Source organism: Bradyrhizobium sp. CCBAU 65884 (assembly GCF_028128835.1).
GTDB classification, from domain to species: domain Bacteria; phylum Pseudomonadota; class Alphaproteobacteria; order Rhizobiales; family Xanthobacteraceae; genus Bradyrhizobium; species Bradyrhizobium ottawaense.
This window is the reverse complement of the sequence record NZ_LBJU01000106.1, coordinates 1-57671: the sequence shown is the minus strand read 5'-3', so window position 1 is coordinate 57671 and position 57671 is coordinate 1. Positions and strand designations below refer to the sequence as shown.

Annotated in this window: 48 protein-coding genes, 2 tRNA genes and 2 pseudogenes (1 of these 52 running past the window's edge); 23 read left to right on the top strand and 29 right to left on the bottom strand. The window is 62.2% G+C overall.

Going from position 1 to position 57671, the window contains the following annotated elements; translation table 11 throughout:
* From XI03_RS12115 to XI03_RS12070, 10 genes are all read right to left on the bottom strand, one after another.
* Positions 1-569, bottom strand: the start of a protein-coding gene (locus XI03_RS12115) for a M20 family metallopeptidase (RefSeq protein WP_271592268.1). 580 nt of this gene lie to the left of the window's left edge; the window shows 569 of its 1149 coding nt (coding positions 1-569); its start codon is at positions 567-569; its stop codon lies beyond the left edge, outside the window.
* 284 nt (positions 570-853) lie between these two features.
* Positions 854-2104 (bottom strand): vanadium-dependent haloperoxidase, encoded by a 1251-nt coding sequence (locus XI03_RS12110; protein ID WP_038948487.1) that lies wholly within the window; start codon positions 2102-2104, stop codon positions 854-856.
* Between the two features lie 258 nt (positions 2105-2362).
* On the bottom strand, positions 2363-3748 hold the full coding sequence (flbD, locus tag XI03_RS12105) for a sigma-54-dependent transcriptional regulator FlbD (protein ID WP_028140211.1): 1386 nt from the start codon (positions 3746-3748) through the stop codon (positions 2363-2365).
* Positions 3749-3781: 33 nt separating this feature from the next.
* The gene (gene fliN / locus XI03_RS12100) at positions 3782-4132 is read right to left on the bottom strand and encodes a flagellar motor switch protein FliN (RefSeq protein WP_018318401.1); all 351 of its coding nucleotides are present in this window, start codon (positions 4130-4132) and stop codon (positions 3782-3784) included.
* 3 nt (positions 4133-4135) lie between these two features.
* Positions 4136-4759, bottom strand: coding sequence for a FliH/SctL family protein (locus tag XI03_RS12095; RefSeq protein WP_018318402.1), 624 nt, complete (start codon positions 4757-4759; stop codon positions 4136-4138).
* Complete coding sequence (gene fliG / locus XI03_RS12090; RefSeq protein ID WP_028140210.1) at positions 4759-5850, bottom strand: flagellar motor switch protein FliG; 1092 nt, start codon at positions 5848-5850, stop codon at positions 4759-4761. Before fliG ends, XI03_RS12095 begins: the two co-directional genes overlap by 1 nt.
* A gap of 47 nt (positions 5851-5897) precedes the next feature.
* Positions 5898-7508, bottom strand: coding sequence for a flagellar basal-body MS-ring/collar protein FliF (fliF, locus tag XI03_RS12085; protein WP_028140209.1), 1611 nt, complete (start codon positions 7506-7508; stop codon positions 5898-5900).
* Between the two features lie 191 nt (positions 7509-7699).
* Positions 7700-7975 (bottom strand): CtrA inhibitor SciP, encoded by a 276-nt coding sequence (gene sciP, locus XI03_RS12080; RefSeq protein WP_002714638.1) that lies wholly within the window; start codon positions 7973-7975, stop codon positions 7700-7702.
* 393 nt (positions 7976-8368) lie between these two features.
* Positions 8369-9076 carry a flagellar hook assembly protein FlgD gene (locus XI03_RS12075; RefSeq protein WP_028140208.1) on the bottom strand — a complete coding sequence of 236 codons (708 nt, stop codon included), beginning with the start codon at positions 9074-9076 and terminating at the stop codon, positions 8369-8371.
* Positions 9077-9088: 12 nt separating this feature from the next.
* Positions 9089-10726: a flagellar hook-length control protein FliK gene (locus XI03_RS12070; RefSeq protein WP_152102423.1), complete on the bottom strand. Its 1638-nt coding sequence runs from the start codon at positions 10724-10726 to the stop codon at positions 9089-9091.
* 343 nt (positions 10727-11069) lie between these two features.
* Between XI03_RS12070 and mnmA the strand changes: the two genes are divergently transcribed.
* The 4 genes from mnmA to XI03_RS12050 all read left to right on the top strand — a co-directional run bounded on the left by mnmA (position 11070) and on the right by XI03_RS12050 (position 13645).
* Complete coding sequence (mnmA, locus tag XI03_RS12065; protein WP_271592267.1) at positions 11070-12251, top strand: tRNA 2-thiouridine(34) synthase MnmA; 1182 nt, start codon at positions 11070-11072, stop codon at positions 12249-12251.
* A 20-nt stretch (positions 12252-12271) separates the two neighbouring features.
* Entirely contained in the window at positions 12272-12910 is a 639-nt protein-coding gene (locus XI03_RS12060; protein ID WP_028140205.1) for a class I SAM-dependent methyltransferase, read from the top strand.
* 44 nt (positions 12911-12954) lie between these two features.
* The gene (locus XI03_RS12055) at positions 12955-13311 is read left to right on the top strand and encodes a hypothetical protein (protein WP_028140204.1); all 357 of its coding nucleotides are present in this window, start codon (positions 12955-12957) and stop codon (positions 13309-13311) included.
* A 257-nt stretch (positions 13312-13568) separates the two neighbouring features.
* A tRNA-Met gene (locus tag XI03_RS12050) sits at positions 13569-13645 on the top strand.
* Here XI03_RS12050 and XI03_RS12045 read toward each other — a convergent pair.
* The gene (locus XI03_RS12045) at positions 13602-15230 is read right to left on the bottom strand and encodes a recombinase family protein (RefSeq protein ID WP_271592285.1); all 1629 of its coding nucleotides are present in this window, start codon (positions 15228-15230) and stop codon (positions 13602-13604) included. The genes XI03_RS12050 and XI03_RS12045 overlap by 44 nt on opposite strands.
* 489 nt (positions 15231-15719) lie before the next feature.
* Between XI03_RS12045 and XI03_RS12040 the strand changes: the two genes are divergently transcribed.
* Positions 15720-15911 (top strand): hypothetical protein, encoded by a 192-nt coding sequence (locus XI03_RS12040; RefSeq protein WP_271592266.1) that lies wholly within the window; start codon positions 15720-15722, stop codon positions 15909-15911.
* Between the two features lie 120 nt (positions 15912-16031).
* Here XI03_RS12040 and XI03_RS12035 read toward each other — a convergent pair whose 3' ends face one another.
* Entirely contained in the window at positions 16032-16667 is a 636-nt protein-coding gene (locus tag XI03_RS12035) for a GntR family transcriptional regulator (RefSeq protein ID WP_271592265.1), read from the bottom strand.
* Positions 16668-16789: 122 nt separating this feature from the next.
* Here XI03_RS12035 and bioB point away from each other — a divergent pair, with 122 nt between their 5' ends.
* From bioB to XI03_RS11995, 9 genes and pseudogenes are all read left to right on the top strand, one after another.
* Entirely contained in the window at positions 16790-17851 is a 1062-nt protein-coding gene (gene bioB, locus XI03_RS12030) for a biotin synthase BioB (RefSeq protein WP_271592264.1), read from the top strand.
* Between the two features lie 95 nt (positions 17852-17946).
* Entirely contained in the window at positions 17947-19116 is a 1170-nt protein-coding gene (locus XI03_RS12025) for an 8-amino-7-oxononanoate synthase (protein WP_271592263.1), read from the top strand.
* Positions 19098-19730 carry a dethiobiotin synthase gene (gene bioD, locus XI03_RS12020; protein WP_271592262.1) on the top strand — a complete coding sequence of 211 codons (633 nt, stop codon included), beginning with the start codon at positions 19098-19100 and terminating at the stop codon, positions 19728-19730. Before XI03_RS12025 ends, bioD begins: the two co-directional genes overlap by 19 nt.
* Positions 19730-20992, top strand: coding sequence for an adenosylmethionine--8-amino-7-oxononanoate transaminase (locus tag XI03_RS12015; RefSeq protein WP_271592261.1), 1263 nt, complete (start codon positions 19730-19732; stop codon positions 20990-20992). The genes bioD and XI03_RS12015 overlap by 1 nt, the downstream gene beginning before the upstream one ends.
* Positions 20993-21049: 57 nt before the next feature.
* Complete coding sequence (locus tag XI03_RS12010) at positions 21050-21463, top strand: aspartate 1-decarboxylase (RefSeq protein ID WP_442869711.1); 414 nt, start codon at positions 21050-21052, stop codon at positions 21461-21463.
* 134 nt (positions 21464-21597) lie between these two features.
* Positions 21598-21936: pseudogene (locus tag XI03_RS12005) on the top strand (3-methyl-2-oxobutanoate hydroxymethyltransferase); the annotation flags it as partial.
* Positions 21935-22158, top strand: a pseudogene (locus XI03_RS40265) (pantoate--beta-alanine ligase); the annotation flags it as partial. The pseudogenes XI03_RS12005 and XI03_RS40265, both read left to right, overlap by 2 nt.
* Before the next feature lie 711 nt (positions 22159-22869).
* The gene (locus XI03_RS12000; protein WP_271592284.1) at positions 22870-25974 is read left to right on the top strand and encodes an efflux RND transporter permease subunit; all 3105 of its coding nucleotides are present in this window, start codon (positions 22870-22872) and stop codon (positions 25972-25974) included.
* Between the two features lie 688 nt (positions 25975-26662).
* Entirely contained in the window at positions 26663-27613 is a 951-nt protein-coding gene (locus tag XI03_RS11995; protein WP_271592260.1) for a sulfite exporter TauE/SafE family protein, read from the top strand.
* Positions 27614-28724: 1111 nt separating this feature from the next.
* On the opposite strand, the gene XI03_RS11990 is transcribed toward XI03_RS11995, so the two are convergent.
* Positions 28725-29702 carry a GDP-L-fucose synthase family protein gene (locus XI03_RS11990; RefSeq protein WP_271592259.1) on the bottom strand — a complete coding sequence of 326 codons (978 nt, stop codon included), beginning with the start codon at positions 29700-29702 and terminating at the stop codon, positions 28725-28727.
* Complete coding sequence (gene gmd / locus XI03_RS11985) at positions 29683-30768, bottom strand: GDP-mannose 4,6-dehydratase (protein ID WP_271592258.1); 1086 nt, start codon at positions 30766-30768, stop codon at positions 29683-29685. Before gmd ends, XI03_RS11990 begins: the two co-directional genes overlap by 20 nt.
* Before the next feature lie 1277 nt (positions 30769-32045).
* Between gmd and glmS the strand changes: the two genes are divergently transcribed.
* Positions 32046-33872 carry a glutamine--fructose-6-phosphate transaminase (isomerizing) gene (gene glmS / locus XI03_RS11980; protein ID WP_271592257.1) on the top strand — a complete coding sequence of 609 codons (1827 nt, stop codon included), beginning with the start codon at positions 32046-32048 and terminating at the stop codon, positions 33870-33872.
* A 944-nt stretch (positions 33873-34816) separates the two neighbouring features.
* On the opposite strand, the gene XI03_RS11975 is transcribed toward glmS, so the two are convergent.
* Positions 34817-36031 (bottom strand): tyrosine-type recombinase/integrase, encoded by a 1215-nt coding sequence (locus tag XI03_RS11975; RefSeq protein WP_271592256.1) that lies wholly within the window; start codon positions 36029-36031, stop codon positions 34817-34819.
* Between the two features lie 391 nt (positions 36032-36422).
* Between XI03_RS11975 and XI03_RS11970 the strand changes: the two genes are divergently transcribed.
* Positions 36423-36860: a hypothetical protein gene (locus tag XI03_RS11970; protein WP_028140509.1), complete on the top strand. Its 438-nt coding sequence runs from the start codon at positions 36423-36425 to the stop codon at positions 36858-36860.
* A 433-nt stretch (positions 36861-37293) separates the two neighbouring features.
* Positions 37294-37977 (top strand): thiaminase II, encoded by a 684-nt coding sequence (tenA, locus tag XI03_RS11965; RefSeq protein WP_028140508.1) that lies wholly within the window; start codon positions 37294-37296, stop codon positions 37975-37977.
* A 35-nt stretch (positions 37978-38012) separates the two neighbouring features.
* Here the strand turns inward: tenA and XI03_RS11960 are convergent, their stop codons facing one another.
* The gene (locus XI03_RS11960; protein ID WP_028140507.1) at positions 38013-38417 is read right to left on the bottom strand and encodes a nuclear transport factor 2 family protein; all 405 of its coding nucleotides are present in this window, start codon (positions 38415-38417) and stop codon (positions 38013-38015) included.
* A gap of 84 nt (positions 38418-38501) precedes the next feature.
* A complete protein-coding gene (locus XI03_RS11955; protein ID WP_271592255.1) occupies positions 38502-39440 on the bottom strand; it encodes an AEC family transporter in 939 nt (312 codons plus the stop codon).
* Between the two features lie 310 nt (positions 39441-39750).
* Here XI03_RS11955 and XI03_RS11950 point away from each other — a divergent pair, with 310 nt between their 5' ends.
* Entirely contained in the window at positions 39751-40890 is a 1140-nt protein-coding gene (locus tag XI03_RS11950; protein ID WP_271592254.1) for a helix-turn-helix transcriptional regulator, read from the top strand.
* 280 nt (positions 40891-41170) lie between these two features.
* On the opposite strand, the gene XI03_RS11945 is transcribed toward XI03_RS11950, so the two are convergent.
* Positions 41171-42091 carry an HpcH/HpaI aldolase/citrate lyase family protein gene (locus tag XI03_RS11945; RefSeq protein ID WP_271592253.1) on the bottom strand — a complete coding sequence of 307 codons (921 nt, stop codon included), beginning with the start codon at positions 42089-42091 and terminating at the stop codon, positions 41171-41173.
* Positions 42092-42093: 2 nt separating this feature from the next.
* Positions 42094-43260 (bottom strand): CaiB/BaiF CoA transferase family protein, encoded by a 1167-nt coding sequence (locus tag XI03_RS11940; RefSeq protein WP_271592252.1) that lies wholly within the window; start codon positions 43258-43260, stop codon positions 42094-42096.
* A 428-nt stretch (positions 43261-43688) separates the two neighbouring features.
* On the opposite strand from XI03_RS11940, the gene XI03_RS11935 reads away from it, so the two are divergent.
* Together XI03_RS11935 and XI03_RS11930 are read left to right on the top strand one after the other, a co-directional pair.
* Complete coding sequence (locus XI03_RS11935) at positions 43689-44033, top strand: hypothetical protein (RefSeq protein WP_271592251.1); 345 nt, start codon at positions 43689-43691, stop codon at positions 44031-44033.
* A 381-nt stretch (positions 44034-44414) separates the two neighbouring features.
* Entirely contained in the window at positions 44415-45092 is a 678-nt protein-coding gene (locus XI03_RS11930) for a ParA family protein (RefSeq protein ID WP_038948136.1), read from the top strand.
* A 79-nt stretch (positions 45093-45171) separates the two neighbouring features.
* Here the strand turns inward: XI03_RS11930 and XI03_RS11925 are convergent, their stop codons facing one another.
* The 5 genes from XI03_RS11925 to trxB form a co-directional block, all read right to left on the bottom strand.
* A complete protein-coding gene (locus XI03_RS11925) occupies positions 45172-45336 on the bottom strand; it encodes a hypothetical protein (RefSeq protein WP_131233054.1) in 165 nt (54 codons plus the stop codon).
* Between the two features lie 133 nt (positions 45337-45469).
* Positions 45470-45616 (bottom strand): hypothetical protein, encoded by a 147-nt coding sequence (locus XI03_RS11920; RefSeq protein ID WP_271592250.1) that lies wholly within the window; start codon positions 45614-45616, stop codon positions 45470-45472.
* Positions 45617-45782: 166 nt separating this feature from the next.
* Positions 45783-46691 carry a 4-hydroxy-tetrahydrodipicolinate synthase gene (gene dapA / locus XI03_RS11915; RefSeq protein WP_028140501.1) on the bottom strand — a complete coding sequence of 303 codons (909 nt, stop codon included), beginning with the start codon at positions 46689-46691 and terminating at the stop codon, positions 45783-45785.
* 459 nt (positions 46692-47150) lie between these two features.
* Positions 47151-48074, bottom strand: a complete 924-nt coding sequence (locus XI03_RS11910) for a LysR family transcriptional regulator (protein WP_026201990.1) — start codon at positions 48072-48074, stop codon at positions 47151-47153.
* A gap of 5 nt (positions 48075-48079) precedes the next feature.
* On the bottom strand, positions 48080-49045 hold the full coding sequence (gene trxB / locus XI03_RS11905; RefSeq protein WP_038971099.1) for a thioredoxin-disulfide reductase: 966 nt from the start codon (positions 49043-49045) through the stop codon (positions 48080-48082).
* 266 nt (positions 49046-49311) lie between these two features.
* On the opposite strand from trxB, the gene XI03_RS11900 reads away from it, so the two are divergent.
* Positions 49312-49791, top strand: coding sequence for an Lrp/AsnC family transcriptional regulator (locus tag XI03_RS11900; RefSeq protein WP_026201989.1), 480 nt, complete (start codon positions 49312-49314; stop codon positions 49789-49791).
* Positions 49792-49956: 165 nt separating this feature from the next.
* Here XI03_RS11900 and greA read toward each other — a convergent pair whose 3' ends face one another.
* The 3 genes from greA to XI03_RS11885 all read right to left on the bottom strand — a co-directional run bounded on the left by greA (position 49957) and on the right by XI03_RS11885 (position 55430).
* Positions 49957-50430, bottom strand: a complete 474-nt coding sequence (greA, locus tag XI03_RS11895; RefSeq protein ID WP_007596674.1) for a transcription elongation factor GreA — start codon at positions 50428-50430, stop codon at positions 49957-49959.
* Positions 50431-50653: 223 nt separating this feature from the next.
* Positions 50654-54118, bottom strand: coding sequence for a carbamoyl-phosphate synthase large subunit (gene carB, locus XI03_RS11890; protein ID WP_028140499.1), 3465 nt, complete (start codon positions 54116-54118; stop codon positions 50654-50656).
* A gap of 142 nt (positions 54119-54260) precedes the next feature.
* Positions 54261-55430 (bottom strand): MFS transporter, encoded by a 1170-nt coding sequence (locus tag XI03_RS11885; protein WP_028140498.1) that lies wholly within the window; start codon positions 55428-55430, stop codon positions 54261-54263.
* Positions 55431-55543: 113 nt separating this feature from the next.
* Here XI03_RS11885 and XI03_RS11880 point away from each other — a divergent pair, with 113 nt between their 5' ends.
* On the top strand, positions 55544-55915 hold the full coding sequence (locus XI03_RS11880) for an ArsR/SmtB family transcription factor (protein ID WP_038971098.1): 372 nt from the start codon (positions 55544-55546) through the stop codon (positions 55913-55915).
* Between the two features lie 111 nt (positions 55916-56026).
* Here XI03_RS11880 and XI03_RS11875 read toward each other — a convergent pair.
* Positions 56027-56102: transfer RNA gene (locus tag XI03_RS11875), tRNA-OTHER, on the bottom strand.
* Positions 56103-56156: 54 nt separating this feature from the next.
* Positions 56157-56858 (bottom strand): class I SAM-dependent methyltransferase, encoded by a 702-nt coding sequence (locus tag XI03_RS11870; protein ID WP_028140496.1) that lies wholly within the window; start codon positions 56856-56858, stop codon positions 56157-56159.
* A 114-nt stretch (positions 56859-56972) separates the two neighbouring features.
* On the opposite strand from XI03_RS11870, the gene XI03_RS11865 reads away from it, so the two are divergent.
* A complete protein-coding gene (locus XI03_RS11865; protein WP_271592249.1) occupies positions 56973-57497 on the top strand; it encodes a Dps family protein in 525 nt (174 codons plus the stop codon).
* Positions 57498-57671: the final 174 nt, after the last annotated feature.

Here is a 57671-nt window from a genome sequence, read left to right as displayed (position 1 = left end):
AAGATGCCGCCCTTGCGGCCCGTCACGACGTTGCCGGTGGGGCGGCCCGGCTCGGAATTGAACACGGCGCGGGCGGAGCGGCCTTCACGCTCGATCACGGGCCGCGAGGACGGCGAGCCGATCTCCTCGTCCGAGGTGATCAGCAGCTTGATCGGATGCGGGTTGCCGCCGAATTTGTGGAAGGCGGTCGCGACGAAGATGTTCATGACGACGCCGGACTTCATGTCGGCGACGCCAGGCCCATAGGCGCGGCCGTCCCTGATCGTGAACGGGCGCCGCTCCGCTTCACCCTTGCCGAACACGGTGTCGCGGTGTCCCATCAACAGCACCGGCTTCTCGTTGCTGCCGGGCTTGGCCACCTCGGCATGGATCGCGTCGCCGAAGGCGTCGTGGCTCTCGCGCCGGAACGGAATGCCATGCTCGGCAAAATGCCGCTCGAACCGCGCACCGACCGCATCGACGCCCTCCTTGTCGTAGGAGCCGGAATCGATGTTCACGACATCGCGAAGCAGATCGATCATCGCCTGCCGCTGCGATGCCAGCCAGTCCGTGATTTGAGATTGAGACATGTTTACCCTCGTGGTTCTCACGCGGGGTTATAGGGCTTCGCATGCGTGCGACCTAGTCGGAGAACGCGGTGCGGCCATGTCCATCGCTGTCGTCCCCGCGAACGCGGGGATCCATACGGCGGAATCTATCGACTGAAGGCGACAGAGGTACCGAACGACGAATCTTCGCCAAACTCCCCCCTGGCGTAATGGGTCCTGGCTTTCGCCAGGACGACGGCGGAGGGTGGGGCGGCGGTGCGAGCCCCGCTCGCAAAGAAGAACGCCCGGGACCCGCCCCGGGCATTCTAACGCTTCGGTTCCGCCATTGCCTCCACACCGCGAAGCTGCGTCGCGACGACCAGCGCGCCGATCTTCCGACCCATGTCCTTGCCGACTTCGGTCGAGAACCGGTAGTGGAAGCCGGCCCAGATGCGCGCATTGGAGACTTCGTCGCTATAGTCCTGGAGCCGCGACCATTTGCGCGTGACCCCTGGCGCCGTCGGGCTGGTCAGTGAGAACTCGCCAAAATCTCCAACGACGGTCTGGAGCACGGTCGAAATTGCGGCCGAGATGATGCAGTGAGCGCAGGGATATTCAGGATGCATCGGCGTGTCCCCAAGCGGCAGCCAGGAGGGATCGCGAGGCGTTGCGGCATTCGAGGTCAGATCGGCATTGCGTATGGCCGTGATCGGGCGCCAGAAATTGTAATGGTACTTGGCGTCGAACACGGCAACGATGGCATCGTTCCCGGCAATCGACGTCAGGGCGAACAGGCGGGCGCAGTCGACGAGATCCACTCCCTTGGCCAAGGCGGCCTGCCTCACGATGGGATTGTAGGTGCGGGCGCCGACAGAGAACCAGAAGCGGCCGATCGTCGTCTGCTCGGGTGTCCGGGTCGGGCTGCCTCTGCCGCCGACCTCGCGGATTTCGTTGACGTCCCTGGTCCAAACCTCTGAATCGAGTGCCGGCGGTGGTCCGGGGCGAAACTGCGATCCGGACGCCATGACCCACGGCGTTGTCGCACCGGTGGTCGAGAAGAGCGGGACGACGGTTGGAATATAGGCGCCCGGTGTGGTCGGGGGCCGGTACGTTTCCACGGCGGCGCTGCCATCGTTCGCGCGAAGCTGGATGATCTGCGCCGCAGCTTCTTTCCCGAGCGCGATGCCGGCGCTCTTGGACTCGCCCTCGGCAATCGGCGTCAGCGCGTTCGTCAGTGTCGCATCCAGGTCCGGCTTGAGGTCCGGATAGATCGACAGCAGCACGTCGTGAGCCGCAACTGCCCCCGCGGCTTCCCGCGAGGTCGAACGCTCCGCGGACAGCGTGACCTTGTAAGGCGCGTAGCGGCGGTCGATCGCATTGACGGCCTCGAACATTGCAACGTGCATCATGGACAAGGCGCGGCTGTGCGGCGCCGGAAGAATCTGTTTCTCGGCGGCGATCGCATCGGCTTTGGCGTTCCAGTCCATGATTACGTCCGCGCGCGCAAGCGGCGCGGTGGCCGAGATCAGCGCTGCAATCAGCGAAAAGCGGGAGATCGTCCACGAAGCGTATTTCATGGCGTGCCCTTTCGGTTGAGGAGGTTCGCGAAACGCGGATGCGGCACCTCGCCGGCATCCTGCCAAGCGGCATCGGGACTCTAACGATGTTGCGGCGTGTCCTTTGTGAACTGCTTCACGCACCGTTCCTCCCGGCGCTGTCCCGGCCCCACGCGCAATTGCGCAGCAGGCGGGGACGACACCAGCATAGCACTACCCCGCAAAGAAAAATGCCCGGGACTGGCCCGGGCATTCGCATCTCAATTTTGTCAGAAGCCCTTACGCTCCCATCATCGGCATGCGCGGATACTCGCCCGGCGTTCCCGCGGGCGTGATCGGGATGCCGCCGTCGGAATATTCGTTGAGCTTGTTGCGCAGCGTGCGGATCGAGATGCCCAGGATGTTGGCGGCATGGGTCCGGTTGCCGAGGCAGTGCTTCAGTGTCTCCAGGATCAGGTCGCGCTCGACATCGGCGACGGTGCGCCCCACCAGCGCGCGCGTCACCTGCTCGGCGGCCATCGTGGCATGCGCCACGGCCGGCACGGTTTTCGCGAGGTCGAGGCGGTCGCCGTCCGGGGTGAGGATCGCGTCGGCTCCGATCTCGTCGCCCTGCGCCATCAGCACGGAGCGGTGCATGGTGTTTTCGAGCTCGCGGACGTTGCCCTGCCAGCGGTTGGCCGAGAGCACGCGGCGCGCTTCCGCCGAGATCGGGCGCACCGGCACTCCGTTGGCTTCGGCGTACTTCTTCACGAAGTGCTGGGCGAGCTCGAGGATGTCGAGGGGACGCTCACGCAGCGGCGGGATCTTCAGGTTGACGACGTTGAGGCGGAACAGCAGGTCCTCGCGGAACGTGCCTTCGCGCACGGCCTCGGCCAGATTACGGTTCGAGGTCGCGATGATGCGGATGTCGACCGGCACCGGCTTGGTGCCGCCGACGCGGTCGATCACGCGCTCCTGGATGGCGCGCAGCAGTTTCGATTGCAGGCGGACGTCCATCTCGGAGATTTCGTCCAGCAGCAGCGTGCCGCCGGTCGCCTCCTCGAACTTGCCGATGCGGCGCGCGATCGCGCCGGTGAAGGCGCCCTTCTCGTGGCCGAACAGCTCGGATTCCAGGAGATGCTCGGGAATAGCGGCGCAGTTGATGGAGATGAAGGGGCGCTTGGCGCGCGCCGAGCGGGTGTGGACGTAGCGGGCCAGCACTTCCTTACCCGTTCCGGACTCACCGGTGACCATTACCGAGGCGTCGGATCCTGCGATCTGCTGCGCCAGCTTGATCACCTTCGCCATCGCCTCGTCGCGATAGACCAGCTCGCGGGAATCGTTGGCGACTGCGGCCAGCACCGCGGCGATCAGCTCCGGGTCCGGCGGCAGCGGGATGTATTCCTTGGCGCCGGCGTGGATCGCGGCGACCGCGGCGCGGGCGTCGTTGGTGATGCCGCAGGCTACGATCGGGGCATGAATGTGCTCGGCCTCGAGCCGCATCACGAGGTCGCGGATGTCGAGGGCGACGTCGACCAGCAGGAGGTCGGCGCCCTTGCCGCCGCGCAGCACGCGCATGGCCTGGTCGTGATCCTCGGCATGGGTCACGGTGGCGCCGTTGTCCATCGCGATCTTGGTGGCGGTGGTGAGCTGGCCCTTCAATGTGCCAACGATGAGAAGCCGCATGTCAGTCTCCTGTCCGTCTGGTCGCGCGCGCTATCAGCTGCGTTCGGTCTTGATGATTTCGGTCATAGTCACGCCGAGCTTGTCCTCGACCAGGACGACTTCACCGCGGGCGACCAGCTTGTTGTTGACGTAGATGTCGATGGCCTCGCCGACGCGCCGGTCGAGCTCGAGCACGGTACCGGGTCCGAGCTTCAGGAGCTCACTGACGTCCATCTTCGAGCGGCCGAGCACGGCCGAGACCTGCACGGGAACGTCGAACACCGCCTCGAGATCGGCGGCGGCACGCGCCGCATATTCGTCCTCGTTGTAGCCGACATCCGTGCCGGTGGGCGGCATCGGGCCGTTGAGATCGGGCAGCGGGACCTGTCCGTCGGTATCGCTCATGGCTTAGCTCCCCCTGCGGGACGCGACATAGCGTCCAACCATTTCGTCGATCTTGGCCGCGATGGCGCCGCGCTCCAGCACGACGCCGCCATCGGCCCATTCGATCCGGCAGTCGCCGGTCGCAATCTCCGGCTCGGCCAGGATTACCAGCCGTCCTTCGAAGCCGCTCTGCTTGGCGAGCCGCTCGATCTTCTCGCGGGCGCTGTCGTAGAGCGCGTCGTTGATGCGGACTACCAGATGCGGTGTCGCGACCAGATGCGAGAAGCAGTCCTTGACCAGTGCGACGATCTCGCCGAGCGGCTCGGCGGCGACCAGGTCTGCGCACAGCTTGCGCGCAACCGCCACCGCGACGTCGACCGCCTCGGTTTCCATCTTGGATTCGATGTTGCCGATGCCGGATGCGATGCCGCGGATGCCGATATTGATCTCTTCCATGGCAAGCGCGACGCGGCGGTCGCTCTCGGCCTTGGCCTCCTGCTGGCCGGCGGCAAAGCCGTCCTGATAGGCGCGCGCCTCGGCTTCCGCGACCTTCTGGGCGATCTCCGCAGCGGTCGCGGCCTTCTCGCGTGTCGTCCGCTCGGGCGCCGCGAAGTCGGTATCGAACAGGAATTTTGCCGGAGCGGCCATCAATACACCAGTTCGTCGTCGGCGCGGTTCTTGGTCAGCATGATCTCGCCCTTGGCGGCGAGATCCTTGGCGAGGTTGACCAGCAGCGCCTGGGCCTCGTCGACGTCGCGCAGCCGCACCGGGCCCATCGCCGCCATGTCGTCCTGGAGCATCTTGGCAGCGCGCGAGGACATGTTGCCGAAGAAGAAGTTGCGGACGTCCTCGTTGGCGCTCTTGAGCGCGACGCCGAGCTTGTCCTTGTCGACGTTGCGCATCAACGTCTGGGCCGAGCCGGAATCCAGCTTCACGAGGTCGTCGAAGGTGAACATCAGCGCCTTGATGCGCTCGGCCGATTCGCGGTTGTCCTCTTCCAGCGAGGTGATGAAACGGGTCTCGGTCTGGCGGTCGAAATTGTTGAAGATCTCCGCCATCACCTCGTGGGCGTCGCGGCGGCGGGTCTGCGACAGGTTGGACATGAATTCGGTGCGCAGGGTCTTCTCCACGCTCTCGATCACCTCCTTCTGCACCGCCTCCATCTTCAGCATGCGATTGACGACGTCGAGCGCAAGCTCCTCGGGGAAGATGCCGAGAACGCGCGCGGCGTGTTCCGGTTTCAGCTTCGAGAGCACCACCGCGATGGTCTGCGGATATTCGTTCTTGAGATAGTTGGCGAGCACCTCTTCCTGCACGTTGGAGAGCTTCTCCCACATGTTGCGTCCCGCGGGGCCGCGGATCTCGTCCATGATGCCGTTGACGCGCTCGGGCGCCAGATATTGCTGCAGCAGCCGCTCGGTGGCGTCGAAATTGCCCATCAGCGCGCCCGATGCCGACATGCGCGAGACGAATTCGAGCAGCATGTCCTCGACGGTGTCGACCTCGACGGTGCCGAGCGTCGACATCTCCAGCGAGAGCTGGCGCACCTCGTCGTCGTCGAGCAGTCCCCAGATCTTGCCGCCATATTGCTCGCCGAGCGCCAGCATCAGGATCGCCGCGCGCTTCGGCCCAGACACCGCTTCGACCGCGTTGCCCGCGCGGCTGCCGGCACGCTGGCCGAGCGTGGAAATGACGCTGGTGATGTCGTTCGAGTTGGCGTTTTGCAGACTGGCGGCCATGTCAGATCACTTCTTGATTCACTTGGCGAGGGATCACTTGGTGCGGATTACTTGGCAGGTTCGGTCAGCCACTGGCGGATGATGGCGACGGTTTCGTTGGGGTTACGCTCGGCGAGTTCGCCGACGCGATGAACGGACTGGGCGTGGACCTGGCCCTGGATGGTGGCAACGTCGATCGCGCTGGCGGCGCCGCTCGGCAGCAGCGCCTGGCCGGCCGGCGCGGTCTCTTCCGAGGCCGCCGGGCCGGCGAGAACGCCGGAGATGGCGGCGGCGACTTCGTCGGAGGCCAGGATGCGCTTGACCAGCGGGCGGATCACCAGGAACAGCACGATCAGGCCGAGCAGCATCATCACGCCGAGCTCGACGAAGTACATGACGTCGTCCTTGGTGAACTGGAGCATGCCGAGGAAGCCGCCGGGCTCGCCGATCGGGGCAGTGGAGGGCGCATCCGCAAAGCGCAGATTGACGACCTCCACCTGGTCGCCGCGCTTCTGGTCGAAGCCGATCGCCGAGCGCACCAGCGTGGCGATGCGGTCGAGCTGCTCCTTGGTGCGGTCCTGATAGGCCAGCTCGCCCTTGTCGTTCTTGGAGTAGATGCCGTCGACCAGCACCGCGACCGAGATGCGGTTGACCCGGCCGGCTTCGGTCACTTCGGTCTTGGTGGTGCGGGAGATCTCGTAATTGTTGGTCTCTTCGGACTTCTTGCTCTGGTCCTTGGCCGCGACGCCGTTGTTCTGCTGGTTGCCGGGCAGCTCGTTGTTGACGGTGACCTGGCCGTTGTTGTCGGCGGTCATGCTCTGCTCTTCGCGGGTCTGGCTCGAGCGCAGCACGCGGCCCTCGGGGTCGAACTTGTCCGAGGTCTGGGTGATCTTGTTGAAGTCGAAATCGGCGGAGAGCTGGACGCGGGCGCGGCCCGAGCCGACCACGGAGGAGACGATGTCCTCGACCTGCTTGCGCATCCGCTTCTCGAAGGAGATGCGGCGCTCGTCGCCGACCGCCTGCTCCGGATCGGTGGCGGCGCCGTCGGCGAGCAGCTGGCCGGCCTCGTCGACGATCGAGACCCGCTGCGGCTTCAATCCGTTGACGGCGGAGGCGACGAGGTGGCGGATGGCGCGGATCTGCTGGGCCTCCAGCGAGCCGCGGACGCGGACCACGATCGAGGCCGACGGCTCCGGCGCCTCGCGCGCAAACAGCGGGCGCTCGGGCAGCACCAGATGGACGCGGGCGGCCTGGATGCGGTCGATGGCACGGATGGTGCGGGCGAGCTCACCTTCCAGCGCGCGGAGGTGATTGATGTTCTGGACGAAGGAGGTGGTGCCGAGCGCGTCCGACTTGTCGAACACCTCGTAGCCGACGCCGCCCCCCTTGGGCAGGCCGCCCTCGGCGAGCTTCATCCGCAGGCGCGTGACCTTGTCCTTGGGCACCATGATGATGCTGCCCTCGTTGCGGATCTCGAACTGGATGCCCTGGCGTTCCAGGTCCTTGATAATGCCGGAGGAATCCTCGACGCTGAGGTCGGTGAACAGCGTCGTCATCTGCGGCGTGGTGACGCGCATGATGACGAACGCGAAAAAGCCGATGAGCGCGGCGGTGACCGCGATCATCGCCCCGAACCGGGCGGCGCCGATACTCTTCAAAAAGTCCGCAAGACCTTGCAAGCAACCGCCCCAACAGATTCGGCCGCTTTCACAGGAAAGGCCGACTGGGCAATTATTGCCTAGGTGATGGTTTCGATATGGTTAACGAAGGTTAAGAGGTCGGACAAAAGTCGCGCAAAGGACCGATATGAAAAAATCGGCCTCGCAGGGCGAGGCCGATTTTCGTCAAAAGCCGCAGATTTCCGGATCGCCTACTGGCGATATTGCTGGATGCGGGTGGTGCGAAGACCCGCCAGACCATGCTGGTCGATGGAAAACTGCCAGGAGAGGAATTCGTCGACCGTCAGGGTATAACGGCTACAGGCCTCCTCCAGCGAGAGAAGTCCACCACGGACGGCGGCGACGACTTCGGCCTTGCGGCGGATGACCCAGCGTTTGGTGCCGGGTGCAGGCAGATCCGCGATCGTCAACGGACTGCCGTCCGGCCCGATGACGTATTTTACCCTCGGGCGATGGGGTTCTGTCATGGCGTACTCACAAACTCTCAACCACTGAACTCACGCCCGTAACCCTACGCCCGGCGGCTTAAAAATCCGCTAAGCCTAAGGCTTCAATACAATTCTCGTTGAAAATGGCTGGAACGGCGCCGTGTCGGCCGGCGAAACGGTGGAATCCGGGCCGGTCGAGGGGGACTTCGTAAATACTTTACTAACGAATGGAGCCGGAGCGCGGTGTCGCGGAGGCCCTCAATGTCGTCCCTGCGAAAGCAGGGACCCATACCGCGTGATCTATCGATGAGACGCGGGCAGCAGTACCAAGAATGACGTCCTAACCCCTGGTCTTCGCCAAACTTCTCCCTGGGGCTATGGATCCCCGCCTTCGCGGGGATGACAGCGAGTATATAGCAGCGGCGCGCACCTTTAATTGCTGCTGGTGGCGATGATGCTCTTCACCTGGCTCAGTGTGTAGCTTGCGCCGTCGATGGTGAGCAGGGGCGGCGATTGGGTCAGGTCGACCGACGACACGACGCCCTGCACCTGGGCGGCGATGCCGACATTGTTGTTCGCCACGTCCTTGCCCGTTGCCGTGATCGTATACTTGCCGTCGGGCCATTGCGTGCCGTCATTGCCCATGCCGTTCCAGGTGAAGGGAATGTCGGTGCCGGCGGCGGCGGTGTATTTGCCGGTGAACACGGTCTGGCCGCTGGCATTGGCGACGGTGATGTCGACGGTGGAGTCGGTCGGCACGTTGAGATGCCAGGTGGCTGATGACTTGGTCATGGTCGCGGTCGAGCCGTCGACCAGGGCGGTCTTGCCGACGAAGCCCAGCGCCTGGGTCGCCTGCGTGGTCTGCTGCAGGGTGACGAGCTGCGACAGCGCATCGTTGGTCTTGAGCTGCTGCTCGACGCCGGCGAACTGCACCAGCTGCTGCGTAAACTGGTTGGTGTCGAGCGGATCGAGCGGGTTCTGGTTCTGCAGCTGCGTGGTCAGCAGCGTCAGGAAGGTCTGGAAGTTGCCGGCGAGCGTCGATCCCGTGGTCGAGCTCAGCGAGTTCGACGAGGAGGATTTCGGGAGGTCGGTCGTGCCGGAGACGACAGCAGGAGCGGTAGCGCCAGTCGTGGTGGTCATGTCGGATACTCCTTACACTCTGATGTCGACGCCGCCGCTCGGCCCGTACATGCGGCCATAGCCGCGCCCGACGGGTGCGGCAGCAGCGGTGTCGTCCTCGCTGATGATCAGCCGGCGGGCATTGCCGCCATTGTCGTTGTTCTGGCCGGAGTTCTGGCCCGACGAATTCTGGTCGCGCAGGCTGAAGGACAGCCCGTTGCTGCCGGACTTGAGGCCGGCATCATCGAGCGCGCGCTGCAATTGCGGCGCGTCCTGGCGCAGCATCTGCAGCGTCTCCGGCTTCTCCACCGTGAGATGCGAGGTGACGTTGCCGTTGCGGTCGACATTGATGCGGACGTCGATGCGGCCGAGCTCGGCCGGGTCGAGGCTGATGTCGAAGCGGGACTTGCCGGAGCGGATGGCGGCCGCGATCTCCACCGGCACGCCGTTGATCGGCACCGCCGTCGCACTGGCCGCGGTCGCGGTCAGCGTCGCGGTCGAAGCGGACGCGGTCGAGGTCGTGTTGGTCAGCGGCGCCTGCATCGCGGAGGCGGCCTGCGCGCTGGTGTCGGCGGTGTTGAAAGCGGCCTGCGCATTGGCATGGGCGTGGGCGGCCGGTGCGGCCGGGATCGCGTCGGGCGTACGGTCCGCTGCGCCGGGCTTCGCCTCGGTCGCTGCGCCATCTGCCTGCGGCTTGGCGCTTTGCGGATGCGCTGCGGCGTCGGCGGTCGCGGCGCCCGGCGCTTGTGTCGGGGCGGCGTTCGCCTTGCCGGCGTCCTGGCCGATATTGGAGACGTCCGACTGTCCTTGTGCGGTGGCGACGGCGGCCTGGAACGAGGTCTTCGGCGTGCCCTGGTTGACGGGGATCAACCCGCCGCTCGCCTTGGCGTCGGTCGCGGCCGCGTCGGTTGCCCCGGTCGCGGCATCGGCCAGCGTCGCGGTGGTGTCGGCGTCGACCTTGGCGCCGGCGGTCTTGGCGCTCTTGTCGGCGGGCGTGGCGGTGTCGGTCTTGGTGCCCGCGATCTGCGCCGCGGTCGAAGCGCTGGCGGCGATGCCGGCGGCGGCGATCGTCAGCGGCGAGGCGGTGGCGGCCTGGTTTGCAGCCGCGTTGGGATCGGCCGGGACGACCGGCGCGGCAACCACGATCGCGTTCGGATCGGGCACGGCCTGCGCCGCGTCGGCCGGCGCGGTTGCTGCGGCATCGACCGCGGCGGTGAGCGTGTCGGTGCCCTCGGTCTGGTCGTCCTTGGTTTTCTCGGATGTGTCAGCCGATTTGGCGTCCGACGCCTCGGACTTGTCCTTGACCTTGTCCTTCGCCGTGCCGGCGTCCTTGGCCGCATCCGTGGTCGTGTCGTTCGACTTGTCGTTCGCCTTGTCGTTCCTGGCGGGCGCGGAGGTGTCGGTGTCGTCGCTCGCCCTGCTCTGCGAGGATTCATCCGTGGACGAGGTGTCGCGCGGCCCCTTGTCCGCGGAGGACGAATCGCTCCGCCGCGGCGCGCTATCCTGGGCCTGCGAGGCCGCATTGGTGTTGATCGCCTGGGTGTTGCTGTCGACCAGCGACCCGAAGGAGTCGTTCGCGGACGGCTCCCTGGCGCTCTGCGACCGCGCAGGCTTTTGCTGCGCGCTCGAAACTTGCACGCTGGCCACGACATCTGACGTACGACTGACCACAGGCGACCCCTTGGAAACATCTTCGGCATCAGGGGAGCAAGGAGCGGGCCAGTGCCCTTTCAGGTATATTTATGTAGCAAAATCAATCGTTTATGGATTTTATCCCGTCGCCGCAGGGCCCGCTGCGACCCCGCCATTTCTGCCTCCCCGGCAAGAATTGCCCTAAGCTGGCCGCCCCCGTGATTGCTTCACCGGAATGCCGCCTATATTAAAGAGGTTACTCTCAGCCGCTTTCGACCGGGCAGTCGTGCCTTGCGGGAACTAAAGTTCCCGGGGTTCGACGACGTCCCGCGAGAAGCATGAAATCGCGGATCGCCGCACGCCGTCACAACCCTTAAGGCCCATGCCCAACAGTCTGGATCTCGAAGGCCGTCCTGAGGACACCAGGGTCGTTGTCGCCATGTCGGGCGGCGTCGATTCCTCGACGACGGCTGCGCTTCTGAAGGCGGAAGGCTACGACGTCGTCGGCATCACGCTGCAGCTTTACGACCATGGCGCGGCGACCCATCGCAAGGGTGCCTGCTGCGCCGGCCAGGATATCCACGACGCCCGCGACGTCGCGGCAAAACTCGGCATTCCCCATTACGTGCTCGACTACGAGGATCGCTTCCGCGAATCCGTCATCGACAATTTCGCCGACAGCTACGCGCTCGGCGAGACGCCGGTGCCGTGCATCGAGTGCAACCGCAGCGTCAAATTCCGCGACCTCCTGAAGACCGCGCGCGAGCTCGGCGCACAGGCGCTCGCCACCGGCCATTACGTCGCCTCGCGCCGCCGCGAAGACGGCTCGCGCGCGCTGGTCTGCGCGGCCGACGCCGACCGCGACCAGAGCTATTTCCTGTTTGCGACGACGCAAGAACAGCTCGACTTCCTGCGCTTCCCGCTCGGCGACATGACCAAGCCCGAGACGCGCGAGCTCGCGCGCCGCTTTGGCCTGTCCGTCGCCGACAAGCACGACAGCCAGGACATCTGCTTCGTGCCGACGGGCCGCTATACCGACATCATCACGCGCCTGCGTCCGAATGCGATGGACCCCGGCGACATCGTCGATCTCGATGGACGCGTGCTCGGCCGGCACAATGGCATCGCCAATTTCACCGTCGGCCAGCGCCGCGGCCTCGGCATCGCCGCCCACGCGCCGCTGTTCGTGGTGCGGCTTGAGGCTGCCACCCGCCGCGTCGTCGTCGGCCCGCGCGATGCGCTGAAGATGCACCGCATCGCCTTGCGCGACGTCAACTGGATCGGCGGCGGCGACATCGACCGCGCCATCGGCGCCGGCCTCGAATTGTTCGTGCGCGTGCGCTCGACCCGCGCGCCGCAGCCGGCATGGCTGCGCGGCGCGAACGGCCATTATGAGGTCGAGCTCGTCGGCGGCGAGGAGGGCGTCTCGCCCGGCCAGGCCTGCGTGTTCTACGACGCGCCCAGTGGGCAGGCCCGCGTGCTTGGCGGCGGCTTCATTCAAAGCGCCGCCGCGAAAGTCGCGACAGGCACGGCGAGGCCGCTTGTCGAAGCGGTGCGCGGTTAAGAGAATTCAGGGCAGGGGGCATGGCAGCAGACATCTCGCGGGCCGGGGTCGAGAAGGCCTATGGCCGCTGGGCGCCGGTCTATGATCTCGTGTTCGGCAAGGTGTTCGACGCCGGACGGCAGTCGACCATCGCGGAGGCCGACCGCATCGGCGGCCGCATCCTCGACGTCGGCGTCGGTACCGGCCTGTCGCTGTCGGACTATTCGCGCACCACGAAAATCTGCGGCGTCGACATCTCCGAGCCGATGCTGCGCAAGGCGCAGGCGCGGGTGCGTGCGCTTCGCCTCTCCAATGTCGAAGTGCTCTCGGTGATGGATGCGAAAAACCTCGCCTTCCCCGAAAACTTCTTCGACGCGGTGGTGGCGCAATATGTCATCACCGCCGTGCCCGATCCCGAAGGCACGCTCGACGAGTTCGTGCGCGTGCTCAAGCCCGGCGGCGAGCTGATCCTCGTCAACCACATCGGCGCCGAGACCGGCCCGCGCAAACTGTTCGAGCTCGCCTTCGCGCCCGTCGCCCGCCGCCTCGGCTGGCGCCCGGAATTCCCGTGGGCCCGCCTCGAGGGCTGGGCCGCGAGGCACGGCGGCATCACCTTGGCCGAACGGAGGCCGATGCCGCCGATGGGGCACTTTTCGCTGATCCGCTACCACAAATCGTGATCGTGCCGAGGGAACACGCGCCGTGATCGGCGCGTTTTGCTCCCATGCGCACGACATCAAACATCATCCTGGCCAGCCTCCTGATCGTCGCCTCCGGCAGCGCGATCGCGCAGGCTCCGCCCGCCCCGGCGACGCCGCCGCAAGCGACCGCGCCGCCATCCCCGCAACATGCGGCCAATTGCACCCCGCAGGACCGCCCTAACCGCCAGGCCGATGGCACCACCACCGGCCAGTCCCGGGAACCGCTCGGCGACAAGCTGGCAAAGTCCGACGGCGTGCTCTGCCCGCCCGCGGGCGTCGACCCCGAGATGCACGCCCCGGCCCCCGACACCGGCGGCAACACCCCGGTGATCCCGCCCCCCGGCAGCCCCGGCGGCGACCCGAACGTGCGGCCGAAATAGGCCCGATTCTTCCTTCGCCTCTCCCGCTTGCGGGAGAGGCCGGAATCCGCAAAAGCGCGGCTTCCGGGTGAGGGGGAGTCTCCGCAAATCTGATATCCAAAAACAGGCGATCCGCCGCCAAAACCGGTCGCTTTTCCACCCCCAAACGCCCTGTCGCGCCGAAGCTTTTAGCGAAGGCGGATTGACTTCCCGCCGCCCCCTTCTTTATATGCCGCGCGTTCGCGAGATCGGCCGTAGCCGCCGTTCGCGGGCCCTGTGGCGGGGTAGCTCAGCTGGTTAGAGCACGGGAATCATAATCCTGGGGTCGGGGGTTCGAGTCCCTCCCCCGCTACCATCTTTCCCCACACTCCCTTTACCCCGTTATGGTGGGCAGCTTCGCCGAGCAGGGCATTTAATCGGCCTGCAATCTCAATCGCTACTCCACCCGGTCTGTCTGGATCCCGGAACACAGTGACCGTATCGACAAGATCTCTGATGGCCTGCGCGGCCTCGGCGTCACCGGCTGAAACACTTTTCCCCAGCGCTTCTTCAAGTCGACCGAGTTGCTCCTCGTACCGTTTCAGGATCCCCGGATGTAACGCGACTTCCTTCGGCGTGGCGGGCTCGCTCTTCAACTCCTCAGAGATCCGCTTTCGCTCGGCATCTAGGGCGGTCGATCTTGGCCCGAGAATTGATGGATCGCCGTGTCCTTTTGCAATTGCATCCACTAGTCGCTCGATTTCTCGGTTCAATTGCCCTAGCTGCAGCTCAAGGCGCTGCCGCTTTGCGTGTGATGTAGCTGCGAGGCGCTTCCGCTCCTCCAGATATGTTCGTACATATTCCGAAATAACGTTCGGGGCACGCAGTTCGGCCTTTAGCCCGCTGAGGACTGCACTTTCGACGTTGTGTAAATAGAAAGTCTTCGCGTCAGAACATGTGCCGCTCTCTGTCGCCGCGGAGCAGCGAATACGAACGCGCCCTGATTTGTCCCGCCCATTGGTTGCCATACCCGAACCGCATGAGCCGCAACGGAGCAGGCCAGATAGCATTCGACGAGGCCGACGTTGGTGGCTGGGGTGGGTGTGACTGCGCTCTTCCTTGCGTCGCTGAGCAGCTGTGAATAGCTCTGGATTGAGGATTGCAAGATGCGGCACTTCAGCAACCTGCCAGTCACTCTTTGGATTCGGTCGTGACAGGCGCTTTCCCGAGTCGGGATCTTTCACCATCCTAACTTTGTTCCAGACCAGGCGGCCCATATAAAGCTCGTTCTGCAGAATGCCGGCACCCCTCTCACTATTGCCATTTATTGTTGAGGCATTCCATGCGCGCCCCCGCGGAGGTGATATCCTCTCGTGGTTGAGATCGTGCGCGATTTCCCGAGGCGTACGGCCTTCGACGTATTCCTGAAAGATGCGCCGGATTACTCGTGCCTCTGTCTCGACCACAACTCGTTCGCCACTTCTTCCAGTGACCGCGGCGTATCCGTATGTCAGGCCACCCCCAGCCAAACCTTGCTTGATCCGCCCGGCTTGGCCACGACGCACTTTGTGCGCGTTGTCCTCACGATAGAGTTGTCCGATCAAGCCGCGAAGGCCGACCAGCACGGTGTTAACGACGCCTTCGTGGACCGCCCGGATCTCGATCCCGAGAAAGGATAGCCGCTTATGAATGCCTGCAAGATCTTCCATGTCGCGCGAGAGGCGATCTAGCGCCTCGACGATCACCACGTCAAAGGATCTCTCCCGCGCTTGGTCCAACATCCGCAAAAGGCCTTCGCGTCCCATGACAGAGCCGCCTGAACGAGCCCGATCTTCATAGGTACTGATAACAGTTAAGCCTTCGCGCTCCGCATACGTTTGACAAAGTGAAAGCTGATCCTCAATCGATCGCTCGTTCTGAAGATCGGTTGAGAACCGAGCATAGATCGTCGCTCTCTTCATTGTCGTTTCGGTTGGCGAGCTGTCTTTCATGATCTTCCCACGCGGCCAGACGAGCAAGTACGCGCGCGAGGCATAAGATCGCCTTGTCTGGAGTCGTCTGCAAGGACAATTTGCGATGGGCTTCCCGCACAATCGAAGCTCTAGGGCGTCGCGCAACTCAACGAGGTGCACGCACCTGCGCTGGAGCCAATCGACAAGATGTCGAGGGTAGTGATCATCCGAGCATTATGCTCGGATCGGGTGCCGAAGCGGAGCGGCCGCTGTCAGCTCGTCGTGCAATCGGCTGCCGCGGCGAAGAAAAAGAGAGGAGCCAACGCCTTCGGTCACGCCGAAGTGATGCTGCTGAGAAGGAGGTGCGGTCGGTGCGAGACGTTGCACCCGTGACCAGCTCGATCCATGGCAATTCGCGGAGGTGCACCAAGCTTCCGAGACGACATCCGGCAATTGTAATCGGCCACTAACTGAAGCTCTGGCAGTGGTCGTAACCGTTTGACTGATACTGTAGAGATCGTGCGCCCGGGTGGCGAACTACAGCATCATTCTCACAACGACGTCGACGTTATTACCGAGCTGATCGGTCTTGCGGTTGCACGCGATGCCGGCGTGCATGTGATGGCGGGAAGAACCGAGAGTCGGTCGGCGATTTATATCGATGCAGGTCTTGTTCTTAGCTGTGAATAGGACAATGTGGCAAATCATGGCTGGATATGGCTCGTGCGAGATGAAGGCCTATCGGAGGGCTAACTTGGTGTCGTGCCAGGGACGACGCCGCCTGGTGCGCTGCGATTGCATTGTTGTCTCTCATAATAAAGCAGGAAAGGCGAGCCGCTCAATACTTTGAATGTGACGCGCAAGCAGATCGCAGGCCTGATCGATATTACGTGATCGTACTGCTTGCAGAATCAAGCGGTGATCCTGATTGGATCGCGGACGCCATCCGGCACTGCGCGCCATCGCGAACACTAATCGCGAGTTTGCGAGTTGCAGTCCATCGAGGCAGGCGAGCAATCGAGGCATTGCGCAGGGCGCCACGAGTGCGTGGTGAAATGTGCGATTCGCGATCTCGAATTCCTGAATTGTCTCCGCGTTGTCGGCTTCGATCAGGGCTAGCTCAATCCGCGCGAGATGGGCCGCCGTGAGTTTCGGCGCGGCATTCCGCAGCGCGACCACTTCCAGCGCGGCGCGCATCTCGGCGATCTCCTTTACCGACTTCGCGTCGAGCGATGCAACGCGCACGCCGCGGCGGGGGGCGGCAACAACGAGGTGTTGTGCCTCCAGTTGCCGAAAAGCTTCCCGCACGGGGACGTGGCTCGAGTTGAATTCGCGCGCGATATGGTCCTGCCTCAGCGGTGCGTCTGGTGCTAGGGCGCCGCTGATAATGCGGCGCCCGATCGAATGGGCAATGCGTTGCGAAGTTGTCGCGTTCTCACTCATCATAGATTATCTATCAGAAAACACCGTGCATGTCGGCCGGACGTCAGTTAGCATAACTCGACATGAAAGATCATAGATAATCCTGAGGATTATCTATAGTTGGTAGAGGAGGCTCGTAGGCTCGGATGATCCCAAGCGCGAAAACAAAACCGGACGACGGCTGCGACATTGAACCCGTTCGCTACGACTGGACCCTTGGCGAGGCGGAGGCGCTCTATAACGCGCCGTTCTCCGACCTGATGTTCCGTGCTCAGGCCGTTCACCGCCGCCGTTTTGATCCCAATCATCTGGAGACCGCGAGCCTTCTCAGCATCAAGACTGGCGGCTGCCCAGAGGATTGCGGTTATTGCTCGCAGAGCGCGCACTATGACACGGGGCTGAAAGCGACGCGGCTAATGGACAAGGCGGATGTGATCGCGACCGCCGAGCGCGCGAAAGCGGCCGGCGCGGCGCGGTTCTGCATGGCGGCGGCATGGCGCAGTCCAAAGGACCGCGACCTAGACCAGGTCTGCGAGATGGTCAGCGCGGTGAAGGGTCTCGGAATGGAAACCTGCGTGACACTCGGAATGCTTACCGCTCCTCAGACGCAGCGTTTGCGTGAGGCCGGCCTCGACTTCTACAACCACAACGTCGATACCTCGCCCGAATTCTATGGCCAGATCATCACCACGCGGATATTGCAGGAGCGTATTCACACGCTCACTGAGGTGCGCGCGGCGGGCATAAAGGTCTGCAGCGGCGGGATCTTCGGCATGGGGGAGCGCGTCGTGGATCGCCTCGGCATGCTGGTGCTGCTCGCCAATCTTCCGAGCCATCCGGATAGCGTGCCGATCAACCTTTGGAACGAGGTCAAGGGCGTGCCGGTCGCGGAAACGGCGGAACGGCCCGATCCAATCTCCCTCGCGCGTGTCGTCGCGGTCGCACGCATCCTGATGCCACAAAGCGTGGTGCGGCTGTCCGCCGGGCGGCAATACATGACGGATGAATTGCAGACGCTGTGCCTTCTCGCCGGCGCTAATTCGATCTTTATCGGCGACGCGCTTCTGACCACGCGCAACCCGCAGCGCGAGCGAGACGTGGAGTTGCTTGGGCGGCTTGGCATCAAATCCGGCCTCGACCAGGAGCAGCCGGGCAACAGGCGATCTGTGCCGGCTAATGTTAGCGTTCTCAGTGATCGACACCCATAGCCGTCTCTGCCGCCCTCGAGAGATTCTTGAGTTTCGTGATTGGCGGCCGCCGAGTGATTTGCGCAAGCACCCCCTTCTACACACCTGACTGATTGATGACTTCAACGCGCGCGGACAAGGTGGCCACTTATCGCGCCGCCTTGCGGGCCCTCAACGAGCAGGACCGGCTGCGGCGCCTAGCGCCGCGTTCGGGCATTGATTTTGGATCGAACGACTATCTCGCGCTGGCGAGTGCGCCGCGGATGAAGAAGGCTGTAGCGGCGGCGCTGGAAGCCGGCACTCCAATTGGGGCCGGCGGGTCACGACTCCTGCGCGGAAATTGCGACGAGCACGAACGTCTCGAAGCGGAGGCCGCGCACCTTTTCGGAGCCGAGACAGCGCTGTTTTTCAGCGCCGGATATGTGGCGAATTTTGCCATCCTGACGACGCTGCCTCAACGGGGCGATCTGCTGGTACTCGATTCGCGCGTGCACGCGAGCATTCGCGAAGGCGCACGGTCCGGACGAGCCGAGTTTCGCGAAAGCGCTCACAACGATCCGACGTCGGTCGAAGACGCAATCCGCGACTGGCGCGCGAAAGGCGGGACGGGTTGCGTCTGGATCGTGGCTGAAAGTCTGTACAGCATGGACGGCGATTTCGCGCCGCTCAGGGAGCTTGTCGCAATTGCCGACAGGCATGATGCGTTCCTTTTGGTGGATGAAGCTCACGCCACTGGCGTGTACGGTGAGCAGGGAAAGGGGCTGACCGCCCCCTATGAAGGGCGCGAGAACCTGGTGGTCGTTCATACATGCGGCAAGGCGTTGGGCGCCGCCGGCGCCCTCGTCACCGCGAGCCGGGTGTTGCGCGACTTCATGGTCAACCGTTGCCGTCCACTAATTTTTGCAACGGCGCCGTCGCCTTTACTGGCTGTTGCCGTGCAGGAGGCGCTAAAAATCTTGAAGGAGGAACCGGAACGGCAACAGCGCCTGGCCAGCTTAGTCGCCTTCACACATCAAGAGATCCGCTTGCGCGGGCGCCGGAGTCCCTCCGCTTCCCAGATTGTGCCTTACATTGTCGGCGACAACGTGCGCGCCATGAAACTGGCATCGATGCTGCAGGCTTGCGGATTCGACGTTCGCGGAATCCGACCCCCGACCGTGCCGCCGGGCACAGCTCGGCTGCGAATCTCCCTGACGCTGAATGTCGGAGAGAATGATGTGCGTTCCTTGCTCGATGCCTTGATGGAAGAAACCGGAAGCGAGGGAAGATGGCTCGGCGATTCGTAATCACCGGCACCGACACTGGGGTCGGCAAGACGATCTTTTGCGCAGGGATCGTCGGTTGTCTTGATGCCTATTATTGGAAACCGATCCAGGCTGGTCTTCGAGCGGAGACCGATTCTGAGGTCGTCAAACGACTGGCCGAACTTCCCGATGATCGGATTGTGCCAGAGCGGTATCGTCTTGAAACGCCAGCGTCACCACATTTCGCAGCAGAACTCGATCGGCTTCACATCGACGTCACCTCACTCAATGTGCCGGACACCGGTGATCGCCCGCTCGTGATCGAGGGGGCAGGCGGGCTAATGGTGCCGCTCAATCGCAACGAACTATATATGGACGTCTTTGCACGATGGCGGCTGCCAGTCATTCTCTGTGCGCGCACTGCCCTCGGTACCATCAATCATTCGCTGCTTTCGCTCGAGGCCTTGCACAATCGCAACATTGAGGTTCGTGGTATGGTGTTCATCGGTGAAGAGAACGTCCACACCGAGAGCACTATTTGCAGGGTTGGAAAAGTGCGGAAGCTGGGTCGGCTCCCGTGCCTTGTTCCACTCACCCCGAACGCGCTTCGCGCGGTCTTCAAGGATTCGTTCCATGCTGGCGATTTCGATTTATAATGTGCAAAGCAAAGTCGCGGATCTGGCATCCGTTTACCCAACATGCGCTGCAGGGAGAGATGATAAAGGTTTTGCGCGGAGAGGGTGCATATCTTTACACCGCGAACGACCGTCGCATCATTGACGCGATCGCGTCTTGGTGGGTTGTGACCCATGGCCATTGCCATCCTGACATCGTGAATGCCATTCAGAAGCAGGCGGAAAAGCTCCACCAGATCATCTTCGCGGGCCACACTCATGAACCCGCCGAAGAGGTAGCCTCCCTGCTTTTGAAACTTGCGCCCCGTGGCCTCGACTACGTCTTCTTCTCCGACAGCGGCTCGACCAGCGTGGAGGTGGCGCTGAAATTGGCCCTCGGCTATTGGCGCAACATCGGCGAGCCGCGCTCACGTATCGTCGTGATGCAGCATTCCTATCATGGCGATACGGTGGGCACCATGTCGGTCGGGGCGCGTGGTGTGTTCAATGCGGCCTACGAACCTCTGCTGTTCGAGGTTACCTCAGTGCCGTTCCCGGCGCTGGGTCATGAACAGGCGACGCTCGACGCGCTCGAGGCCGCGTGTCGCAACGAAAATCCGGCTGCCTTTATCGTCGAACCCCTTATCCTGGGCGCTGGGGGGATGCTTATGTATCCTGCTTGGGTCCTAAATGAAATGAAACGGATCTGTGAGGCCTCAGACGTCCTGTTCATTGCCGACGAGGTCATGACCGGCTGGGGGCGCACTGGAACATTATTCGCTTGCGAGCAGGCTAGGGTCAGGCCCGACATTGCCTGCTATTCCAAGGGCCTTACGGGTGGCTCTCTTCCGCTCGCGGTGACGCTCTGCCGCGCGGACATTTTCAATGCACACTATTCGAAAGACCGAACCCGCACCTTCTTCCACTCCAGTTCTTACACGGCAAATCCGGTGGCGTGTGCCGCTGCCAAGGCGAACCTGGATCTCTGGTGTAACCGTGAGACCTACGAGCGTGTGGCCTCCGTCGCTGCAATGCAGAAACAGAAAATCGAGCCATTTCGCGCGGACGCGCGCTTCGGGAACGTCCGTCAGACTGGTACTATCACAGCACTCGAGCTGCAGGTGTGCGACGAGGGGTACCTCGCCAATATCGGGCCGAGCTTGCAGGCGTTCTTTAGCGATCGAGATCTGCTGCTGCGCCCACTTGGCAACACGATCTATGTCATGCCGCCGTATTGTGTCACCTCAGCGGACCTCGCAGAAATCTACGCCGCAATAAGCGATGCAGCCGATGAGCTGGTCTAGAAGCAGGCCGGACCGGTCGCCGATCGCCACAGCCTGTCGACGGAGCTGCCGAACCCAATGGACCCGCCCGCACCAGCGGCCGAGTCATCGTGTGGTGATCACGCAACCAGAAGGAATTTCATCCTTGGTGGGCCGTTTTTGAGACGAAAAGAACTCGCAGCTAAGCTGCACGGCATCCATGTCACGGAGGCGAATCTCCATTATCACGGTTCCATCACCCTCGATCCAGATCACTGCGACGAGACGGGCATTCTACCGATTGGATTTGTGGAGATCTGGAACAATAACTCCGGGGCACGAATTCAGATATGTCATTCTCGACGCACGCGGCTCACGTTGCTGTCCTCAACGGCGCTGCTCCGCGGACCTGCCAAGTCGGTGCTCATTGTTTGCAGTTCGTCTTACTTAGACGAGCAGCAAACTCTTCAGTTGAGGCCGAAGATCTCACTGATCGCAGCAACCAGTTACTGATCGCCTGACATACTCGACTACTTCGGACGCTGCGGGTCGATATGGCTTCGAAACAGCGGGCGAGTTGGGTGACATCAATGCCTTGCCACTTGCACCGCAGAATCGACGGAGGTTGTGGACGCGATGGGGTCCAAATGAGCCCCCTTTCGGAGCGGCCGGTCGAGCGCATCACTATTCCCATGCTGCAGCGCTGGAAGGAGGACGCCGGCGTCTTGTCATAACCACTGTTTACGCCGCGGTTGCGGCGCGTATCGCGGATACTTCCGTTGACATCATTCTCGTCGGTGTCAGTGTCGGAACGTTTGCCTTGGATTTAAAAACACGCCGCCTGTGAGCGTGGCGATGATGAACCATCATCTGCAAGCCGTTGCACGCAGCAAGCCTCGCGCTTTGCGCGTCGCCGATGTGCCATTGCTTCCACCTCAGCACCGACGAATTGCGAGATTCCCGTGATGGGTCATCTGGGTCTTACGTCAGCGGGCCCTTGCGATCAATCGTGGACTGTCCGCCGCGGTCAATGAATTTCGCTCAGGAGAGCCGCAACGTAGAAAAGCTAATGCGATCGCCAAGAGGCATTTAAAGGCAGTTGACCGACTGCAGTATCTTGAACTTGTGGACGGTGACACGCTCAACACCGCCGACAAACCGCTTGGACGCCCGCGGCGCTTTGTGCAGCAGCCTACGTTGGCGGCTAATCGACACGTAATACTGGCGTTGCGCAAGTCCGTAGCGCGCTGCGTAGCCCAACAGTACGGAGGATATTGAGCTGGAAGAAGGCTCAAGCCAGCGTTTCCGACAGACGTGCCGAGCTGGTAGCAAGGGCCAGCTCCGAGCCGACGTTGCTCAGCGAGTTAGCGACGCGATTGGGGGTGCATGCGGAATATTGTGGGATTGGCAACCTCACAACTTTCGCGGGGCTGCGGCCAGTGACCGTTTCGACAAACCTTGGTATAGCGTTTTGCAGCCCATTCTATATTGGCCGCTTACCTTTGTAGAGTTGAGCACCCGTCAGGTCGCTTGTACTTTCGATGTCGAGCTGGATCATTCGATCGACGGGTCATCGCGAAGCCTGAAGTGACACCTTGCTAGCGGTCGTTGCGTTCCATGTGAGGGCGAATATCTTGAGACTGACCTTTGGCAGGTTGCACGCGCGCTTTGTCTTAAGGAAGGGACCCACTGTTCGAGATCGCGATGAGTGATCAGAACAGCGCAGCCAACCTTCATTCAAGCGACGAAGTTCCAGAAGCGGAGGATTGGGAACGCTATGCTCAGCAACGTGTGAGCCCTTTGAGTAGCCGATAGCGCTTTCCTCATATTAGGGCTTTGCGCAGTAGCCGCATTGATGATCATTGCTGCACCGCAAGTTGCTGGCTTATTTGCATCCCTCTCTGGAAATGCGAGTTGAGATGGCATTTACCGAGCTTTTCATCAAACGTCCGGTATTGTCTATCGTCGTCAGTTTCCTGATCTTGCTGATCGGATTTCGCGCGGCCACCGTGCTGCCGATACGGCAATATCCCAAGCTATCTAATACAGTCGTAAATATCACGACTTCCTTTCCTGGCGCCTCCGCCGACATGATCCAGGGGTTCATCACCACTCCCCTGGAGCAGGCAGTCGCTTCCGCCGAGGGCGTCGACTACATCAGTTCCTCATCGGTGCTCGGTACCTCGACGATCCAAGTCCACATCAAGCTGAATTTTGATCCGAACGAGGCGCTCACCGAGGTGCTCTCCAAGGTCAACTCAGTCAGATACTTAATTCCAAAGGAATCAAACGATCCGGTCGTCACTAAGTCGACCGGTCAGACCACCGCTGTCATGTACATCGCCTTCTCCAGCGAGCAACTGACGGCCAGCGCGATCTCCGACTACCTCTCCCGCGTCGTGCAACCAGTTATGTCAACTGTCGATGGCGTCGCAGCGGCAGACATCCTGGGGGGCCAGAGTTTTGCGATGCGCCTATGGCTCGACCCTGCGAAAATGGCAGGTCACGGCGTGTCGCCGGCTGAAGTGTCGGCTGCAATCGCCGCTAACAATTTCCAGGCCGCGGCCGGCCAGACGAAGGGCAATTTCACCATCTACGACGTCACTGCGAACACGGATCTGCGGAGTGTCGATGACTTCAAGCGCATGATCGTCAAAGCCAATGACGGCGGCTTTGTGCGCATGGAGGACATTGCCGTAGTCGAGCTTGCCGCGCAGACCACAGACATCAGCGTCGCCATGAACGGCGAGCACGCGGTATTCATCGGCGTTCAGGCGAGCCCGCAAGGCAATCCGCTAAACATAGTGCGAGGCGTTCGGGCGCTGTTTCCAGAAATGGAGCGTAACCTCCCGCCGTCACTGAAGATGAAAGTGGCCTACGACTCCACCAAATTCATTCAATCATCGATCGATGAGGTGGAAAAGACGCTCATTGAGGCCGTGGTTGTCGTGGTGGTGGTGATCTTTCTATTCCTGGCCTCGCTGCGGTCGGTCATCATTCCTGTAGTCACTATTCCGTTGTCGCTCGTTGGTGTCTGCAGCATCATGCTGGCGCTGGGGTTTTCATTCAATCTCCTGACCCTTCTTGCAATGGTTCTCGCAATCGGTCTCGTGGTCGACGACGCGATCGTAGTGGTGGAGAATATTCATCGCCATTTAGAAGAAGGTGCGCCGCCTTTACTAGCTGCTACGAGGGGCGCCCGAGAGATCGTCGGGCCTGTTCTCTCCATGACGATTACCTTGGCTGCGGTATATGCACCAATCGGATTTCTCGGCGGCCTCACCGGCGCGCTGTTCCGCGAGTTCGCCTTTACGCTAGCCGGAGCGGTGATCGTGTCAGGTGTGATCGCTTTGACGCTGTCGCCGATGATGTGCTCGCTCTTCCTCAAACCCGCTGAGGAGGGGCGGATCGCAAGATTTGTGAACCGTGGGTTCGGCGCCATGACACGATGGTATGGCCGCAAGCTCGACCGCTCGCTCGACTATCGTCCGATTACCGGGCTGTTTGCGCTGACCATGTTGGGCCTTGTCGGCTTTCTCTATATGCATACTTCGAAGGAACTCGCACCCGAGGAGGATCAAGGTATCGTATTCGCTCTAATCAAGGCGCCGAAATACGCCAATATCGATTACCTCGACTATTACGGTACCAAGCTCGAGAAAGCCTTTCAGAAATTTTCCGAGACTGATTTGAGCTTCGTGCTCAATGGCGTTAGCGGCCAGCAGAGTGGCATGGCCGGCATGTTGCTCAAGCCATGGGATGAGCGCAAGCGATCATCGACCGCGCTAAAGTCCCTTGTCCAAGCCGAGCTGTCGAAAATCGAAGGCATTAACGCGTTTGCCTTTAGCTTGCCGCCGCTTCCGGGCGGCTCGGGTGGCCTACCAGTGCAGATGGTGATCAATTCGACGCTTGGGTTCCAATCCGTCTACGAGCAGATGTCGAAGTTGAAGGATGCCGCGCGCAAGAGCGGTCTATTCATGGTGAGCGACTCCGACCTCGAGTTCAACCAGCCGGTGGTACGAATCAGGGTTGATCGATCCAAGGCCAACGAGCTTGGTATCACCATGCAGACCATCGGTAACGCGCTCGCCACCTTACTTGGCGGAAACTACGTCAATCGCTTCAATTTGCAGGGTCGCTCCTACCAGGTGATCCCGCAGGTGCCACGTAACGAACGCCTGGCGCCCCAAGCAATCGGGAGCTATTATGTGAAGACTGCGACGGGCTCGATGCTCCCGCTGTCTACTGTAGTCTCTATCGATACTGCGACCGATCCGAACGCGCTCACCCATTACAATCAGCTCAACTGCGCGACCTTTCAGGCCGTGCCGATGCCCGGCGTCACGATCGGTCAGGCTGTGGACTTCCTGGAGGCCGAGGCAAAGAAACTGCCTGCAGGCTTCAGCCACGACTTCCTCGCCGACGCCCGTCAATATGTGCACGAGGGTAACCAACTGGCGATTACCTTTGCATTTGCAATCATCATCATATTCTTGGTGCTTGCGGCCCAGTTCGAAAGTCTGCGCGATCCCCTCATCGTCATGATCAGCGTGCCGATGGCAATCGTCGGGGCCTTGATCCCGCCATTCTTTGGCTGGGCGACTATGAACATCTACACCCAGGTCGGACTGTTGACACTGGTCGGCTTGATTTCCAAGCACGGCATCCTGATGGTTGAGTTCGCCAATGAGCTGCAGTTCAAGGAGAGACTTGACCGTCGCTCGGCCATAGAGATGGCGGCGCGAGTCCGACTGCGTCCAATCTTGATGACTACGGCGGCTATGGTCACGGGCTTCATACCCTTGTTGACTGCAACGGGAGCTGGCGCCGCGAGCCGCTTCTCGATCGGGCTCGTGCTCGTCGCTGGCATGTCTGTTGGCACGCTGTTCACGCTCTTCGTGCTGCCGGCGCTCTATGTCGCGATTGCGTCCGATCACCGTGCCTATGCGAGCTCCGGCCGCGCGAAGATCGCCGCCGAGCTCGACCTTACTGGTGCTGCTGATGCCCAGCTGACCAAGAAATGACGATAAATTCAATCAGGTTCGCTCGGTATAGTGAGCGAAGGGGGGCCTGCGACCGCTTGACGCTCCGGTACCCATCGAGATCTTCACGCCGGTGGTGCCGAGCTTGGCGACCGTCAGGTGCTCGGAAGAACACGTCGGTGATCGGCGGCTGCTCCGCTAAGGTGAATTGCACGGTACATTCACGGCAACGGAACGCCCAAGCTCGACATCGCCGGGGGGCGAAGACAATTGATGCTCGTCTGATAAAAGGTGGCGTTGCCATTTATCCAAGGGCTCTTGAAGGAGAATTGTTTGCTTCGATCTGACCGCATTGCGCTGCCAGCTGAAAAAAGATGTCGCTGAACCGCTTCGGATTCGACGCGAGTTCAATTGCGTCGGAACGGTCGTCAGGACACTTCCATGACCGACGCACTTGCCGGCTTTCGGCACGAGGACCATTGATCAACAAGTCGAAAAGCAGACTGACACGTATTCGCTAAGTGATCGTAGTCAGGTACTGGGACTGCAGCACAGCTCCTCGTTGTACGCCCGAAGTCGAAGGGCGAACGCACACAACGGCCACTGCCATTGTGAAGGCGGGCGGAGCTGCTAGCGGAATGATCAGACTCTGCCGCAATCCTGATGACCAATAGCCGCGCCGTTTGCCCGACGCGTGACCTGATGCCTCTGGAGTGGGAAAGTTAAGGAAATGCCTGAGTTTGATGCTGCTATGTGGTTTCTGGCCGCAACGACGTGTTTTGCGGCCTTTGTAAATGGAGCTATCGGCTACGGCTTTTCGTCGCTTACTGTACCCCTTGCGCTGTTTTTCTACACCAATCGCATTCTCAATCCCGCCATTGTCTTTATCGAGGTCTTCGTCAACGTTTACGTCCTCCTCATCAACTTGAACGGCGTGCGGGTGGTTTGGAGACGAGTGCTTCCCATCTTGCTTGGACTCTTGCCGGGCATTGCGCTCGGCGGCTATACGTTGACCTCGCTCCAGCCGGGCTGGATCAAGTTCGCCACCTACACGATCATTCTGCCTCTGATCCTGCTGCAAGCTGCGGGTTGGCGCCGCCCTATCCAAGCAAGCTGGCTGATCGGCCTGCCATTCGGGTGGATGCTGGGCATCCTCTATTCAGTGACGACTATCTCCGGCCCTCCCTTAGCGATGCTGTTTAACAACCAGGGCTTGGTCAAACACGAATTTCGCGCCGGCCTAGCGCTGGTTCGCGTGGCGGAATCGAGCGTTACCGCCTTCGTCTATTATCAGCTCGGCTTGTTCATTTCCGAAAGCGGCAGCTTGCTCTATGTTTTTGTACCCAGTGTAATGCTTGGCATCCCGCTGGGGTCCTACGTTATTCGCCGGCTTGATCCGGAGATGTTCCGACGAATCTGTATGAGCTTTGATGCCTGGATCGTGGGCTTTGGTTTGTCACGGGTGCTGATGGAGCTCGGTCTAGTGCAGAGCGCCTGGGCGTATAGCGTCATGACGGCGGCGATACTGATCGATCTCTGCCTGCTGTACGTTTTCCTTACCACGCACGGTCCGATGTGGTCAGAACGACGGTCTCGGCGAACTGCGGATATAAGCGCTGCACCTGAGGGTGATGTTGTCACCATGCCACTCGAAGTGACTGATGCCGGCGCGACCCGCTAGTCCAGAAGAAACGACTAATGCGAGACACGACACATCAAGCGCGGCGCGGCGAGCCATCTAGCCGCCTGAAACCATCGAATCTCTAAAGTATCGGGCCGACATTGACGGCTTGCGCGTCATAGCGGTCCTGTTTCTGTTAGATCTCGCGCGTCAGCGCCGTTACTAATGATGAGCGCTTCCGATTTGCAAAAGCTTCGGAAAACTTACGGCCGTGTTAGGGCCAACTACATAGAGCCGCGGGGCAGCATCAGCTTTGTAGGCTTTACAACAGGCCATAATGAGCGTTGCGCCTCTGGCTGTCGCAGACCAGTGAGAATGATCCCCTTGTATGGTAGCTCATCGGGAAAGATTCGCCGAAACACCGCATCGTCGAGGACCCCTAGTTGTCGCTCGCCCTGTGATATAGTCCGGTATTTGTTACGGCATCGCACTTGCACGGATGAGGAACGTCAAGTTGAGGGCATCATCGTCGAGCCGCGCGCCGCTTGCAGGCGGCGCACGTAGGATGAGGGGCGCCGCGCTCGGACCGCTCTTTCAGGAGCGCCCGTGATACCATCTGCCAAATTCGTCTGCCGGCCTGCTTGGGACGCGGCTGACATTTTTGGGGCCGGATTCGGCCTCGCCGAGGTGGGCGTTTTCGGGGGTATTTTAAATGTTGTACCCTTGCTGTGTCGGCGCGCCGGCAAACAGAACGTCATGCCAGCAGGCATAGCGATCGCGGTGATCACGACAGGCGCTACGCGGGTATACTCGTCGCGCCCGGCAGCATCGGGCTCATCGCACACATGTTGGGCTTGCCCTTGGCGTTTGGGATGTTCGGCGGGCTCATATCCATCGTTAGCTGCCGGCGAGGATAATGATGAAAGACGATCGCTAAGGCATTGGTCGAGAGGAAAGGGGCAGCAGCACGCTTCCGGCTAATGATCGCCCACCTGCACGTCGGCTGGCTGCGCCGTAGCTAGCATTCACCGCGTCACTCGGGTTCTTGGCGGCCAACTATGGGCAGTTGTTGACGATGAACGTTGGTGAACTGCGAAGAAAGATTGATCGTTACGTGAGCGGCCAGTCCGCTAAGCCGGACGTTCACCGCTGATTGATCGTAGGATAGCCCTTATACGGGAACAAGTGAATCACTCTGGTGCCGTCCATCGCTGTCAGCGCGATACGCCCGATATGCCAGCTGAATGCCGTCCTTGAGCGAGGTCGTGGCGCGCCAGCCGAGCGCGGAAAGCCGACCCACGTCGAGCAGCTTGCGCGGCGTGCCGTCCGGGCGGGACGTGTCGAAGCAGATCTCACCGCGAAAACCGACGGCGGTCGCGACCATGAGTGCGAACTCGGCGATGCTGATATCCTCGCCGGTGCCGATATTGACTGGTTCCGGCGAGGAATAGGTCTTCATGAGATGGATGCAGGCGTCGGCGAGATCATCGACATAGAGGAATTCACGGCGCGGCGTGCCGGTGCCCCACACCACGACGTGGCCACCGCCCGAAAGTTTGGCCTCGTGGAAGCGGCGGATCAGCGCGGCGACGACATGGCTGTATTCGGGGTGATAATTGTCGCCGGGGCCGTAGAGATTGGTCGGCATCACGCTGATGAAATCGGCGCCGTACTGGCTGCGATAGGCCTGGGCCATCTTGATGCCCGCGATCTTGGCGATGGCGTAGGGTTCGTTGGTCGGCTCCAGCGGGCCGGTCAACATCGAATCCTCTCGGAGCGGCTGCGGCGCCAGGCGCGGATAGATGCAGGAGGAGCCGAAGAACATCAACTTCTCGCATCCATTGGCATGCGCCGCCTGGATCACGTTGCTCGATATCGCCAGATTGTCGTGGAGAAACTCGGCGCGCAGCACGTTGTTAGCCACGATGCCGCCGACTTTGGCAGCCGCGAGGAACACCGCTTGCGGTCGCTTCGCGGCAAACCAGGCATTCACCGTGGCTTGGTCGCGCAGATCGAGCTCCTTGCGCGACACCGTCAAGAGATCGGCCTGTTCACGTGCTAGCCGGCGCATCAGCGCCGCGCCGACCATGCCGCGATGGCCGGCAACGAAAACCGTCTTGCCCTTGAGTTCAAACGCCGTGCTTGCCATTGGCCGCGCCCTGCCTGGCTTCGACGAGATCGCTGGCGACCATTTCCCTCACCAGCTGCGAGAACGGCGTTTTCGGAACCCAGCCGAGCTTCGCGCGCGCCTTGCTGGCGTCCCCGATCAGGAGATCAACCTCGGTCGGACGGAAATAGGCCGGATCGATCTGCACCAGCGTCTTGCCGGACGCCTTATCCACGCCAACCTCGTCGACGCCCTTGCCGCTCCATTCGATGCTGCGCCCGACCTCGGCAAACGCCAGCTCGACGAACTCGCGGACCGACCGCGTCTCGCCTGTCGCGAGCACGAAGTCGCCGGGCTCGTCGACCTGCAGGATCCTGTGCATGCCCTCGACGTAGTCTCGGGCGTGGCCCCAGTCGCGCTTGGCGTCGAGATTACCGAGATAGAGTGTGTTCTCAAGGCCGACTTCGATGCGGGCGACGGCGCGGGTGATCTTGCGCGTCACGAAGGTCTCGCCGCGGGTCGGGCTCTCATGGTTGAATAGGATGCCGTTGCTGGCGAACATGCCATAGGCCTCACGGTAGTTCACTGTGATCCAGTAGCCATAAAGCTTGGCGACGCCATAGGGCGAGCGCGGATAGAATGGCGTGGTTTCCTTCTGCGGCACCTCTTGCACCAGCCCGTAAAGCTCCGAGGTCGAGGCCTGGTAGAACCGGATCTCCGTTTCCATGCCGACGATGCGGATCGCTTCCAAAAGGCGCAGCACGCCGATTGCGTCGGCATTGGCGGTGTATTCCGGGCTCTCGAAACTGACCTGGACGTGGCTCTGGGCGGCCAGGTTATAGATTTCGGTCGGTCGGATCTGCTGCACCAGTCGGATCAGATTAGTCGAATCCGTCATGTCGCCATAGTGCATCAGGAACGGCACGTTGCCAGCATGCGGATCCTGGTAGAGACGATCGACGCGCGCGGTGTTGAATGAGGACGACCTGCGCTTGATCCCGTGCACGGTGTAGCCGAGACGGAGCAAATACTCCGCCAGATATGCGCCGTCCTGCCCGGTGACGCCGGTGATCAGCGCAACGCGCCGCTTTGAGTCCTGAGTCGCCATGGTCTCTCTTGTTGCGCCGGAAAGAAAGCCCTGTGAAACGCTAGTACGAAGCCGTTTCTCGAGAATCTAGGTGCGCCAAACCTGCTCCAACCGCAATTTGAGGAAAGCGATCGTTAGCTCCAGTCATACACATTATATAGGAAAGCACACTATATACATGGATTTAAATTGGACTGGCGTGTGCCAACACATTGATCTTCAAAACATGAAAGTCAATTAGCGCTCGCATCCTGACTGATACTCCGCGATAATCCTAAGCAGGCGAGATGGATGGCTGTCGCCGATACGAGCGCCTGGGCGGACTTGTCCGCCGATATTTACAATAAGATAGAAGCTGAGAATCTTTGTTCCTTATCGACCCTCAGGCGCATGTACGCATTCGCGTGGTGTCGCCATGGCTTGGCAGAGCGACGAACTGAGGCCGCAGTCGTAAATGCATTTGTCGGATGACGGGATGCAAGCCAGCACACAGTTGTGCCTGCGCGTCAATTCGTAATCTACAAAGCCCCGTACCGTTAACTTCCGGACAGAACACACGGTCTTGGTGGTCGACTCGCCGACCGTGATCAGCGCGCCGTTGCCATCTAAACTTCGCGCAGGCAGCGGACGGTCAACCAAAGACAGAATGAAATGAGCAGCAAACGTTAGTATAGATCTTCGAACGTTTCGATATCGAAAGTTTACGTTCGTACGATAGAGCTTCGCTGCCAATCGTTTAGGCTCGACAAGCGTAACTTGCCTCTGTGCTTTATGAGCCTCTTAAACCGCGGCGGCAAAAGGTTTCCAGCAACACAGGGTAATTCACGCTAGAGCGGCTGCGCAAATGTGTTGGCAGCAGACCATGTAGAGGCCCTGGGCAGGTGTCATCTTTCTATCTGCAAAATGGAGCGCAGCTGAGACGGAAGGTGAGCCTCTCGAAGAATCAATGAGTGACACGCAAGGAATTACTCCCGCTCAGGTGCGGCCCGGTTCGCCGGTTTCGCTGCTATGTCGCACCAGTGTCAAAGCGGGCCTGCATATCTGGCTCTCCTCGAAGCGGTCACGCTATTCGCAGCCGCATCCCCGTTTGTACTCGATGGGCAGCCAAAACCGGAATGTAGCTGGGCGAAGCGATGATGGCTGAAAGAGATCTAACTTCGCTTGTGAATGCGGCGGCGATACAGGCGACCGCGACAAATCCCAAGCTCGACATCTGTTATCATGGGGCAAGCGAATTTCATGACGGGGTTCCTGTGAGGGGACGTCGGGCTTCTTGAACTTGGGCAGCATTGATCAATATGTGTGGAATTGTCGGCATCTTGGGGCGTGGTCCGGTCGTTGGGCAGTTGGTCGCGTCGCTCAAGCGATTGGAATACCGTGGGTACGACTCCGCAGGCCTCGCGACTCTCGAAGGTCTCCGTATCGAGCGGCGACGCGCTGAAGGTAAGCTGAGAAACCTTGAGGAGCGGCTTCGCTATTATCCGCCATCGGGTCGTACCGGTATTGGTCACACCCGCTGGGCGACTCATGGAAAGCCGACCGAGAGCAATGCTCATCCGCATGCGACGGAAAATGTAGCGGTCGTTCATAACGGGATCATTGAGAATTTTAGCGAGCTGCGAGCCGAGCTGGAGCGGAACGGAGCCCATTTTGAATCAGAGACGGACACCGAGGTGGTGGCACATCTCGTCGAATCCTATCTCAAGAATGGTTACTCGCCGCAGGATGCGGTACAAGCGTCGCTGCCGCGGCTGCGCGGTGCCTTCGCGCTGGCATTCCTTTTCAAGGCCCACGAGGATCTTTTGATCGGTGCGCGCAAGGGGTCGCCCCTTGCGATCGGACATGGTAACGGTGAAGTGTATCTAGGATCGGACGCGATCGCGCTCGCGCCTTTGACCGACACCATTACCTATCTTGAAGACGGCGACTGGGCCGTGCTTACGCGCACGATGTGCGTAATTTATAGCGCAGACGGCTCCGTCGTCCAGCGAGAAACATCAAAGGCTCGCGTATCGTCACTCCTTGTGGACAAAGCGAATTATCGCCACTTCATGGCCAAGGAAATCCACGAGCAACCGACAGTGGCCCGCAAGACATTGGCTCATTATCTCGACATGGCGGCGAAGCGCGTTGCCCTGCCGCTCACATTGCCGTTCGACTTCAAATCCATTCAGCGCATCTCAATTATCGCGTGCGGTACGGCGAGCTATGCCGGGCACATCGCCAAATACTGGTTCGAGCGGCTGGCGCGCTTGCCTGTCGAGATCGATGTAGCGTCCGAGTTTCGCTACCGGGAGGCGCCTCTGCGCCGAGGTGATCTCGCCATCGTCATCTCGCAGTCGGGCGAAACCGCTGACACGTTAGCGGGTTTGCGATACGCCAGGGGTCAGGGCGTGCACACGATATCTGTGGTCAACGTCCCGACCTCGACGATTGCGCGCGAGAGTGAATCCGTTCTGCCGACGCTGGCGGGGCCAGAAATCGGAGTCGCCTCCACAAAGGCATTCATCTGCCAGCTGATGGTATTGGCGGCGCTTGCCGTCGCAGCAGGCAAAGAGCGCGGTAAGCTGTCTGAGATCGATGAGTCGAAGCTCGTGCGTGAGCTAATCGCTGTGCCGCGGTTGATTGCTGCGGCGCTACTGATTGAGCCGCAGATCGAGAAGCTCGCGCGTTATATCGCCGACTCGAGGGGCGTGTTCTATCTAGGTCGAGGCACATCGGCCCCCCTGGCATTGGAGGGCGCACTCAAGCTGAAGGAAATTTCCTATATCCACTCAGAAGGTTATGCGGCCGGCGAACTCAAGCACGGACCCATCGCAATGATCGACGAGGCCGTAGCTGTGGTCGTGATCGCGCCTTACGACGAAGTCTTCGAGAAGACCGTCTCGAACATGCAAGAAGTTGCCGCTCGGGGCGGCAAGATCGTCCTGATCACCGATGCGAAGGGTGCTTTGGAAGCGACGGTGGACACACTCATGACCCTCGTGCTGCCGGAGATGGTCGCAAGCTTTACGCCAATGGTCTATGCCATTCCGATTCAGCTCTTGGCTTACCATACCGCTCTCGTAAGGGGCACGGACGTGGATCAGCCGCGTAATCTCGCAAAATCCGTGACTGTCGAATGACGCCGCAGTGTTAGTATCTGAGCATTGAGGCCTCCGCGTCGAGGCCTTGGGCTTGCGTATGGTCGCATCCGCCGTGCTCCGCTGAGCGGCGAGATGACGATCTAAGCGTCCCTACGGCGTGGGCTAGCTCAGAAGGAGAATGATCCCGGCACTAGCTGGATGACCAGAGTCAGTCGTGCTTGCGTCATCACGCACGCGTTTCGCCAATGCCGCTCCATCGCGAGCTTCTCGGGGCTGAGAGAGGCTCCGCCCACGTCGAGGAGCTCGGTCGCAGCGTCGAGAACAGTCTTGACGACCACCCCCTGTGCCTGTGCTGCCGCGAGCTCAGGCGCATCAAGCTGTTGGGACTCTTGGTGGCGACCGTCGAGTGTTCCTGCGAGCGCGACGACGCCGGCGAGGACTGCTGCTCGCGGCCAAAAGCCGCGGCAAAAAGCCTGCCGATGACCTGTTGCGCCGACGGATCCTTCCGCGGCAGGTCGGCAACCGCATGAGTAAAGATACGGGTTCGGGCCTTAAACCACTCCGTCGTGTCGCCAACGATGCGACGCGCAATTCCAGCGAGGTCACAAGCAGGACCAGTTGAATAGGCCGTTGCAAAGGCCGGCCTTCCGGTCCATTGTCTGACCAAGAATTCGGTCCTCCCCTGGCTGCCGGGGTTCCGAACGTCGACATCTTTTCGCAACAACTCCTGGAGCGCGAAAACGGCGGGTGGAAGATCACCCCTAGGGGCCGGACCGCGCTGGAATTTATGGAGGCGCGGCCTGGCGCTGATGAGCGAATACTGGCAGCGCGAACAAAGAAGGCGGATGTGCCGTTGCGTCGGCTACTGCAGCCGATCGAACGGGGGGTGGCGGCGCAGTCGGCGCCAGCGTCGGCGCGAGGCGCGCGAACGCTTCCTAGTTTGGCCGGCGACGCACGTTCAAAACTGCCGATCCAAGCGTAGCTCAAACGGCTGTGATCTGAGTTAGATGTTCGGTCCAGCGTTCCAGCGCGTCTCGCATTTCTGCTTCGTAACGGGCCCGATTGTACACCCCAGCTACGCCGGCGCGGTGGCCGCTCACGTGGTTCAAAATCGCTTCAACGATGTGCGGCAGGACGCCTAAGCGATCCGCCATCACAGTCGCGGCCGTGCGACGAAGATCATGCACGGTCCAGTGGGGCAGGGGCTTGGCATCCTCATCCACTCCCCTCCAAGCCGAAATGCGTGCGTCCAGCGCGGCCTTCGATTTGGACCAGCCAGAGAACCCTCGATTTTCATCACCTTTTCGGCGAGCACCATTACCGAAGACCCAGTCGCAATCATTTCGCCGAGGCGGTAGCAGAGCCAAGGCAGTTGGGACGAGCGGCAGCACGTGCTCGCGATGGTTCTTGGTCCGAGCGCTGGGCAGAGTCCAACGGCCGGCTACGGTATTTAGCTCTGGCCATCTCATGCCGCCGACTTCATCGCGCCGCTGAGCGGTTAGGATCAGCAAGCGTACTATACGTCCGTGGTCGTCATCGCCGCATGCCTTCCAAATCTCGGCCAGCTCTTTGTCGGACAATACCCGCTCTCGGGATTTCGGCTGCTCGGGACGATTGGTGCCAAGCACAGGGTTAGCCGGAATATCGAGCCCCTCTCGAATGGCCCAGTGGAACATCGTGGATAGCGCGGTCCGAGCGCGTGCGGCTGAGACGGCCCCTTGCTGCTCTGCGATATCGGCGACTCGCGCAGCAATTTGGCGCCTTGTGATCTTGAACACGGAAACTGAGTGCAGGGGCTTCCAGGCGACCAGCAAGTACCGTTCGACCTCCGAATACGTCCGGGGCCGCTGCTTCTTCTTCGCGATGCTGAGGTATTCGCCGGCGATCTTGCGGAGTGTGTCGGCTGCCTGAAGGTTGGCCTCCGCTTTGATATCTGCCGGGTCCTTCCCATCCGCAACAAGTCCCAGCAATCTCTTGGCTTCCCGGCGCGCCTTCTCTGGCGTCCAGGGTGACCCGTGCCGACCGATCGTAAAGAACCGCTGGCGGCCAAACAACCGGTACTTGAGGACGTAGGTCGCTTGATCGCGCTGGCGCCGCACGCCAAAGCCCCGCACCGCCTCCTTATGGCCCGCATCCCAGATGGCTTCCCCTGGGGCCAGCGCCTGCACAACTCTGATCGTGATACTTGCCGATGACATGCGAGGCCCTTTCGTGCTCCAAGCTACCAGTAGCTACCACCTAGCTACCACGACAACATAAAGCGGAGCGAACGACAGCGTGGAGCCGGCGAAATATTATACTGAAATTGTTGTGAAATTAGTGGTCCCGCGTAGCGGGTCGCAAATGCGGCGGCGCCACTATTCTGTCTGTGGAACAGGAGGTCGGTGGTTCGAGCCCACCCAACTGTACCAGCGCCTCCACGTCAGCCATCCAGCTTGTCGAACGGTCTGAGATCAGCAGCTCTCCTGAAGCCAAGTCACTTTAATCAAAGATTGAACGTGCATGCGTCTCAACCGGCTTCTCGGATTGGGACTGAGCGCTCTATCGTCTTCGCATTGGGCCGAGGCTCGTTGGTCGTCGGGGTGGTGCATGATTGGTGGAGCTTCGGAGAAAGTAGGGGGCGCGAGCCGCCCGGATAGTGTCATTTGGTACGAGCGCCTGGCTGGTGCGGCGCTTGTCACGGGCTTGGGGTCGGCTGCTGCGAATCCCGCCAGCCTCGCCAAGTACTACAGCCTGTATCCAATCGGCTATCCGATCATGTTCCTTTGCTCCATCTTAGGGCAGTCGCTTTGGATTTGGCTGATTGCGCGAAAGCGACAGAATTGGGCTCGCTGGATCAGTCTCGTCATGGTCATTATCGGAATTCCGAGCGTCATCATCGACTTCGACGAACGTTTCCGGCTCAACGCTGTTGCGGCGATCCTCTTTCACATCGGATATCTATTGTTGGTAGTCGCCGTGGTGCTGCTCTTTCGCAGCGACGCCCGCCAGTGGTTCTCGCGCGCGCGTGTCGCGCCAGACGTCTAACGATTGTGTTGCTCTTTCAGTAGCGTCCCTTGCGATATATTTTCAACGTTCCCGGAAAATGAAGTGCCGCGAGTACTGCTCATGCAACGGAGTAAGCACTGGTCGAGCCGCGGCAAAGACGGAAGAACTTTCATTGTCAGTTAAGCGCACTGTCACCGTAATTCGGAGCGATATTTTCATGCATTCGCCGGGCGATAGTTTCCGCCTGAACGCATGGGTGCCGCAGCCGTAACGCAAGCAGGGAATTGCGGTGAGGGTGCACGAAAGACGTTTGCGCGGACAGTGCACCAAACCCTCGACGCGGGGAGTGCCCCATCCGCAACGCTGTTCAAAGCCAATTCTGTCCGCCGTCACCGTAGCTCCTCGTTCCGCAATGCGCTATCGGTAGTGAACCAAAGACGTTCAAGGACCAACAAGCCAGGCAAAAACCATCGTGAGTTTCTTCGAGCGTCTCAAGACAGAAGCATCCGTTGAGTGGCGGGCCTACACCGAACATCCCTTTACGAACGGATTGGCGGACGGCTCGCTCTCTGAAGCTGCGTTTCGTCACTACCTCGTTCAGGATTACCTGTTCCTCATCGAGTTTGCTCGCGCCTACGCGCTCGCGGTCTACAAGTCGCCCAGGCTTGCCGACATGCGTGAAGCAGCGGCCGGCCTGTCGGCCATCCTCGATGTCGAGATGAACCTGCATGTGAAGCTCTGTGCCGATTGGGGCCTATCCCCGGCCGATCTTGAACAGGCCCCTCCGGCGGCCGAGATGCTGGCCTATACACGCTACGTGCTCGACGCTGGAATGCGCGGCGATCTGCTGGCACTCAAGGTGGCGCTTGCCCCCTGCGTGATCGGGTACGCCGAGATCGCAACGCGGCTCGCCTCGCGACCCCATGCGGACGCTGCGACGAACGCCTATCGCGTCTGGATCGCGGAGTACGCCGGCGTGCCGTACCAGGAGGTCGCTGCCAAAGCCCGTGCGCACCTCGACCATCTCGCCGATCTCTACGCCACGCCGGCCCGCGAGGCCGAGCTGACTGCGATCTTCAAGGAAGCCACCCGGCTCGAGGCAGACTTCTGGGAGATGGCCTGGCGCGAGGGCCAGCGTGTTGCCGAGTTACGGTGACAGTGCGCGAAACTCCTACGGAGCTGCATCCCGCCTCACGCAATCATCGCCTTGATCTGCGCCGTGTCCGCAAACTCGATCAGCTCGGCGATCTTGCCATCCTGAAATCTGAACAGGTCCAGGATCTCGGTGCTGAAAGTCTTTCCGCTCGGATTGTATCGAACGAGAACCCGGGAATGGACTGCAACGCGATCCCCGTCGACCAGCTCAGCCAGGATCTCGCGGCTTTCGAAGCCGAAGGTGGCAGTGAACTGAGTGAAAGCCCCGCGCAGGGTCGGGTGCCCCTCCATGCGTCCCGTCAGTTCGAGCGCACCCTTGTCGCCCATCAAGGTGAAGTGGCCGTCGGGATGAAAAGCCGCCACCAGGCCTTCGACGTCGCCGTCGCCGCGCGCGGCGTAGGCGGTCCTGATCAATGCGAGCATGTCTTCGCGCTGTGCCATGTCACCCTCCCTGCAACACGTATCAGGGCAGCCTAGCAACCTTCGCGTGTAAAGGCAAAATCTTCGAGACGATGCTGCGCGTGCTCAGCGCGCCACCACCCACACCACCACCGGCAGCGTCACCGCCGCCAGCAGCGTGCCCAGCGCCACCGCGCCCGACACCGGGTTCACCAGCCGCTGATACTGCACCGCGAAGATGTACGCATTCGCGCCGGTCGGCATTGCCGCGAACAGCACGACGACACCGGTGGCTATCGGGGGCAGGTCGAGCAGCTTTGCCAGGGCGAACGCCGCCGCCGGCATCGCCGCCAGCTTGAGCGCGCACATCACCAAGATGCTCAGCTTCTCGCCTTTCACCTCGAAGCGGAACAGGTTGATGCCGAGCGCGATCAGGGCTGTCGGCGATCCCGCCTGCGCCAGGAGCTCGATGGTGCGGTCGACGACAGGGGTGAGGCCGAGGCCCGTAAAACGCCAGATCACGCCGAAACCGATCGCGAGCATCAAGGGGTTGCGGGCGAGGTCTGTGAGCACGGGCCAGATGACTGACAGGGCCGAGCCGGTCCGCTTGCGGTTGACCAGCTCCATTTGCAGGATGCCGCAGAGCCAGAGCAGCGGCGTGTTCACCGACAGGATCAGGGCCATCGGCCCTGCAGCCTCGTTGCCGAGCGCCGAGAGCGTCAGGGGAATGCCGAGCATCACGATGTTGCCGTAGACCGAGCCGATCGCGAACACGACGCCGTCCTCGCGATCTTCGCGCCGCGCGCGGAGCAGCGCCGATATCATAAGCGCCGCGATCCAGATGAGCGCGAGCGCACCATAATAGACGCCCCACATCCGGTACGGGCTGACGTCGGGGAATTCCGAGACGACGATGGTGCGGAACAGCAGCGCTGGGATCGCGATGCTGAAGGCGAATTCGCTGATGCCCTTGTGCGCGGCCTCGGAGACGAAGCGAAACAGCACCGCGGCATAGCCGGCCGCGATCAGCGCAAACACCGGCGCGACGATCAATAGCGTGGCCATGCGCCGCTACGACCCCAGTCCGATGATCCGGCGTGCCATCCGCCCATTGGCATAGTCGATCATCTTGCCTTCCAGCGTCACCGCCCCTGATGACGGTGGCAGTGCTTGATGACGGTGATAGTCCACAAGAACGCCCGCACCGCAGAGCCCACGTTAGCCGCAAGGCAGACCAAAGACAATTTGTGCACCGCCCCCGTAACCGATCTCTCACGTAGAAATCCGGTAGAAGTCCCGGGAAAGCGGCCGGGCGGCAATTGCTTGAAGGCAATCTCGTGTAACCTGAATGCATTCTCTGATCGATTTGGATCCCATGCCCCTTGCCGCCGACCATCTTCTCGCTGCCGTCGAAGCGATCTACGATACAGCAGCGAGCCCGTCACTCTGGCCATCCGCTCTTGGCAAGATCGCAGGCTGCTTCGATGACGCCGGCGCGATCCTGCAATGGCGAAGGGACGACGGGGCCTTCGGAGCCATCGCCTCCGAAAGCCTCGCGCCGGCGCTCACCGACTATGGGACGCGTTGGGCGCAGCACGATTTCAAGGCCGAACGTTGCATCTCGGCCGGCCTTTACGTCAGCGGCGAGCCCTTTACCGATCGACACATCGGCCCGATCGACGACGCCTACCTCAACCATCCGTTCAGCAGGGAATTCCTTGCAAGGCACGGTTTGGGCTGGTTCGGATCGATCGGGGTGTCACCCGACCCCCGGATCATCGTGGCTCTCAGCGTGCAGCGAGCCTTCGCCAGGCCGCAGTTCTCCGACGCCGAGCTGGACCTGATAGCGACGCTCGGGCGCCATGCTGAGAAATCGTTGCGGCTGTCGATCAGGCTGCTTGATACCGAACTGGCCAATCTGGGCCTTGGCGACGCCCTCGCGCGGATCGGCATCGGCGTGTTCGCGCTGGACTCGTCGGCGCGTGTGCTGTTCGCCAATCCGGTTGGGGAGAGCCTTCTCGGCGAGGTGTTCGACCTCGTGAACGATCGTCTGCGTGTTCGCATGGTGGCGAGCCGCGCGCCGTTCGAGGCCGCCATGACGCAAACGCTTCGCGCCGAGGCGCGCGATCTGCTGGCCGAGCCGAGACCCATTCTCGTCGAGTCGAGCGCAACAGGCAGGCGTTTCGTCATCTACCTGCTCCCGATCACTGCCGGCGCACTTTCAGACGGCCATTTTCTGACCCGCACGCGAGCGATCGTGCTCGCGATCGAGCAGAAATCTGCCGAGCCTCCGGATCCCGCCATCGTGCGGGACATCCTGGGCTTGACGCTCGGGGAGGCCAGGATCGCCTCGCTGGTGGGCTCGGGCGTTCCGCCGAAACAAGCTGCGGGCCGGCTCGGGATTGCCGAAGACACGGCGCGCAATGTGCTGAAGCGCGTATTTCAGAAGCTCGGCATATCCAGGCAAAGCGAGCTCGCGGCGCTGCTCGGCCGGCTCGTGCTGCGAGGGCCTTGAGTCACCGGCCTTGTAGCACCGGTCTTGCATCCTGGTGCACCCACCATATGAGAGTGATTTCGCCGTGGCCATCCTTCGAGACGCCCGCCGTTGGCGGGCTCTCAGGATGAGGACCGAGTGCCCTGCGCTGGTTTCAACGGGTTCGATTGCCGCCTAGCCTCATCCTGAGGAGACCGCGAAGCGGGCGTCTCGAAGGACGAGGCGCTTGCTCCGATGTCCCCGCGAAGCATATGCGATAGCCCTGCTCGAAGGGGGCGTCGGGAATGGCTCGTAAGCGCCGCTACGACCCCAGGGCGATGATCCGGCGCGCCATCCGCACATTGGCGTAGTCGATCATCTTGCCGTCGAGAGTCACCGCGCCCTGGCCTTGCGCCTCCGCCTGCTCCATCGCTTCGACGATCCGCCGCGCCTGGGCCAGCTCCTGCTCCGACGGCATGAACGCGCGCAGCGTCGGTTCGATCTGGTCGGGGTGAATGACCTGCTTGCCGTCAAAACCCATCGCCGCGGCCTTTTGCGCAGCGCTTTCGGTCAGCGTGGCATCGCGGAACGCGCCGCAGGGGCCGTCGATGGCGATGAGGCCGCACGCGCGGGCGGCGACCAGAAGGCGCATCATCGGGTAGGCGAACAGGTCGAGCGGGGCAGAGGCATAGCCGCTTTGCGCCGATCCGACATGGCGGTAGCCATCCGGCGACACGCCGATGTCGGAGGAGCGGGCGCCGATCGACGCCGCGAAATCGCCGACGCCGAGATGCAGCGCGGCGACGCTGTCGTGACATGCGGCGAGCGTGTCGACATTGACGAGACCGAGCGCAGTCTCGATCAGCAATTCCAGCGCGACCGGCGAAGCGCGATCCGGCGCGGCGGCGCGCAGCTGATCGGCGATCGCAACGATGTCGCCGGCGCGCTCCGCCTTCGGCACGATCACCGCATCCAGCCGGGGAAGCGTCGCCAGCGCGCGGATCTCCTGCGCGATGAAGCGGCTGTCGGCGGCGTTGATCCTCACCGTGACGCGCTTGTTGCCCCAGTCGAGCGAGGAGAGGGAGCGGACGGCTTCCTCCAGTGCGAGGCTTTTCTCCGATGGCGGCACCGCGTCTTCGAGATCCATGAACACCGCGTCCGCAGCCGAGGCCGCTGCCTTGGCGACGAGACGGGAGCGATGCGCGGGGACGGCGAGGTAGGCCCGCGTTGGCCGTTGTGCCATCGTCAAATGTCCTTCGCCAGACCGAGTTCGCTGAGGATGGCTTGATTGTGCTGTCCCACATCCGGCACCGGATCCATCCGCGGCTCGACGCCTGGAATGGTGAGCGCGGGCAGGAAGCTCATGACCGGCCCGCACGGCGAGCCGACGCTCTGCACCCGCGAGCGCGCGCGGAGCTGCTCATGCTCCAGAAATGCCTCGACCGAATTCAGATGCGCGTTGGCGATCGCGGCCTCATCCAGCAGGCGCAGCACCTCCTCGCTGGTCATCGCGGCAAAGCGCTGCTCGATATGCGCCTGCAGATCGTCGCGGTTCTGCATGCGCAGCGGATTGGTGCGGAAGCGCAGGTCGTCGGCGAAGCCGGCGTCGCCGAGCACGATGCGGCACAGCGAGCGCCATTCGCGATCGTTCTGGATGCCGAAGAAGATGGTGTTGCCGTCGCCGACCCGGAACGGGCCATAGGGCGCGATCGTCGCGTGCCTGGCCCCGGTTCGCGGCAACGGCCGTCCCGTGCTTTGCGTGTAGAAGGCGGGATAGCTCATCCAGTCCGTGATGGAATCGAACAGCGAGGCCTGGAAGGCGGTGCCCTTGCCGGTCCGCTCGCGGCGATACAGCGCCATCAGCACGCCGTTGAGGATGTACATGCCGGTGGCGATATCGACCACCGACAGCCCGACCTTGGCCGGCTCCGCCTCGGTGCCGTTGATGGCGAGAACCCCGGCCTCGCACTGGACCAGCAGATCATAGGCCTTCTTGTCGCTGTAGGGGCCGCCAGTGCCATAGCCCGACACGTCGCAGGCGATGATGCGCGGATGTCTGCGCAGAAGCGATGCGGCATCGAGGCCGAGCCGCTCGGCAGCGCCGGGCGCCAGGTTCTGGATGAACACATCGGCCTGCGGCAGCAGGGCGTCGAGCACCTTGCGGCCGTCCTCGCTCTTGATGTCGATGGCGAGGCTTTCCTTGGAGCGGTTGGTCCAGACGAACTGGCTCGACATGCCGTTCATCACGTGGTCGTAGTCCCGGCAGAAATCCCCAGTGCCCGGCCGCTCGATCTTGATCACCCGCGCGCCCCAGTCGGCGAGGTGCCGGCTGGCCAGCGGCGCTGCGATCGCCTGCTCGAGCGAGACCACCGTGACACCGGACAGCGGCAGATCCGCTTCATTCCCTTCCATTGCGATCGCTTCCTTTCGTGCGCTTTCCGACCAGCGCAGGAGACAGGCCGACCACCCACGCGCATCTTTTTGATGATGACATCATGCTCCCGTTTTGCCCGACGAGTCAAATTCGGCTTCGTTAAATCCTAAGTCGTGAAATGCGTAACGATTGCCGCGGCTTGGCTACTGTGCATGGGGTTGTTTTCGCGTTTTTTGTGGGGCGGAGCACTCTTTCCTCGCGCACAGCTGTCATCCCCCGCGCCTCCATGTGGTCGTCATGCCCGGGCTAAACAACATGCCCGGCCATGACGTCGTGGACAGCTAGCGGAAGTCTGCCCCATCCTGTTGCCAAGACCGCACAGGTCCGACCTTTCGCATCTGCCCTCGTTGCCAACGAACCGCCGTTCACCCACTATTCCCTCCGACTCGACATGTTGGGGGGATCGATGCCGGCGTTTCGCTTCAAGACATCCTTGGCTGCTGCAACCCTCGGGATGGCCCTGGCGGTGCTGGTCCAGCCCGGCACCGGCTTCGCCTACACCCCGGAGGAGCAGCAGGCCTGCACGCCGGATGCGATGCGGCTGTGCGGCGAGTTCGTTCCGAACGTCGACGCCATCACCGCCTGCATGATCAAGAAGAAGGCGCAGCTCTCGCCGCAATGCCGGGTGTTCTTCCGGCCCGGACCCGAGCCGGGCGAGGCCCGCGCCGGCAAGCCGACCAACATCGCGCCCAAAACCGCGAAGAAGAGCACCAAGCCGGCGGCGAAGAAGAAAAAGACCAGCGACAGCTGAGCGCGGGACAGCCGCGTTCCTTCTGAAACCTTCGTCATGCCCGGCATCAGCTCCGCGCCAGCGAGCGGACTCCTTTTGTTCGCGCAGGCCGCGCTGATGCCTGCGGCAATTACGAACGCGCGATGGAAAAGAGTCGGATAAGGGTTTGCGCGGGAGGGTTGCATTCCGCCTGGTCCCGCTCGGCTGCTCAAAGAACGCACAGATGCTCGCGCGGGCGGCGTTTCGCTGCAGTTGGTCTCTCGTCCTGCGACGCAGTGTGACTCAAAAGCCAACACGCCTTGTTATTTCGTGGCGGTAACGCAACCCCCGATAAATTTTTCTTTCACGAATCAGCGCGGTGATTCATTTTCGCGGCCTGGGGTCAATCTGGAGGCCGAAGGTATGAACGTTATTGTTTTTGCATCGCGTAAAGGCGGCTCGGGCAAGAGTACCCTAGCCGCGCATCTCGCCGCGCAGATCAAGGCGAGCAAGCAGGTCATGCTCGTGGACGCGGACCCGCAGGGCTCGCTCACGCTGTGGCACAAGCTGCGTGGCACCAACGAGCCGCCGATCAAGGCGGCCGTGAACTCCGTCAGCGGCATCGTCTCCGCTGCCAGGCGCGACGGTTATGAATGGGTGTTGATCGACACGCCGCCGAACCTCTCGGCCGTGGTCGACGACGCGATCAAGAACGCGACGATGGTGGTCATTCCGGCGCGTCCCGGCGTGTTCGACGTCAACGCGGTGCAGGAAACCATCCAGATGTGCCGCGCCGCGCGCAAGCCCTATGCGGTCGTGCTCAACGGTGCACCGGCCAAGCGCGACGAAGCCGAAAGCCCGATCGTCACCATCGCCCGCGAAGCGCTGGCCAAATTCCGGGCTCCGGTGTGGGGCGGCCAGATCACCAACCGTTCGGACCTGCTGATGGCGCTAAGCCACGGCGAGGGCGCGCGGGAATATCAGGCCGAGAGCCGTGCGGCTCAGGAAATCGCAAGGCTGTGGGCGGCGATCGAGCGTTCAGTCAAGGCCATTCGCGGCACGGCGTCGGCGTCCGGCGCAATGCACAAGCAGGCTGCTTAATTCTTTAAATCATTCCCCGGACGAAAAACGCGCGGGAACGTCCGCGCGTTTTGCGTTTTCGGGATCTGCTGAAGGAGAGCTACGCCACCATCAGCATGTAGAACACGATGACCGGCGACATGGTCAGGATCACCGACCAGATGCCGGCGGCCCAGAGAATGTCCTCGGTGGTAAAGCTCTGCTCGGTGGACAGCTTCTCCTGTCCGGCGCCGAAATACGACGCCATCTCATTATGACTATTCATAAACGCCCCCGCGATTTCTTCGCTTATGGGCGTGAACGATACGTGGGATGTTTTAAGATTCCGGCTTGCAAACCGCTGCGCATTTTGAGCGCATTTGTGACGGCCGCTTAACCATCCGCGCGACGTGCCGCCTTCAGGCGAGCCAGATCCGATACAGCAGCACCGGCATCAGGCCGAGCATCACTGCCCAGAACCCGAACGACGAAACGATGAGAATTCCCTGCAAAAGATCGGCCGGCGCGTATTGGCTCGCGGCCGTAGGCCGGGTGCGATGTCCCATGGTCATTCCCCCTCTGGAAGTTCCTGGAGAGCAACGATAGGGACGGATGGGTAAACGAGCGGTGGATGCGCCATGCGGCGGGCGCGAAGGCCGTTGGGGTGATGTTAACCACGGGCGGCGCTCTTACCCTCCCCTGGAGGGGCCCTCCAGGGGAGGGTAAACGATACTACGCCGCGACCTTCGTCCGTCGCTCGATCTCGCGATCGATCGCGGCGGCGAGTTCGCTGCTTACTTCCACCATCGGCAGGCGTACTTCGGGGCTGTCGATCAGGCCGCACCGCCACAGCCAATACTTTGCCGGCGCCGGGCTCGGCTCGGTGAACAGCAGCTGCGTCAGATCGGCGACCTCGTGCCAGCGCGCCAGCGCCGCGTCGTGGTTGCCGCGCTTCGCTTCCGCATACACCGCCGCAAAGGTCGCGGTCTCGACATGGGCGGACAGCACGATGCCGCCGTCGGCGCCGTCGACGAGCGCCTCGAAATAGTTGGCGTCCTCGCCGGTGAGCACACGAAAATCCTTCGGACGGTCGCGCAGCAGCGCGATCGATTGCTCGCGGCTCGCGCCGCAATCCTTCAAGCCTACGATGTTCGGATGCTCGGCGAGCCGCAGCATGGTCTGGTTGGTGATGTTCACCGAGGTGCGATAGGGAATGTTGTAGAGCGCAATCGGCCAGGCGGCGTGATCGGCGAGCGTCTCGAAATGCGCCAAGAGGCCGCGCTGCGAGGGGCGCACATAGTAAGGGCTTGCGATCAGATAACCGTCGATCGGCCAGTCCGCGGTCTCGTCGAGACGGTCCTTCAGCCGCGCGGTGTCCGCGCCTGACAGTCCGAGGCAGATCGGCAAGGTGCGCCGGCCCGCCGCCATCTCGTCGCGCACGATGGCGACGAGGCGTTCGAGCTCGGCCTCGCGCAACGTCATGCCTTCACCGGAGGTCGCCCCCAGGATGAAGCCGTCGATGCCTTGCGCGCTGTAATGTCGCGTCAGCCGCCGCAGCGATCGCTCGTCGAGCGCGCCGCCCTGAAACGGCGTCACCAGCGGCAGCCACAGCCCGTGCAAATGATCTTCAAGTCCGGTCATGTTTCCATCTCCTTCTCGGGAAACCTGAGACGGAGGGCACATGAAAAAACCCCGTCCAGGCGGCGGGGTTTTCGGGATTGCAGCGATGACGAAGCCGGTCTAGCGCGCGCAAAACTCCGAGGTCCCCAAATGGGGGCCTTTTTTCGAGGCGATCGCCTTCGACGAGATTGCGCACGACTTCGTGATCATCTGCAAATGATGCGGGGTATGCCTGGAACTGTCAATACACGCGGAAGGCGAAAGCCGATTTGACCGAAAAAAAGCCGGGCTCGAATGAGCCCGGCTTAAGGTATTGGCCACGTGAGGCCGACACAATCACCTTCCAAGAGGGATTACTGAACTCCCGCGCCACTGGAGGAGGGGGACAAATGCGCAACGCGAAGGCTCAGCGTGCAAGCAGTATGAGCTTGACGAGCGCCATGCAGCAACAGCCGAGGCCGCATGTCAGTCATGCGGAAATCAGGAAGGCCAGCGCTGCGCCTTGCTCACCACGAAGTCGCGGAACACCTGCACGCGCGCGACCGTCTTCAACTCCTCGGGATAGACAAAGTACGTATCGAGCTGGATCGAATCCGACTCGCCGAACAGCTGCACGAGTTTGCTCTGTTCCTCGACGAGGTAGTCGGGCAGCGCCGCGATGCCGAGGCCCTGCTGACAGGCGCGCACCAGGCCGAGGATGTTGTTGACCCTGAAATAGGCTTCGCGCGGACCCGAGCCGTTGCGGCCGGCTTCGACCAGCCAGTTGCGGTTCTGCAAATGCGGCGCGAAGTTGCCGTCCGAGAGCGTGATGATGCGGTGGGAGTCGAGCTCCTCCAGCGTGCGCGGCGTGCCGAAGCGCTTGATGTATTCCGGCGAGCAGTAGGCGTGGAAGCCCATCGCGAACAGCTTGCGCTGGATGAGATCCGGCTGCGTCGGCTTGCGGGTGCGGATCGCGACGTCGGCCTCGCGCATCGACAGGTCGAGCTCCTCGTCGGTGACGATCAGCGAGATCCGGATTTCCGGATAGAGCGCGGTGAACTCGCCGAGCCGCGGGATCAGCCAGTTGATGCCGACGCCGGGGGTGGTGGTGATCTTGAGGTCGCCGCTCGGCCGCTCGCGGCTGTCGGTCAGCTTGGCGCGCGCCGCCTGGAGCTGCATGAACACGTCATGCGCGGTGCGGAACAGCAAATCGCCCTGCTCTGTGAGGATCAGGCCGCGGGCATGGCGGTGGAACAGCGAGACCGAAAGCTCCTGCTCCAGCGCCGAGACCTGGCGCGACACCGCCGATTGCGACAGGCCGAGCTGCTCGCCCGCATGCGTGAAGCTGCCAGCTTCCGCCGCTGCGTGAAACACCTTCAGCTTGTCCCAGTCCATATCTGTAAATCCGTCGCGTGTTCGGGGCATGATCTTTATTCCGCTGCCGCGCGCTCGCTGGCGCGCAGGGCCAAGAAACGTTCGGCTTCGAGAGCTGCCATGCAGCCGAGGCCGGCGGCCGTGACGGCCTGGCGATAGGTTTCGTCGGCGACGTCGCCGGCGGCGAACAAGCCGGGCACCGATGTCGCGGTCGAGTTCGGGGCGACCTCGACATAGCCCGACGGTTTGAGCTTGATCTGGTCTTTCACGAGCTCGGTCGCCGGCGCGTGGCCGATGGCGATGAAGACACCGTCGGTCTTCACGTCCGTCAGCGCGCCGGACTTGACGTTCTTCAGGCGCACATGGGTGACCTTGTTCGGGTTCTCGGTGCCGCAGATCTCGTCGACGGCGCTGTCCCAGATCACCTTGATCTTGGGGTGCTTGAACAGACGTTCCTGCAGGATGCGCTCGGCGCGGAAATGGTCGCGGCGATGCACGATGGTGACCTGCGAGGCATGGTTGGTGAGGTACAGAGCTTCCTCGACCGCGGTATTGCCGCCGCCGACCACCACGACCTCCTTGTTGCGGTAGAAGAAGCCGTCGCAGGTGGCGCATGCCGACACGCCGCCGCCCTGGAACTTTACTTCGGACGGCAACCCGAGCCAGCGCGCTTGCGCGCCGGTGGCGAGGATCACGGCGTCGGCGAGATAGACGTCGCCGGAGTCGCAGGTGAGGCGGAACGGCCGCTGCGAGCTGTCGAGCTTGATCACAAGGTCGGAGACGATCTTGGTGCCGACATGGACCGCCTGCTTCTCCATCTGCTCCATCAGCCAGGGGCCCTGGATCACGTCGGCGAAGCCCGGATAGTTCTCGACGTCGGTGGTGATGGTGAGCTGGCCACCCGGCTGGATGCCCTGAATCAGGATCGGCTCGAGCATCGCGCGCGCGGCGTAGATCGCCGCCGTGTAGCCGGCGGGGCCGGAGCCGATAATGACGACCTTTGCATGGACAGGGGCGGACATATTGACGGACGCCTTTCACGGGGGATTCACAGCGCGGGAGCGGAACGTGCCGGGAGGCCTCGCGGAGGCGCTGAAATATCAGAGCTAATCTAAGCCTTCTGGTGAGCTATGCAAGAATTGCATTGCCTATCGGCGGATTTTTCCAACAAGGAACAAAAGTCGATTGCGGTGCACGCGCAATAAAATTGCGCTAGCCGCGCGGACTGGGCTATGAGGATTGCGGCAAACCCACCAATACAGCCGCAAAGGCCAGGAGTTCCAATCAAGTGTCGCGGAACCTAGACGACATCGACCTGAAAATTCTCTCCGAGATTCAGGCTGACGGTCGAATCACGAATGTCGAGCTGGCCAAGCGGGTCGGCATCTCGCCGCCGCCCTGCCTGCGCCGCGTCCGGGCGCTGGAGGAGGAGGGCTATATCCACGGCTATCGCGGCCTGCTGGACGCCCGCAAGCTCGGCTTCGACGTCACCGTATTCGCCGCCGTGCACCTGTCCAGCCAGGCCGAGGCGGACTTACGCGCCTTCGAGGAGTTCGTCCGCGCCGAGCCCCTGGTGCGGGAGTGCTGGATGCTGTCGGGCGAGGTCGATTTCATCCTCAAATGCGTCGCCCCCGACATGGCGACCTTCCAGGATTTCGTCACGCATCTGACCGCCGCGCCCCACGTGCGCAATGTGCGGACATCGCTGGTGCTGCATAATTCGAAATACGAGGCGGCGGTGCCGCTGGACGTGAAGGGGAGGCGGTAGCCGCTCCAAGGTCCTGCCAGTCCCGTCATCCTGATTGAGGTGCGGGCTGCGCTCGCAACGACCAGCGGTGAGAGAGCGTGCTCCACCCACACAAGCAACACGCCGAAACAAAAAGGCCGCGCGATGCGCGGCCTTTTGAAACGTCTCAGCGCGGGCGGCAAATTCTTACCGCCATTCCACCTTGGTAATTTCATACGCCTTGGCGCCGCCGGGTGCGTTGACCTCGACGGTCGAACCCTTCTTCTTGCCGATCAGCGCGCGGGCGAGCGGCGAGGTGATGGAGATGCGGCCCTTCTTGGCGTCGGCCTCGACCTCGCCGACGATCTGCCACACCGTCTTCTTCTCGGTGTCCTCGTCGACCAAGGTCACGGTGGCGCCGAACTTGATGGTGTCGCCGGACAGTTTCGAGATGTCGATGATGTCGGCGCGCGCGAGCTTGTCCTCGAGCTCGGCGATGCGGCCTTCATTGTGGGACTGCTCTTCCTTCGCGGCATGATATTCCGCGTTCTCCGACAGGTCTCCGTGCGAGCGCGCCTCCGCGATGTGCTCGATGATGCGCGGACGGTCCTCGGACTGGCGCTTCTTCAATTCTTCCCCGAGCGCGGCAAAGCCGCCCGCTGTCATCGGAACCTTTTCCATCTCTTCTCTCGTCCTTCGGCTCCGCGTCCCCACAACAGCCGGGCGCGGCAACCTTGATTCGTCGGTATTCCCGGCCCTGAACACGCGGCCACCGGAACGTTATGTGGGCTGGCGCCGGAACAGAACAACCACCATGGCCGGACAGTTCCTCCGGCCATTGTGGCTTCATTGCCAATCACTTAACGGATGGCTTAACCCTTAAGGCTCGGCCGTCCGCTCGCGATCAGGTTTCCGAAAAGTAGCTCTGCAGGGTACGAACCTCAAGGTCCCCGCCGAGATAGGCGCGGATGCCCTGCGCGGCCGCCACGGCCCCGGAAAGAGTGGTGTAATACGGCACTTTATGCAAGAGGGCCGCGCGCCGCAGCGAACGGCTGTCGGCGAGCGCCTGCGGGCCTTCGGTGGTGTTGAAGACGAGCTGGACGTCGCCATTGGTAATGGCGTCGACGATGTGCGGCCGGCCCTCCAGCACCTTGTTCACCTTCTCGGTCGGGATGCCCTGGTCGGTCAGGAAGCGCTGGGTGCCCGAGGTCGCCAACACCTTGAAGCCGAGCGAATGCAGTTCGCGGACCGCCTCGGCGATGCGCGTCTTGTCGCTCTCGCGCACCGAGACGAACACCGTGCCCTTGCGCGGTACTCGCGTGCCGCCGCCGAGCTGGCTCTTAGCGAAGGCGACCTCGAAATTGCGGTCGATGCCCATGACCTCGCCGGTCGAGCGCATCTCGGGGCCGAGCACCGTGTCGACGCCGGGGAAGCGCGCGAACGGGAATACCGATTCCTTGACGCCGACGTGCTTGAGCTTTGCCTTCTTCAGCTTGAAATCGGCGAGCTTCTCGCCGGCCATGATGCGCGCGGCGATCTTCGCGACCGGCGTTCCGACCACCTTGGCGACGAAGGGCACGGTGCGCGAGGCGCGCGGATTGACCTCGAGCACGTAGATCTCGCCGTCCTTGATGGCGTATTGCACGTTCATCAGGCCGACGACGTCGAGGCCGAGCGCGAGCTCGCGGGTCTGCCGCTCCAGCTCCTCGATCATCTCAGGCTCGAGCGAATGCGCCGGTAGCGAGCAGGCGCTGTCGCCGGAATGGATGCCGGCTTCCTCGATGTGCTCCATGATGCCGACGATGAAGGTGTCCTTGCCGTCGCAGAGGCAGTCGACGTCGATCTCGATTGCGTCCGAGAGATAGCGGTCGAACAGCAGCGGGTTCTTGCCGAGCACGGTGTTGATCTGCCCGGTCTTGTCGTTCGGATAGCGTGCCTTGACGTCGGCCGGCACCAGCTCCGGCAGCGTGCCGAGCAGATAATCGTTGAGCTGGTTCTCCTCACGGATGATCTGCATCGCGCGGCCGCCGAGCACGTAGGACGGGCGCACCACAAGCGGCAGGCCGAGATCGGCGGAGACGAGCCTTGCCTGCTCGACCGAATAGGCGATGCCGTTCTTCGGCTGCTTGAGACGGAGCTTGTCGAGCACGCGCTTGAAGCGGTCGCGGTCTTCGGCAAGGTCGATGGCATCAGGCGAGGTGCCGAGGATCGGCACTTCGGCGGCTTCCAGGGCGCGCGCGAGCTTCAGCGGGGTCTGGCCGCCGAACTGCACGATCACGCCGTGCAGCGTGCCATTCGTGCGCTCCTTGGCGATGATCTCCAGCACGTCCTCGGCAGTGAGCGGCTCGAAATAGAGCCGGTCGGCGGTGTCGTAGTCGGTCGACACCGTCTCCGGGTTGCAGTTGACCATGATGGATTCGTAGCCGGCATCGTGCAGCGCGAAGCAGGCGTGACAGCAGCAATAGTCGAACTCGATGCCCTGGCCGATGCGGTTCGGTCCGCCGCCGAGAATGATGACCTTCTTCTTGTCGGATGGCGTGCTCTCGTCCGCCGGTGCGCCGGCGAACAACGCCTCATAGGTCGAATACATATAGGCGGTCGGCGAGGCGAATTCGGCCGCGCAGGTGTCGATGCGCTTGTACACCGGGCGAACGTCGAGCGCGTGGCGCTTCGCGGTGACCTCGGCTTCCGTCGTCTCGGCGAGCACCGCCAGCCGCGCATCGGAGAAGCCCATGGCCTTGAGCGTGCGCATGCCGAAGGCATTGCCCGGCAGGCCGTTCTTGCGGACCTTCTCCTCCATGTCGACGATGCCGCGCATCTCGCTGAGGAACCACGGGTCGATCTTGCAGGAGTTGAAGATCTCCTCGTTCGACCAGCCGAGCCGCATCGCCTGGGCGACCTGGAGCAGCCGGTTCGGCGTCGGCGTGCCGAGCGCGGCGCGGATCGCATTCTTGTCGTCGTCGCGGCCGAGACCTTCGATCTCGATCTCGTCGAGGCCGGTCAGTCCGGTCTCGAGCCCGCGCAGCGCCTTCTGGAGGCTTTCCTGGAAGGTGCGGCCGATCGCCATGACTTCGCCGACCGACTTCATCGACGTGGTCAGCGTGGTGGAGGCGCCGGGGAATTTCTCGAAGGCGAAGCGCGGCACCTTGGTGACGACATAGTCGATGGTCGGCTCGAACGAGGCCGGCGTGGCGCCGCCGGTGATGTCGTTGGCGATCTCGTCGAGCGTGTAGCCGACCGCGAGCTTGGCTGCGACCTTGGCGATCGGAAAGCCGGTGGCCTTCGAAGCCAGAGCGGAGGAGCGCGACACGCGCGGGTTCATCTCGATAACGACCATGCGGCCGTCCTCGGGATTGACGCCGAACTGCACGTTGGAGCCGCCGGTCTCGACGCCGATCTCGCGCAGCACCGCCAGCGAGGCGTCGCGCATGATCTGGTATTCCTTGTCGGTCAGCGTCAGGGCCGGCGCCACCGTGATGGAATCGCCGGTGTGCACGCCCATCGGATCGAGGTTCTCGATCGAGCAGACGATGATGCAATTGTCCTTCTTGTCGCGCACCACCTCCATCTCGTACTCTTTCCAGCCGAGCACGGATTCTTCGATCAGCACTTCGTTGGTGGGAGACGCGTCTAAGCCGCGCTCGATGATGTCGAGGAACTCTTCCTTGTTGTAGGCGATGCCGCCGCCGGTGCCGCCCATGGTGAAGGAGGGGCGGATGATCGCGGGCAGGCCGATCTCGGACAGCGCCATCATGGCCTGGCCCAGCGCATATTCCTGATAGCGCTTGCGGCGGTCGCTTTCGCCCAGCGTCCACTGCCGATCGTGCTCTTCGAGGGCCGCGCCCGAGAGCTTTTCGCGTTCAGCCTGACGCTTGTCGCGGAAGGACTTCTTCAGGGCGGAGGCATTGGCGAGCCGCGACTTCGGCGTCTCGAGACCGATCTTGGTCATGGCCTCGCGGAACAGCTGGCGATCCTCGGCCTTGTCGATCGCGTCGGCGGTGGCGCCGATCATCTCGACGTCGAACTTCTCCAGCGTGCCCTGCTGGCGCAGCGACAGCGCGCAGTTCAGCGCGGTCTGTCCACCCATGGTCGGCAGCAGGGCGAAGCCGCCGGGAATGACGTGACGTTCTTTCTCGATGATCTTGGCGACGATCTCGGGCGTGATCGGCTCGATATAGGTCGCATCGGCCAATTCCGGATCGGTCATGATGGTGGCCGGGTTGGAATTGACGAGGACGATGCGATAGCCCTCTTCCTTCAGCGTCTTCACCGCCTGGGTGCCCGAATAGTCGAACTCGCAGGCCTGGCCGATCACGATGGGACCTGCGCCGATGATCAGGATGGTGGTGATGTCTGTACGTTTGGGCATCAACTCTCGCCGGACTGGAATTTGGGCACAAAAAAAGGGCGCGCTCCTGCGCGTCCCTTTGGCCGAGAGCGCGGTGGTCTCCCTCGCGCGCGGGTGGGTCTTAGACCAGATTCCGGGGCGGCGAAACCCCGAAAAACGCCCATCAACCGGCAATTTTGACGGGTTTTGGCCTGGCCTGCCAGCCACGGGCGAGATGCACCAGAAGTGAGGCCGCAACGCTCATTCCACCGATCCAGCCGAGGTCGTTCGGCGAGAGGGTCGCCAGCACCGCCCCGCCCAATGCCCCGCCGATGGCGAAGCCGAGATACATGGCGGAGGCGTTGAGCGAGAGCGCGATCATCGAGGCCTGCGGCTCGATCCGGATGATGCTGGAGACCTGGGCCGGGTAGAATGCCCAGCCCGAGATGCCCCAGAGGAAGATCGTGCCCAGCACCGCATAGTGCGCCTGGCCCGGCATCAGCTTCAGGACCACCGAGTGAAGGATCAGCGCAGCTGCCATGCCGGCGAGGCCGAGGCCCACGGTGGCGAGCGTACCGAGCCGGTCGGCAAGTAAGCCGCCGAACATGTTCCCGATCGCGGCCGCGCCGCCAAACACCAGCAATGCAAGGCTGATTTGCGACGCATCGAAGCCGAGGCCGCGCAGCGGAACCGCGAAATAGGTGAACACGGTGAAGCCGCCGAGCGCCCATAGGATCGTGATCACAAGCGCGACCAGGACATTGCTGTGACGCGCCACCGCCAGCCGTTCGCCGAGCGAGGCCGTGTTGCGCGGCAGGCCGCGGGGCAGGCCGAGCAGCAGACCGGCGAGCGCGACGGTGCCTATCATGGCGACCATCGCAAAGGTCGCGCGCCAGCCGAGGAGGCTGCCGACGAGGTTGCCGAGGGGAACGCCAATGACAGTCGCGACCGTCAGGCCCGACGTGACCAGCGCCACCGCTCGGCCGCGCCGTTCGGGCGAGGCGACCGCCACGGACACCGCGAGCGCCGTCGGCATGCAAAGCCCGGAGCCCAGCGCCATCAGCATCCGCGAAGCCAGCAGCAGGGCGTAGCTGGAAGCCACCATCGCGGCGAGATTTCCGGCGATGAAGGTCGCCAGCGCCAGGGCCAGCACGGTTCGGCGGTCGATATTGTTCAGCGCGACGGCCAGGATCGGCGAGCCCACGGCATAGGTGAGGGCGTAGGCCGTGACCAATTGGCCGGCGGCGGAGACCGAAATCTGCAAATCGGCGGCGATGCCGGGCAAAAGACCCGCGATGACAAAGCCTTCGGTGCCGATCGCAAAGGCCGCCAGGGCCAGCCAGAATACGCTCATTGGACGATATCCCTATGTTCAACGTTTATTGAACTATTGGATATGGTGGTTTGTAAGTCAATTGGTTCAAGAACTATTGAACATTGCGGCCGCTTCGCTATGATTCCCGGGTCATGAGCCGCACACCTCTCCACCCGACCCGCGAGCAAATCGAATTGCCGATGGTGCTGGATTGCCTCAGCGATCCGATCCGGCTCGCCATCGTCTACCAGCTCGCCCAGCAGGAACGTGTCAGCAGCGAGCTCCGCTGCGGCGACTTCAACGGGCTCGCGGGCAAGTCCAACCTCGCCTATCACTTCGCCAAGCTGCGCGAATGCGGCGTGATGCAGACGCGCGTGGCCGGCACCAACCGCTTCATGCGGCTGCGCCGTGAGGATCTGGACGCGCGTTTTCCCGGCCTGCTCGATGCGGTGATCAGCTCTGCCGCCAAGGATGCCGAGCGGCTTCAGCTGATGGCTGAGTGTGAAGTGGTGGAGGCGGGTTGAGGTTTGCGCGGGCAGTCCGTCTACGCTTCCGCTGCGCTCCAGCTACGCCGGACACGCTTCGCCCCTTCGGGTCAAGCGTGGCTGCGCCACGCGTAGCCCGAAGGCGAAGCGTGGAGACCCGGCCTGGATTTGAACCAGGATGTAGAGCGTTGCACCGCCCTCGCGTAGACGCTTCCGCCACCGGGCCACGGCGATCATTACCGATTGCAGTGCGACAAGCTACAACGGCTAATTGTTATGCTTAACGAACCAGAGGCGGCCGCGCGACGAAGGTCATGCGCCAGCGATTATGGCCGATATTGGTGTGGGCGCGCTGGACCGCGAACCCGGCCGCTCTCAGCTTGGCGGTGATCTCCTCCTCGCTGTAGCGCTGGAGCCCGATGCGCGTGCGCAGATGTCGGTAATCGGACAGCGCGGTGCTGATGAGCCCGACCAGCGCGTCCTTCAAGAAACCGTGGCGCAGGCCGAAGCCGAGCAGCGCCATGACGTCCCTGACCATGCCGACATTGGGCTGGAGGATGTCCCCCAGCACCAGCTTGCCGGAGGGCTTCAGGATACGGCGGATGGTGAGGAGCGCGGCGTCGAGCTCCTCCGGCGCCATGTATTGCGCGACCGAGTTCATCACGACGAGGTCGATCGACTGGTCCTGCATCTTGCGGACATCGTCGAGCGAGCGGACGCGGATCTTGGTGTTCGGGGCAAACCGCGCGATCAGCCGGCCGCGCACGCCCGGCGCGGGCTCGGCGAGGATCAGCTTGCCGCAGCTACCAGCCACCTGGCTCGCCGACAGCGCCTCGCCGCAGGCATAGTCCAGCACCGTTGCGTCCGGCGAGGAGATGTAGCCGATGATGTCCCGCGCGATGATCTGGAAGTGCAAGTCGCGATGCAGCTTGCTGACATAGATCGTATGCGTCGAGTCGTAATAATCGATCCAATCGTCCATGGTATTCGAAGGTCCCGGCCAAACGGTTCCCGTCAAGGAACCGGCGCTGCCCGCCTTGCGTTAGGGGTGCGACGGCGCGCCGTCAATGTCCGCGTCCTAACAGGAAGGCTTCCCGTGAGCAAAACCAACAACAAGGTCTCGCCCGATCTCGATACCCCCACCGACCTGTCGCCCGACGGGGTCAAGAAGGTCTCGGAGGCGCTCAACGTACTTCTGGCCGACGCCTTCGCGCTGTATCTGAAGACCAAGAATTTCCATTGGCACATCAGCGGCCGCCACTTCCGCGACTATCATCTGCTGCTCGACGAGCAGTCCGACCAGATCTTCGCCGCCACCGACCAGCTCGCCGAGCGCGTCCGCAAGATCGGCGGCACCACGCTGAAGTCGATCGGCCAGGTCGCAAAGCTCCAGACCATCAAGGACAACAACGAGGACTACGTCCCGCCGCGCGAGATGCTGCGCGAACTGATGCAGGACAACAAGCACGTCGCGGCCGCGATGCGCAAAGCGCACGACGTCTGCGACGACGCCGGCGATGTCGCCAGCGCCAGCATTTTGGAAGTGTTCATCGACGAGACCGAGCGCCGGACGTGGTTCCTGTTCGAGGCCACGCGGCAGGAAGGCGGCAACGAGGCGTAGGGCGAACTGCCGTAGCGTTCGTAGGGTGGGCAAAGGCGCGCTCTCGCGCGCCGTGCCCACGATCTCATTATGGCTCGAATCGGATGGTGGGCACGCTTCGCTTTGCCCACCCTTGTATTAGCGCGCCGGATTAGAATGGCCTGGTTCCGTGAGGAATGGCCCAGCCCGGGTGGC

Excerpts from the sequence above, each read along its gene's own strand:
- XI03_RS12035 (WP_271592265.1), bottom strand. The coding sequence starts at position 16,667 with ATGATGAGTGAGAACGCGACAACTTCGCAACGCATTGCCCATTCGATC.
- greA (WP_007596674.1), bottom strand. The coding sequence starts at position 50,430 with ATGGAAAAGGTTCCGATGACAGCGGGCGGCTTTGCCGCGCTCGGGGAA.
- XI03_RS11920 (WP_271592250.1), bottom strand. The coding sequence starts at position 45,616 with ATGGGACATCGCACCCGGCCTACGGCCGCGAGCCAATACGCGCCGGCC.
- sciP (WP_002714638.1), bottom strand. The coding sequence starts at position 7,975 with ATGACAGAACCCCATCGCCCGAGGGTAAAATACGTCATCGGGCCGGAC.
- XI03_RS11925 (WP_131233054.1), bottom strand. The coding sequence starts at position 45,336 with ATGAATAGTCATAATGAGATGGCGTCGTATTTCGGCGCCGGACAGGAG.
- XI03_RS12055 (WP_028140204.1), top strand. The coding sequence starts at position 12,955 with ATGCGCACGACATCAAACATCATCCTGGCCAGCCTCCTGATCGTCGCC.
- flbD (WP_028140211.1), bottom strand. The coding sequence starts at position 3,748 with ATGCGGCTTCTCATCGTTGGCACATTGAAGGGCCAGCTCACCACCGCC.
- XI03_RS12110 (WP_038948487.1), bottom strand. The coding sequence starts at position 2,104 with ATGAAATACGCTTCGTGGACGATCTCCCGCTTTTCGCTGATTGCAGCG.
- XI03_RS12075 (WP_028140208.1), bottom strand. The coding sequence starts at position 9,076 with ATGACCACCACGACTGGCGCTACCGCTCCTGCTGTCGTCTCCGGCACG.
- XI03_RS11945 (WP_271592253.1), bottom strand. The coding sequence starts at position 42,091 with ATGGCACAACGGCCAACGCGGGCCTACCTCGCCGTCCCCGCGCATCGC.
- XI03_RS11870 (WP_028140496.1), bottom strand. The coding sequence starts at position 56,858 with ATGGACGATTGGATCGATTATTACGACTCGACGCATACGATCTATGTC.
- XI03_RS11970 (WP_028140509.1), top strand. The coding sequence starts at position 36,423 with ATGATTGGTGGAGCTTCGGAGAAAGTAGGGGGCGCGAGCCGCCCGGAT.
- XI03_RS11955 (WP_271592255.1), bottom strand. The coding sequence starts at position 39,440 with ATGGCCACGCTATTGATCGTCGCGCCGGTGTTTGCGCTGATCGCGGCC.
- fliN (WP_018318401.1), bottom strand. The coding sequence starts at position 4,132 with ATGAGCGATACCGACGGACAGGTCCCGCTGCCCGATCTCAACGGCCCG.
- XI03_RS11995 (WP_271592260.1), top strand. The coding sequence starts at position 26,663 with ATGCCTGAGTTTGATGCTGCTATGTGGTTTCTGGCCGCAACGACGTGT.
- XI03_RS11940 (WP_271592252.1), bottom strand. The coding sequence starts at position 43,260 with ATGGAAGGGAATGAAGCGGATCTGCCGCTGTCCGGTGTCACGGTGGTC.
- XI03_RS11935 (WP_271592251.1), top strand. The coding sequence starts at position 43,689 with ATGCCGGCGTTTCGCTTCAAGACATCCTTGGCTGCTGCAACCCTCGGG.
- dapA (WP_028140501.1), bottom strand. The coding sequence starts at position 46,691 with ATGACCGGACTTGAAGATCATTTGCACGGGCTGTGGCTGCCGCTGGTG.
- XI03_RS11975 (WP_271592256.1), bottom strand. The coding sequence starts at position 36,031 with ATGTCATCGGCAAGTATCACGATCAGAGTTGTGCAGGCGCTGGCCCCA.
- XI03_RS12015 (WP_271592261.1), top strand. The coding sequence starts at position 19,730 with ATGTGCAAAGCAAAGTCGCGGATCTGGCATCCGTTTACCCAACATGCG.
- XI03_RS11910 (WP_026201990.1), bottom strand. The coding sequence starts at position 48,074 with ATGCCCCGAACACGCGACGGATTTACAGATATGGACTGGGACAAGCTG.
- XI03_RS11885 (WP_028140498.1), bottom strand. The coding sequence starts at position 55,430 with ATGAGCGTATTCTGGCTGGCCCTGGCGGCCTTTGCGATCGGCACCGAA.
- XI03_RS12045 (WP_271592285.1), bottom strand. The coding sequence starts at position 15,230 with ATGAAGAGAGCGACGATCTATGCTCGGTTCTCAACCGATCTTCAGAAC.
- carB (WP_028140499.1), bottom strand. The coding sequence starts at position 54,118 with ATGCCCAAACGTACAGACATCACCACCATCCTGATCATCGGCGCAGGT.
- fliG (WP_028140210.1), bottom strand. The coding sequence starts at position 5,850 with ATGGCCGCCAGTCTGCAAAACGCCAACTCGAACGACATCACCAGCGTC.
- XI03_RS12025 (WP_271592263.1), top strand. The coding sequence starts at position 17,947 with ATGACTTCAACGCGCGCGGACAAGGTGGCCACTTATCGCGCCGCCTTG.
- XI03_RS12010 (WP_442869711.1), top strand. The coding sequence starts at position 21,050 with ATGGACCCGCCCGCACCAGCGGCCGAGTCATCGTGTGGTGATCACGCA.
- bioB (WP_271592264.1), top strand. The coding sequence starts at position 16,790 with ATGATCCCAAGCGCGAAAACAAAACCGGACGACGGCTGCGACATTGAA.
- trxB (WP_038971099.1), bottom strand. The coding sequence starts at position 49,045 with ATGTCCGCCCCTGTCCATGCAAAGGTCGTCATTATCGGCTCCGGCCCC.
- gmd (WP_271592258.1), bottom strand. The coding sequence starts at position 30,768 with ATGGCGACTCAGGACTCAAAGCGGCGCGTTGCGCTGATCACCGGCGTC.
- XI03_RS12000 (WP_271592284.1), top strand. The coding sequence starts at position 22,870 with ATGGCATTTACCGAGCTTTTCATCAAACGTCCGGTATTGTCTATCGTC.
- XI03_RS12095 (WP_018318402.1), bottom strand. The coding sequence starts at position 4,759 with ATGGCCGCTCCGGCAAAATTCCTGTTCGATACCGACTTCGCGGCGCCC.
- XI03_RS11880 (WP_038971098.1), top strand. The coding sequence starts at position 55,544 with ATGAGCCGCACACCTCTCCACCCGACCCGCGAGCAAATCGAATTGCCG.
- bioD (WP_271592262.1), top strand. The coding sequence starts at position 19,098 with ATGGCTCGGCGATTCGTAATCACCGGCACCGACACTGGGGTCGGCAAG.
- XI03_RS11960 (WP_028140507.1), bottom strand. The coding sequence starts at position 38,417 with ATGGCACAGCGCGAAGACATGCTCGCATTGATCAGGACCGCCTACGCC.
- glmS (WP_271592257.1), top strand. The coding sequence starts at position 32,046 with ATGTGTGGAATTGTCGGCATCTTGGGGCGTGGTCCGGTCGTTGGGCAG.
- XI03_RS11990 (WP_271592259.1), bottom strand. The coding sequence starts at position 29,702 with ATGGCAAGCACGGCGTTTGAACTCAAGGGCAAGACGGTTTTCGTTGCC.
- XI03_RS11930 (WP_038948136.1), top strand. The coding sequence starts at position 44,415 with ATGAACGTTATTGTTTTTGCATCGCGTAAAGGCGGCTCGGGCAAGAGT.
- XI03_RS12060 (WP_028140205.1), top strand. The coding sequence starts at position 12,272 with ATGGCAGCAGACATCTCGCGGGCCGGGGTCGAGAAGGCCTATGGCCGC.
- XI03_RS11950 (WP_271592254.1), top strand. The coding sequence starts at position 39,751 with ATGCCCCTTGCCGCCGACCATCTTCTCGCTGCCGTCGAAGCGATCTAC.
- mnmA (WP_271592267.1), top strand. The coding sequence starts at position 11,070 with ATGCCCAACAGTCTGGATCTCGAAGGCCGTCCTGAGGACACCAGGGTC.